Annotated in this window: 40 protein-coding genes and 2 pseudogenes (1 of these 42 only partly in view); 24 read left to right on the top strand and 18 right to left on the bottom strand. The window is 59.7% G+C overall.

Annotated elements, in window-relative coordinates:
* The 5 genes from AC13Q5_RS29835 to AC13Q5_RS29815 form a co-directional block, all read right to left on the bottom strand.
* On the bottom strand, positions 1-463 hold the 5' portion of the coding sequence (locus AC13Q5_RS29835; protein WP_457880575.1) for a DeoR/GlpR family DNA-binding transcription regulator. The gene continues 314 nt to the left of window position 1, outside the view; only the first 463 of its 777 coding nucleotides appear in the window; its start codon is at positions 461-463; the stop codon falls past the left edge of the window.
* A 116-nt stretch (positions 464-579) separates the two neighbouring features.
* Positions 580-1,524, bottom strand: a complete 945-nt coding sequence (locus tag AC13Q5_RS29830) for a sugar-binding transcriptional regulator (RefSeq protein ID WP_075855838.1) — start codon at positions 1,522-1,524, stop codon at positions 580-582.
* 128 nt (positions 1,525-1,652) lie between these two features.
* Positions 1,653-2,585, bottom strand: coding sequence for a sugar phosphate isomerase/epimerase family protein (locus tag AC13Q5_RS29825; protein WP_488504137.1), 933 nt, complete (start codon positions 2,583-2,585; stop codon positions 1,653-1,655).
* A gap of 28 nt (positions 2,586-2,613) precedes the next feature.
* Complete coding sequence (locus AC13Q5_RS29820; protein WP_457880573.1) at positions 2,614-4,125, bottom strand: glycerol-3-phosphate dehydrogenase; 1,512 nt, start codon at positions 4,123-4,125, stop codon at positions 2,614-2,616.
* A gap of 77 nt (positions 4,126-4,202) precedes the next feature.
* Positions 4,203-5,753, bottom strand: coding sequence for an FGGY family carbohydrate kinase (locus AC13Q5_RS29815; protein WP_488504136.1), 1,551 nt, complete (start codon positions 5,751-5,753; stop codon positions 4,203-4,205).
* 900 nt (positions 5,754-6,653) lie between these two features.
* Between AC13Q5_RS29815 and AC13Q5_RS29810 the strand changes: the two genes are divergently transcribed.
* The 7 genes from AC13Q5_RS29810 to AC13Q5_RS29780 all read left to right on the top strand — a co-directional run bounded on the left by AC13Q5_RS29810 (position 6,654) and on the right by AC13Q5_RS29780 (position 15,385).
* On the top strand, positions 6,654-7,310 hold the full coding sequence (locus AC13Q5_RS29810; protein WP_488504135.1) for a DUF2291 domain-containing protein: 657 nt from the start codon (positions 6,654-6,656) through the stop codon (positions 7,308-7,310).
* Complete coding sequence (locus AC13Q5_RS29805) at positions 7,307-8,851, top strand: sugar ABC transporter ATP-binding protein (RefSeq protein WP_488504134.1); 1,545 nt, start codon at positions 7,307-7,309, stop codon at positions 8,849-8,851. The genes AC13Q5_RS29810 and AC13Q5_RS29805 overlap by 4 nt, the downstream gene beginning before the upstream one ends.
* Before the next feature lie 22 nt (positions 8,852-8,873).
* Complete coding sequence (locus tag AC13Q5_RS29800) at positions 8,874-9,926, top strand: ABC transporter permease (RefSeq protein WP_075855833.1); 1,053 nt, start codon at positions 8,874-8,876, stop codon at positions 9,924-9,926.
* A 100-nt stretch (positions 9,927-10,026) separates the two neighbouring features.
* Complete coding sequence (locus AC13Q5_RS29795; protein WP_075855832.1) at positions 10,027-10,974, top strand: D-ribose ABC transporter substrate-binding protein; 948 nt, start codon at positions 10,027-10,029, stop codon at positions 10,972-10,974.
* A gap of 269 nt (positions 10,975-11,243) precedes the next feature.
* Positions 11,244-11,999 carry a DeoR/GlpR family DNA-binding transcription regulator gene (locus AC13Q5_RS29790; protein ID WP_425298718.1) on the top strand — a complete coding sequence of 252 codons (756 nt, stop codon included), beginning with the start codon at positions 11,244-11,246 and terminating at the stop codon, positions 11,997-11,999.
* 53 nt (positions 12,000-12,052) lie between these two features.
* Positions 12,053-13,582, top strand: a complete 1,530-nt coding sequence (locus AC13Q5_RS29785) for an FGGY-family carbohydrate kinase (protein ID WP_488504133.1) — start codon at positions 12,053-12,055, stop codon at positions 13,580-13,582.
* Positions 13,583-13,642: 60 nt separating this feature from the next.
* Entirely contained in the window at positions 13,643-15,385 is a 1,743-nt protein-coding gene (locus AC13Q5_RS29780) for a glycerol-3-phosphate dehydrogenase/oxidase (RefSeq protein WP_488504132.1), read from the top strand.
* 10 nt (positions 15,386-15,395) lie between these two features.
* On the opposite strand, the pseudogene AC13Q5_RS29775 reads toward AC13Q5_RS29780, so the two are convergent.
* A pseudogene (locus AC13Q5_RS29775) lies at positions 15,396-15,644 on the bottom strand (fructose-1,6-bisphosphate aldolase); the annotation flags it as partial.
* Between the two features lie 260 nt (positions 15,645-15,904).
* Between AC13Q5_RS29775 and AC13Q5_RS29770 the strand changes: the two are divergent.
* From AC13Q5_RS29770 to istB, 3 genes are all read left to right on the top strand, one after another.
* Complete coding sequence (locus AC13Q5_RS29770; protein ID WP_488504131.1) at positions 15,905-17,041, top strand: mannitol dehydrogenase family protein; 1,137 nt, start codon at positions 15,905-15,907, stop codon at positions 17,039-17,041.
* Positions 17,042-17,332: 291 nt separating this feature from the next.
* Positions 17,333-18,859 carry an IS21 family transposase gene (gene istA / locus AC13Q5_RS29765; RefSeq protein WP_488504130.1) on the top strand — a complete coding sequence of 509 codons (1,527 nt, stop codon included), beginning with the start codon at positions 17,333-17,335 and terminating at the stop codon, positions 18,857-18,859.
* The gene (gene istB / locus AC13Q5_RS29760) at positions 18,849-19,661 is read left to right on the top strand and encodes an IS21-like element helper ATPase IstB (RefSeq protein WP_488504129.1); all 813 of its coding nucleotides are present in this window, start codon (positions 18,849-18,851) and stop codon (positions 19,659-19,661) included. Before istA ends, istB begins: the two co-directional genes overlap by 11 nt.
* A 137-nt stretch (positions 19,662-19,798) precedes the next feature.
* Here istB and AC13Q5_RS29755 read toward each other — a convergent pair whose 3' ends face one another.
* The 6 genes from AC13Q5_RS29755 to AC13Q5_RS29730 form a co-directional block, all read right to left on the bottom strand.
* The gene (locus tag AC13Q5_RS29755; RefSeq protein ID WP_488504128.1) at positions 19,799-20,809 is read right to left on the bottom strand and encodes a lysophospholipid acyltransferase family protein; all 1,011 of its coding nucleotides are present in this window, start codon (positions 20,807-20,809) and stop codon (positions 19,799-19,801) included.
* Positions 20,806-22,287, bottom strand: coding sequence for a cytochrome P450 (locus AC13Q5_RS29750; protein ID WP_488504127.1), 1,482 nt, complete (start codon positions 22,285-22,287; stop codon positions 20,806-20,808). Before AC13Q5_RS29750 ends, AC13Q5_RS29755 begins: the two co-directional genes overlap by 4 nt.
* Positions 22,288-22,385: 98 nt before the next feature.
* A complete protein-coding gene (lysA, locus tag AC13Q5_RS29745; protein WP_488504126.1) occupies positions 22,386-23,630 on the bottom strand; it encodes a diaminopimelate decarboxylase in 1,245 nt (414 codons plus the stop codon).
* 106 nt (positions 23,631-23,736) lie between these two features.
* The gene (locus AC13Q5_RS29740; protein ID WP_488504125.1) at positions 23,737-24,918 is read right to left on the bottom strand and encodes a PLP-dependent transferase; all 1,182 of its coding nucleotides are present in this window, start codon (positions 24,916-24,918) and stop codon (positions 23,737-23,739) included.
* A 14-nt stretch (positions 24,919-24,932) separates the two neighbouring features.
* Complete coding sequence (locus AC13Q5_RS29735; protein ID WP_488504124.1) at positions 24,933-26,303, bottom strand: MATE family efflux transporter; 1,371 nt, start codon at positions 26,301-26,303, stop codon at positions 24,933-24,935.
* Positions 26,303-27,454 (bottom strand): GNAT family N-acetyltransferase, encoded by a 1,152-nt coding sequence (locus AC13Q5_RS29730; protein ID WP_488504123.1) that lies wholly within the window; start codon positions 27,452-27,454, stop codon positions 26,303-26,305. The genes AC13Q5_RS29735 and AC13Q5_RS29730 overlap by 1 nt, the downstream gene beginning before the upstream one ends.
* Positions 27,455-27,779: 325 nt before the next feature.
* Between AC13Q5_RS29730 and AC13Q5_RS29725 the strand changes: the two genes are divergently transcribed.
* The 8 genes and pseudogenes from AC13Q5_RS29725 to fhuB all read left to right on the top strand — a co-directional run bounded on the left by AC13Q5_RS29725 (position 27,780) and on the right by fhuB (position 38,847).
* Positions 27,780-31,754: an amino acid adenylation domain-containing protein gene (locus AC13Q5_RS29725; protein WP_488504122.1), complete on the top strand. Its 3,975-nt coding sequence runs from the start codon at positions 27,780-27,782 to the stop codon at positions 31,752-31,754.
* 32 nt (positions 31,755-31,786) lie between these two features.
* The gene (locus AC13Q5_RS29720) at positions 31,787-33,106 is read left to right on the top strand and encodes a lysine N(6)-hydroxylase/L-ornithine N(5)-oxygenase family protein (protein WP_488504121.1); all 1,320 of its coding nucleotides are present in this window, start codon (positions 31,787-31,789) and stop codon (positions 33,104-33,106) included.
* A gap of 75 nt (positions 33,107-33,181) precedes the next feature.
* Positions 33,182-33,826, top strand: coding sequence for a 4'-phosphopantetheinyl transferase family protein (locus tag AC13Q5_RS29715; RefSeq protein WP_488504120.1), 645 nt, complete (start codon positions 33,182-33,184; stop codon positions 33,824-33,826).
* A 164-nt stretch (positions 33,827-33,990) separates the two neighbouring features.
* On the top strand, positions 33,991-34,581 hold the full coding sequence (locus AC13Q5_RS29710; protein ID WP_457879416.1) for a sigma-70 family RNA polymerase sigma factor: 591 nt from the start codon (positions 33,991-33,993) through the stop codon (positions 34,579-34,581).
* A 57-nt stretch (positions 34,582-34,638) separates the two neighbouring features.
* Positions 34,639-35,019: pseudogene (locus tag AC13Q5_RS29705) on the top strand (GNAT family N-acetyltransferase); the annotation flags it as partial.
* Positions 35,020-35,151: 132 nt separating this feature from the next.
* Positions 35,152-35,964 carry an ATP-binding cassette domain-containing protein gene (locus AC13Q5_RS29700; RefSeq protein WP_488504194.1) on the top strand — a complete coding sequence of 271 codons (813 nt, stop codon included), beginning with the start codon at positions 35,152-35,154 and terminating at the stop codon, positions 35,962-35,964.
* Positions 35,954-36,859, top strand: a complete 906-nt coding sequence (locus AC13Q5_RS29695) for an iron-siderophore ABC transporter substrate-binding protein (protein ID WP_488504119.1) — start codon at positions 35,954-35,956, stop codon at positions 36,857-36,859. Before AC13Q5_RS29700 ends, AC13Q5_RS29695 begins: the two co-directional genes overlap by 11 nt.
* Positions 36,856-38,847: a Fe(3+)-hydroxamate ABC transporter permease FhuB gene (gene fhuB / locus AC13Q5_RS29690; protein WP_488504118.1), complete on the top strand. Its 1,992-nt coding sequence runs from the start codon at positions 36,856-36,858 to the stop codon at positions 38,845-38,847. Before AC13Q5_RS29695 ends, fhuB begins: the two co-directional genes overlap by 4 nt.
* Positions 38,848-39,157: 310 nt before the next feature.
* Here the strand turns inward: fhuB and AC13Q5_RS29685 are convergent, their stop codons facing one another.
* Entirely contained in the window at positions 39,158-41,347 is a 2,190-nt protein-coding gene (locus tag AC13Q5_RS29685; protein ID WP_488504117.1) for a TonB-dependent siderophore receptor, read from the bottom strand.
* Between the two features lie 331 nt (positions 41,348-41,678).
* Here AC13Q5_RS29685 and AC13Q5_RS29680 point away from each other — a divergent pair, with 331 nt between their 5' ends.
* The 6 genes from AC13Q5_RS29680 (at position 41,679) to AC13Q5_RS29655 (ending at position 52,005) form a co-directional block, all read left to right on the top strand.
* Positions 41,679-42,548 (top strand): alpha/beta hydrolase, encoded by an 870-nt coding sequence (locus AC13Q5_RS29680; protein WP_488504116.1) that lies wholly within the window; start codon positions 41,679-41,681, stop codon positions 42,546-42,548.
* A gap of 283 nt (positions 42,549-42,831) precedes the next feature.
* Positions 42,832-43,788, top strand: a complete 957-nt coding sequence (gene bcsN / locus AC13Q5_RS29675; protein WP_488504115.1) for a cellulose biosynthesis protein BcsN — start codon at positions 42,832-42,834, stop codon at positions 43,786-43,788.
* Positions 43,789-43,848: 60 nt separating this feature from the next.
* Complete coding sequence (gene bcsA / locus AC13Q5_RS29670) at positions 43,849-46,038, top strand: UDP-forming cellulose synthase catalytic subunit (protein WP_075855808.1); 2,190 nt, start codon at positions 43,849-43,851, stop codon at positions 46,036-46,038.
* A complete protein-coding gene (locus tag AC13Q5_RS29665; RefSeq protein ID WP_488504114.1) occupies positions 46,038-48,548 on the top strand; it encodes a cellulose biosynthesis cyclic di-GMP-binding regulatory protein BcsB in 2,511 nt (836 codons plus the stop codon). Before bcsA ends, AC13Q5_RS29665 begins: the two co-directional genes overlap by 1 nt.
* Positions 48,545-49,594, top strand: coding sequence for a family 8 glycosyl hydrolase (locus tag AC13Q5_RS29660; RefSeq protein WP_457879423.1), 1,050 nt, complete (start codon positions 48,545-48,547; stop codon positions 49,592-49,594). The genes AC13Q5_RS29665 and AC13Q5_RS29660 overlap by 4 nt, the downstream gene beginning before the upstream one ends.
* The gene (locus tag AC13Q5_RS29655; protein ID WP_488504113.1) at positions 49,585-52,005 is read left to right on the top strand and encodes a cellulose synthase; all 2,421 of its coding nucleotides are present in this window, start codon (positions 49,585-49,587) and stop codon (positions 52,003-52,005) included. Before AC13Q5_RS29660 ends, AC13Q5_RS29655 begins: the two co-directional genes overlap by 10 nt.
* Before the next feature lie 48 nt (positions 52,006-52,053).
* Here AC13Q5_RS29655 and AC13Q5_RS29650 read toward each other — a convergent pair whose 3' ends face one another.
* The 5 genes from AC13Q5_RS29650 to AC13Q5_RS29630 all read right to left on the bottom strand — a co-directional run bounded on the left by AC13Q5_RS29650 (position 52,054) and on the right by AC13Q5_RS29630 (position 57,484).
* Positions 52,054-52,974 carry an SMP-30/gluconolactonase/LRE family protein gene (locus AC13Q5_RS29650; protein WP_488504112.1) on the bottom strand — a complete coding sequence of 307 codons (921 nt, stop codon included), beginning with the start codon at positions 52,972-52,974 and terminating at the stop codon, positions 52,054-52,056.
* A gap of 34 nt (positions 52,975-53,008) precedes the next feature.
* The gene (locus AC13Q5_RS29645; RefSeq protein ID WP_488504111.1) at positions 53,009-53,959 is read right to left on the bottom strand and encodes an ABC transporter permease; all 951 of its coding nucleotides are present in this window, start codon (positions 53,957-53,959) and stop codon (positions 53,009-53,011) included.
* Complete coding sequence (locus AC13Q5_RS29640; protein ID WP_488504110.1) at positions 53,956-54,900, bottom strand: ABC transporter permease; 945 nt, start codon at positions 54,898-54,900, stop codon at positions 53,956-53,958. The genes AC13Q5_RS29645 and AC13Q5_RS29640 overlap by 4 nt, the downstream gene beginning before the upstream one ends.
* Positions 54,897-56,387 carry a sugar ABC transporter ATP-binding protein gene (locus AC13Q5_RS29635; protein ID WP_488504109.1) on the bottom strand — a complete coding sequence of 497 codons (1,491 nt, stop codon included), beginning with the start codon at positions 56,385-56,387 and terminating at the stop codon, positions 54,897-54,899. Before AC13Q5_RS29635 ends, AC13Q5_RS29640 begins: the two co-directional genes overlap by 4 nt.
* An 80-nt stretch (positions 56,388-56,467) precedes the next feature.
* On the bottom strand, positions 56,468-57,484 hold the full coding sequence (locus AC13Q5_RS29630; protein ID WP_075855801.1) for an ABC transporter substrate-binding protein: 1,017 nt from the start codon (positions 57,482-57,484) through the stop codon (positions 56,468-56,470).
* Positions 57,485-57,671 lie beyond the last annotated feature (187 nt).

The following is a 57,671-nucleotide window of genomic DNA, read 5'->3' as shown; positions in this document are numbered from 1 at the left end:
CGCCCAGAAAGGCGTTGAACTTGGCTGAATAGACGCCGCCGAGCGCGATCAGCGTGATGCCGCTTTCATTCTTCATACGGTCTATGATCGCGGCATTGTTGGTGATCAGCGTCAGGGGCCTCTTCTGCAGCAGCATTTCACCGAGAACGGCCGCCATGGATCCGTCATTGATCATGACGGTCATGCCGGGCTCGACCAGATCGAGCGCTGCGCGCGCCATGGCGAGCTTTTCGTCATGGCCCTGGCGCTCACGGAAACGGAAATCGCTTTCGAACTGGGTACCGGCATCGATGGTCGCACCACCGCGAACCTTGCGCAGCACACCGGCCTGCTCGAGATCGTCAAGATCGCGATGGATCGTCATCTTGGACACGATGAAGCGATCGGCCAGATCGTCGAGATCGACGGTCTTATGCTCTACGAGCAGATTGATGATCGATTGCTGGCGCTCTTCGCGTTTCACCTTGCACTCCGGCCATTGGCCCGAAATGGAACTTGGAAGAATATAACATCAAAGTCTCACAATTCAACATTTCTGTTGTTACATTGAGATGAAATCGTGTTTTCACGCAGACTACATCACATCTGGTCCTTCAGCAGTGCCCGCGCTGTTTTCTCGTCCGTGATCAGACCGTAGAGACAGCGGCTCTTGAGGACCGCGCGGATGGCCTCGACCTTCGGCAACCCGCCGGAAAGCGCCACCAGCCGCTCGCCCTTCGTGCGCGGCAAAGAGGCAGACAATGTGCGTGATGTCAGCATGGTCTCAAGGATATTGCCATCGGCATCAAAGAAATGGCCGAGAATTTCGCCGACGCCGCCCGCCGCGGTGATCTCCTTGATCTCTTTCGGCTCGACCATGCCCGACAAGACGAGCTGGGCATCAGTATCGACCGTGCCGAGACCGACGAGCTTGAGATCGGCACCATTTGCGAGGTCAAAGACTTCCTTCACGCCGCGCTGGGCAAGCAGCACGTCGCGGTCTTCGCGCGTATTGGCAAAGAACGGCACCGGCATCACATGCGACTGCATGCCGGTCTTTTCCGCAATGCGGTGCATGACATCATAGGGATTGGCCGCATAGTTTCTGGTAAGCCCGCCAAGCAGCGAGACGAAGCGCAAATCCTTGGCGCTGACGCGCGCCATGTGATGAACGGCAGACGAAAGCGTCCGCCCGTGGCCGAGGCCGATCACCTTGTTGTTGCCGCCTTCGATCTCACGTCGCAAAAAGCCGGCACCCGCCTGCCCGAGTGCGCGAAATTCGAAGCCCTCTTCGCCAAGATCCGGCGCGACCTCGCAATATTGCAGGCCGAAACGCGCTGCGAGCTGCGTCTCGAGCTCGACGCATTCGACGATATCGCCATCGATGGTCACCTTGACGACGCCTTCGGCAACGGCGCGCGCGATCAGACGATGCGCCTTCACCGAGGGAACGCCGAGACGTTTTGCCACTTCGGACTGCGTCAGTCCGCCGGCATAGTGCAACCAGGCTGCCCGCACGGCGAGCGAAGCATCCGCATCCGTCATCGACCGATCCCTTTCATTTCCCTTTGCATAATCCCTCGCCTGTCTTTTCCGGCACACTCCCGATTCCGGCAATCTCTCCCTTCGGAGAATAAGGTGCCTGCGGAATCGGGACTCGACCACTCCAGCGGTTAGATATGCAAGTCGCCAGCGCCCGTGTCGATATAAGGCGCCCAGAAGGCAATGCTTTCGGCAATCTGCGCGATGACCTGGCGATCGTTGGGCTCACGCTCCTTAAACGAGAGTTCCAGGCAGATTTCATTGTCCCTGGCGCCGCCCTCGGCAAAAGCCTTCAGCAACGGCTCCGGCTGGATACGGCCCTTGGCGTTGAATTCCGCCGTGAAGGGACGATGTCCACCCTTGTCCATCAGGCTCTGCTTGATGTGGATGATCGGCGAGACTTTCGGGACCGCACGCGCCCAGGCATAGGGATCAAAATCGTCGGGATTGGACGAGGTGACGTCGCCGTGATCGATATCGGCCATCATCCACATGGGTATCGCAAAGGGCGCCTTCGTCAATCTGTCCTGCAGGGAAAGGCAGGCCTTAATCGTCTCGCCGAATTCGCGGCCGATGCTCATCGGCTCCCAGAAGATATAGGAGAGGCCGGCAGCCCGGGCGTGTTCCGCCACCTCGCCCCAGCAGTCGATCGCGATCTCAATCAACTCCTCACGTCGCGCCGGATCGTCATAGTCCTTGTAGGTGAAGATCGCGAACTGCGTGCCGACGGAATGGCCGCCGAGATCGGCAGTGATATCGGCAAAAGTCTTGAACCAGTCGACATAATAGCGTCGTACATCCTTGTCGGGATGACCGAAATGATTGAGACGACCGTAGGGGCCGGTCATGCCCGACGTCACGCGAACGCCCGTCCGCTTCAGTGCTGCCTGCATATCACGCGTCAGGCGGCGAATGGTCGGTGCCTGCCAGCTCGGATTGATGAATTCATGCGTCAGCTGCAGGTCGCGGATGCGTAGATCGCGCGCAACCGTTTCGATGAGATCGGAAGGCTCGGCAAAACGGTTCACCAGCGGATTGGTGTTGAGTGAAAGCGTCAGGGGCATTTACGGTCTCCCGGAAAGGTCTGTTGGTTCAGGCGGCGAGCGCCAGCTCGGCATCGAACCAGGCGGAGAAAGCCGCCTTCTGCTCAGTCGTCATGCGCAGACCTTCCTTGGTGCGGCGCATCAGCACGTCTTCGGCCGCCTGCGCCCACTCGGACGCGACGAGATAGCGAACTTCGGCTTCATAGAGATTGCCGCCAAAATGCCGGCCGAGCTCAGCGAGGGACGCGGCATTGCCGACGATCTGCTCCGTGCGGGCGCCGTAGAGGTGACCATAGTGGTTGACGAGATCGCGCGGCATCCACGGATAGGCGGCTCGCAGCGTATCGGCGAAGGCGACATAATCGGCATTCGGAATCTCGCCGCCCGGTAGAACGGCACCCCGCGTCCAGTCGCCGCCCATCTTCGGGAAGAATTTTGCAAGCCGCTGCATGGCGTGCTCGGAAAGCTTGCGGAACGTCGTGATCTTGCCGCCGAAGACGCTTAGGAGCGGCGCACCGCCGGTCTCGTCGAGATCAAAGACGTAGTCGCGAGTGACTGCCGAAGGATTGCCCTTGCCATCGTCGAACAGCGGCCGGACGCCGGAAAAGCTTTCGAGCACGTCGGAACGGCGCAGCTTTTCCTTGAAGTAGCGATTGACGGCCGCGATCAGATAATCGATCTCCTTCTCGTCGGCTTTCACCTCTTCCGGCTTGCCTTCGTAGGGAATGTCGGTTGTCCCGATCAGCGCCTTGTCGCCCTCATAGGGATTGATGAAGATCACGCGCTTGTCGTGGTTCTGAACCAGATAGGCCTGCTGGCCGGCCCAGAATTTCGGCACGATGATGTGGCTGCCCTTGACGAGCCGGACGCTGCGCTGACTGTTCGAGCCGACGACACGGCCGATAATGTCATTGACCCAGGGGCCGGCTGCATTCACCAGCACACGGGCGCGAACGGTGCGCACGTCACCGGAACGCTCGTCGCGCATCTGAACGACCCAGTTGCCCTGATCGCGTCGCGCGCTGACGCAAGCCGTACGCGTCAGGATCTGCGCACCCTTGGCAGACGCATCGAGCGCATTGAGGACGACAAGCCGGGCGTCATCAACCCAACAGTCGGAATATTCAAAGCCTTTCGAATATTGGTCGAGGATGGGAGCCCCTTCCGGATCACGATTGAGATCAAGCGAACGCGTGCCCGGCAGCTTCTTGCGGCCGCCAAGATGATCGTAGAGGAAGAGGCCGAGGCGCACGAGCCAGGCAGGACGGTCCGTGGGGCTGTGCGGCAGCACGAAACGCATCGGCCAGATGATATGGCTTGCCGAGTTCAACAGCACCTCGCGTTCAATCAAAGCTTCGCGCACCAGGCGGAATTCATAATATTCAAGATAGCGCAGGCCGCCATGCACCAGCTTGCCGGAGCGCGAGGACGTTCCTTCCGCCAGGTCGCCCTTCTCGCACATCATTACCGAAAGGCCACGCCCGGCCGCATCACGAGCAATGCCGGCACCATTGATGCCTCCGCCGATCACGAAAAGATCAAAGATTTCCGGTTCCATCATGTCATGCTCCTAGGGATGCCCGAGGCATCATCAACTCAATCTTTAAGGGCCGCGCTCGCCAGCCGGCCCCGTATCAGCTAGTGCTGGGCCAGCTTGTCCCAGGCCGGCGCGATCGCCTGACGCACGTCCTTGTAGGCATCGAACAGGCGGTCATAGCGCTCGACATTTGCCGGATCAGGCGCCTCGGCGTCACCCAGCAGCGGCGTCACCCAGTCAGCAATGCAGCTATCCATGTCCTGATAAGCGCCGATCGCAACGGCTGCCATCATCGCAACACCCGCGGCACCCGCCTCTTCTCGATCCGAAATCCGCACCGGCGCCTTGACGGCTGCGGATAACGAACCCCGCAGCGCGCGCGAACGGGCAGCCCCTCCGGTGATGCGTAGTTCTGAAGGCATGTCGCCCATGGCCGCGTAGCAATCCCGCGTTGCCATGCCGAGGCCTTCGACCACGGCCCTCAGCATGTCGGCAAAGCCGTGCCGCGTCGAAAGCCCGGTAAAACCGGCACGCGCATGTGCATTGACGAAGGGACCGCGCTCGCCCGCCTCGGAAATATAGGGGTGGTAGAGAAGGTTCGATGGACGCGCCTCGGCAAACCAGGCATCGATGCGCGGAATGAGGTCGGAATAGGAAACCTTGCTGCCCTCGGCAGACATCAGATCGGCCGCAATCTTGAGAATCCAATCGATATTGATGGTCGCGCCCATATTGGTCTGGACCTGCGTGACGATACCCGGGATCGGCAAAGCAATGACATAGCCCGTTCCCTCTTCATTGAGTTGGACATCGGGCACCGCCTTGGCACGCATATGCACGCCCGTCGATCCGATCGTCGAGCAGGCGGCGTTCTGGCCGCCGGTGCGCACACCGGCGCCGAGCGCCGTCATGACCATATCGACATAACCCAGGCAGACCGGCGTCCCTGCAAGCAGGCCGGCAGCCCTGGCTGCAGCATCCGTCAGAGGATGACTGATCTCGGTTCCATCGACGATCTCAGGCAGAAGCGAGCGCCGGCGGGCAAGGCCGAGCGCATCGATGACAACAGGATCATATTGGCGATTGCGGAAATTGCCGAATGTAAAGCTTGCCTCGGACGGATCAGTTGCACGGATGCCAGTGAGATTGAGATAGAGCCAGTCCTTGCAATGGAGTGCCGTCTCTGCCCGATCGAGAAGCTCAGGCATGAAGCGATCCATATGGGCGAGTTGCGCACCCTGCTGGCAGGTATTGAGACCGGTGCCGGTCGCCTCGAAACGGGCGCGATTGCCAGCCGTGGCACTTAAACGCGTAACCGTCGAGGCGGCGCGGGCATCGAGCCAGAGCCAGGCGTCGTCGACGGGAGTATTGCCGGAACCGACAAGCCAGGTGCCGTCGCCCTGCCCCGTTACGGCGATCGCTGCCGTTCGGGCCGCAAGGTTGTCGACCTTTTCGCCAAGCCCGCGCAATGCGCTGACGCAGTCCGACCATGTCTGGCCGAGCGACTGCGTGACCGAGCCGTCTTCACCCGTCTCGTAGCGATTGCGCGCCGAGGCGGAAGCGATCTGCCTGCCGGACAATTCGAAGGCAACCGCCTTCAAAACCGAGGTACCCGCATCGATCCCGATGATGATCCTGTCGCCCTTAGACATTGCAAGCCAGCTCCACCATGCTGCACCCTGCGGCAGGGGCATCGGCAAAGATCACAAACATTTTCATTCCTCCCCACGCGGCCAAGGGCATAATCTAAGCCAGGCCACACCTATCGTCGCCATCATACTCCCCATTCCAAAGGGAGGATCGCGAACGAAGCGCCAGCGCGCACCCGACACCAGCCACGCAACGGATCCGACATATAGCCGCGACCCATCAATCAGCTTGCGGCTTTATAACATAATCATATCGTTATTACAGTAATATTTTTCTGGCTTTGTAATTTTTTTCATATAAAATGAGCACGATTGGTTGACGGGCAGCAGTGAGGAATAGCTGCTGCAATGCCCTGGAGGAGCACAGATCAACAATCAAGATCCCCAAGACGGAATCAGGGAGGTCATCTGGAATCTGAAGGCGACCCGTTCATAATTGTCAATTATATCAATATATTATCGATATATCTTTATATCCAATGGGTCGAACCAACATTGATCTTCGAACTTCGAATCAAGGGCGGCGGAGTAAAAGCCTCGGAGGTGAAAAGACAGGAAGTGCTGAGATGCATGGAGGCCGATCGAATGCAGGGCTTGCTAGATCACAGTTGACACGCCCAAAGATTTATAACATATGAAATGCAGTAATTAACACACTTATATCACAAATGTCGCATGGATGCGGCAATTGTGAACCCGAGATGGACGCTGGAGGAGACAGCCGTCCGCACGCTGAGGAGGCTCCCGATGTTGAATTTCCTTTCCGGTGACGGCGCAGCCCGAAGCCAAGCGGAGCGCTCAATGGTTCGAACGCGAAAGCAGGGCTTCCGTTAAGCCGGATCACGGCACTTTCTCCCATTCTCCATCAGGAAATCCGGCTGACATGCCCAAGGTCGTTTGAACATGAATACGCAAGCTCAATACGCAACCGCCAAGCCGACAGGCTCCAAGCTCAAGATCGCCGTAGGCATCGCCGCAGCTGTGATCGTCATCGGCGCCATTGCCGCCGATACCAAGGTGGTCAAGATCGGCTCGGCACATGACGTGCGCGAGCAGGGTTTCCAGCCGGAGGCCTATGGCGTCGAGGAATTCCCGAAGGTGCAGACGGATGTCGAAAAGCGCGCCGTCGATGCGATGACGCTCGCCACTGCCGTTCTCGCCGACAAGAAGGCAGCCGGCGTGAAGTATGGCGTCGCCACCACGACCGGCCCCGTTCTTCCCGTCTCTCTCACTGGCACGTTCGGCGAACGCAAGGCCAACCTCAACGAGTTCAAGGTCGACGGCATGCCTGACGGCATCACCGTTCGCGTCCAAACGGGTCCGGCGATCAACGGTACCGATCTTCGTGACGCCACAGGCAAGATCGAATTCGGCCAGTTCACTAACCAGATCGAATATCAGGACGCGGGCTCGGCCATCAACAACGAGATGAAGAAGGCGACCCTCGGTGGCCTGGACCCGGAGAAGCTGACCGGCAAGACGGCGACGGTCGTCGGCGTTTTCAAGCTTATCAATCCGAAGAACTGGCTCGTCACCCCGGTAAAGGTCGATGTGAAATGAGCCAGGTCCAGCACAATGGCACGCTCACGGGCGAAGTCGTTCTCGCCGCCCGCAACGTCGCCAAATCCTATGGCAGCGTCCATGCGCTGAAGGGCGTCAATTTCGATATTCGACGCGGCGAAGTCACCACGCTCTTCGGTGAGAACGGCGCCGGCAAGTCGACGCTGATGAAGATCCTATCCGGCGTCATCCAGCCGACATCGGGCGAGATCATTCTCGATGGCGACCCGATCTCCTTTGCCTCTTCCACGCATGCTCGCGCCTGCGGCATCTCCATCATCCACCAGGAATTGAGTCTGGCGCCGAACTTGAGCGTCCGCGACAATATCTTCATGGGTCGCGAGATCATGAAGAGCGGCGTGGTCGACTTTGCCGAGGAAGAGCGCCAGACCCGTGCGCTGATGGAGGAATTAGAAGAAAATATCGATCCGCTTACCCCGGTCGAGGATCTCCGCCTCGGCCAGCAGCAGATCGTCGAGATCGCTCGCGCGCTGTCGGTCAATTCGCGCATTCTTATCATGGATGAGCCGACTTCGGCGCTGAGCGCCAGCGAAGTCGAGGTTCTGTTCAAGGTCATTCGCGATTTGACGAGCCGCGGCGTATCGATCGTCTATATCTCGCATCACCTGGAAGAGGCGCTGCAGATCACCCATCACGCCGTCGTTCTGCGCGACGGCAACATGACTGCCTATGCCGAACGCAAGGACATCGATCTCGAATGGATCGTGCGCAACATGGTCGGCGACAATTTCGACCTCGGCAGCCCGCCGATCGGCCATACAATCGGCGACGCGGCGCTGACGATCGACAATCTCACCGTTCCAGGCCCGTCGGGGGCTGCCTATAATGCCGTCGACCGCATGTCGCTTGCGGTTCGGGCCGGCGAGATCGTCTGCATCTACGGCCTGATGGGTGCTGGGCGTACCGAGCTGCTCGAATGCGTGGCGGGACGGCTGCGGTCGAGCGGCGGCCGCGTCCTGCTCGGCGATACAGATGTCGGCGGCCTCAGCATTGCCGGCCGCATCGCGCAAGGGCTGGTGCTGGTGCCGGAAGACCGCCAGCGCGACGGTCTCGTTCAGACGATGACCGTCGGCTCGAACCTCTCGCTTGCCAGCATCGGCGCCTTTACCAAGGGTCTTTTTACCTCGAGCGGCCGGGAGCGGACGCTGGTGAACGACTCCATTCGCAAAGTCCATATCAAGACCGATGGCGACGACGCGGCAATCGGTTCGCTATCGGGCGGCAACCAGCAGAAGGTCGTCATCGGCAAGATGCTGGCAACCGATCCTCGCGTGATCCTGCTCGACGAGCCGAGCCGCGGCATCGACATCGGCGCGAAGGCGGAGGTCTTCAAGCTGCTTGCCGAGCGCGCCAAGGAGGGTCTGGCGGTAATCTATTCGACGTCGGAAGTCGCCGAATGCCTCAGCATCGCCCATCGCATCATCGTCATGCACCGCGGCAAGATCTCTGCCGAATTCGGTCCGGACGTCACTAAAGAGAAGATCATGGCCGCCTCGGGCGAAGCAGTGGTCGCGCACTAGCCGCATTCATGGAGCACTGATTATGTCAGTCACGAACATCACAGATAAAAAGCCAATTGCGAACGGACAGCGGCGAAACTTCAGCCTCGTGCGGTTGATCCTGGAAGGGCGCGCCTTCTTCGCACTGATCGTCATCATCGCGGTCTTCTCCTTCCTGTCGCCCTATTACTTCTCACTCAGCAACTTCCTGACTATGGCCTCGCATGTCGCGATCTTCGGCATTCTTGCTATCGGCATGCTGCTGGTCATCTTGAATGGCGGCATCGACCTATCCGTCGGCTCGACGCTCGGCCTTGCCGGCTGTATCGCCGGCTTCCTGATGCAGGGCGTCACGCTGTCGAGCTTTGGCGTCATTCTTTATCCGCCGGTCTGGGCCGTCGTGGTACTGACTTGCATCCTCGGTGGCCTCGTCGGTGCGGTCAACGGCGTGCTCGTCGCCTATCTGCGCGTCCCAGCCTTCGTCGCCTCGCTCGGCGTACTCTATGTTGCCCGCGGTATCGCCTTGCTGATGACCAACGGGCTTACCTACAATAATCTCGGTGGCCGCCCAGAACTCGGCAATACCGGCTTCAACTGGCTGGGCTTCAACCGTCTTGCCGGCGTGCCGATCGGCGTCATCGTCCTTGCTGTGCTTGCGGTCATCTGCGGCCTCGTTCTCAGCCGCACCGCCTTTGGCCGCTGGCTCTATGCGTCAGGCGGCAACGAGCGTGCAGCCGATCTTTCCGGCGTTCCGGTCAAGCAGGTCAAAATCGCCGTCTATGTCCTGTCGGGGATTTGTGCTGCCATTGCCGGCCTCGTCCTGTCCTCGCAGTTGACCTCGGCCGGTCCGAACGCCGGCACCAGCTATGAGCTGACGGCGATCGCCGCTGTGGTCATCGGCGGCGCCGCATTGACGGGTGGCCGCGGCACTGTGCGTGGCACCATGCTTGGCGCCTTCGTCATCGGCTTCCTGGCGGACGGCCTCGTCATCATCGGTGTTTCGGCCTACTGGCAGACGGTCTTTACCGGCGCGGTCATCGTGCTCGCCGTGCTCATGAACAGCATCCAATACGGACGCCGGACCAAATCCGGCTGACGCCGCACCAGAACTTGTCACCGATCGGTGAAATTCCGATTGGAGAAAGGACCGCCGGTTCGCCGGCATCATCAGAGCTCATCAAAAGGGAGAGAGACTAATGTTCAAAAAAGGTTTGCGCATCGTCATGGCAGCAGTTGCTGTGGCACCGCTTCTGACCGGAGCCGCATGGGCCGCCGGGCAGATGACGATCATCGTCAACGATCCGTCCAACCCCTATTGGCTGACGGAAGGCAACATCGCCAAGGCGACCGCCGAAAAGCTCGGCTACACGGCAACAGTCGGCGCGCATAAGGGCGACACCAACACCGAAAGCAACCTGATCGACACGGCCATCACCAACAAGTCGGTCGCCATCATCCTCGATCCGGCGAACGCCGACGGCTCCGTCGGCGCAGTCAAGAAGGCTGTTGCCGCTGGCATCCCGGTCTTCCTCGTCAACGCTGAAATCAACCAGGAAGGCCTTGCCAAGGCTCAGCTCGTTTCCAACAATGCCCAGGGTGCGGCCATCGGTGCACAGCAGTGGGTGGAAGCCGTTGGCGACAAGGGCAATTACGCCGAACTCTTCGGCTCGCCCTCCGACAACAACGCCGCCACCCGGTCGAATGGCTATGAAACCGTTCTCACCCAGTATCCCGACCTGAAGAAGGTTGCCAAGGAAGTCGCCAACTGGGACCGCACCCAGGGCCACAACAAAATGCAGTCGATCCTGCAGGCTCACCCTGACATTATCGGCGTGATCTCCGGCAATGACGAAATGGCGCTCGGCGCGATTGCCGCTCTCAAGGAAGCCGGCAAGCTTGCCAACGTCAAGGTCGGTGGCTTCGACGGTTCTCCTGATGCTGTTGCCGCCATCAAGGCCGGTGAACTGCAATATACCGTCCTGCAGCCGGTTGCCACCTTCTCGGCCGAAGCCGTCAAGCAGGCCGACAGCTTCATCAAGACCGGCAAGACCGGTGCCTCCAGCGAAAAGCAGCTTTTCGATTGCATCCTGATCACCAAGGACAATGTCGACAAGTACACGGCACCCTTCGTTCTGTCCGAGTAATGACATCGGGGGCGCCGGAAACCGGCGTCCCCATCCCTTGACCGCAGTCGGCGGCACCCTGGCTGAACATCAGACAGAACTTGCAGAAATCCTGATAGCGAACTGTTCTTTATAATTTTTTCCATAGCGTAATGTTCGCTGCAGCAAGTCAATCTCCGCAAGGCTCAGCGTCAGAGGCCAAAGTGACAGACAAGACAAGCCCCGTATCATTCCTGCAAGACGAGCTGCCGAGCGACAGCCGTCATTCGCGCCAGATCGCCAGGCGCCAGATGATCGCCGAAGCCGTGATGGCGGAAGGCTCGATGCGCATCGAGGATCTGACCGAGCGCTTCGGCATCAGCCTGATGACGGCACATCGCGATGTCGATGAGCTGGTCAGCCGAGGCCTGTTTCGCAAGACGCGTGGCATCGTATCGGCCGCAGCCACCAGCCTGATCGAATCGAGCGACGTCTATCGCGCCAATCGGCAAGCGAGTGAAAAGAAGACGATCGCCGCGGCTGCCATGCAATTCATCGAGCCCGGCCAGGCAATCTTCCTCGACGATTCCACCACCGTCCTGCAGATGGCATCGCAGCTGCCGGCCAAGGTTCCACTGACGGCGATCACCAATTCGCTGACGCTGATGAATGCGCTGAAGGACATGCATGATGTGACGCTCCTGGCGCTTGGCGGGCAATACTATAATTGGTGCAATGCCTTCATGGGGCGGATGACCATCAACGAAATCAATCGGCTGCGGGCCGATGTCACCTTCATCTCGATGTCGGCAATCATCGACGACGTGGTATTCCATCAGTCGCCCGAGATCGTCGATATCAAGCGTGCGATGTTCGAAAGCGGCGCCAAGCGCATCTTGTTGATGGATCATACGAAGTTCGAGCGGCGGGCGCTGCATAGTTTCGCGCATCTGAGCGAATTCGATGTCGTGATCGTCGACGAGAAGACGCCTGCCGCCCATCTCGAGCGCATGCGCAACAAGAATATCAATGTGGTCGTCGCCAAAGGCGACAAGGAGCGATCCTGAGGCTGAACCCGGCAAGGGCCGCCTCTCGTCGCTCATGATCAGGAGTCATGGGAATGCCGAGTCTGCTCGGAATTGACAGCGGTTTAACCGTCACAAAGGCCGTCGTCTTCGACATCGACGGAACGCCGCTTGCCGTTGCGCGCCGCCGGGTGACCCAGTTCATGCCGAAGGCGCGCCATGTCGAGCGCGACATGGACGAGCTCTGGAGCCGGACCGCCGACGCCATTGCCGAGGCGATCAAGCTCAGTAACCGCCCGGCAAGCGACATCCAGGCGATTGCCGCCACTGCGCATGGCGACGGCATCTACCTGCTCGACAAGGCAAGCAAGCCGCTCGGACGCGCCATTCTCTCGCTCGACAGCCGTGCCGGATCGATCGTGGAACGATGGCTGAAAAGCCCGCTTGCCGACGAGGCACTGTCGCTGACCGGCCAACTGCCGCACGTCTCGGCCCCATCGGCGCTGCTTGCCTGGATCAAAGCCAATGAGCCTGAGCGTTTTGGCCAGATCGCCCATATCTTGAGCTGCAAGGATTGGCTGCGCTTCTGCCTGACCGACGTCATCGGCACAGACCGGACCGAGGCAAGCACCTCCTTCACCGATGTTTCGACCCAGGATTATTCCCCGGATGCGCTGAAGCTTTTCGGCATTCCCGAGGTTACTGGCGCCTTGCCGCCGGCCTCGCGATCCGACGAGGTTGTGGGATATGTGACCGAAGCTGTTGCGAAGCAGACCGGCCTTGCCGAGGGCACGCCGGTCGTTGCCGGTCTGCATGACGTGACCGCCTCTGCGCTTGGCGCCGGCGGCTATGCGTCCGGTGTCGTTGCCGTCATTGCCGGCACCTATTCGATCAACGAGACGCTCTCGTCTGAGCCGCGCGTCGACGGGCGCTGGTTCTGCCGCAATGCCATTGCGCCAGGTCAATGGAACAATATGTCGATCTCGCCGGCATCGTCGGCGAATTACGAATGGTTCCTGGACAAGCTTTGTGCCAGTGACATTGCAAGTGCCGAGGCCGCCGGCCGGTCCATCCATGCCGTGCTTGCTCCCGAGATTGAGGCCGCATTCAACCGACCATCGAGCGCGCTCTTCCACCCCTACCTCTTCGGCTCCCCCTATGGCGCCGAGGCAAGCGCCAGCTTTTTCGGACTTGGTGGCTGGCATGATCGCGGCGACATGCTACGCGCCGTTCTGGAAGGCATCGCCTTCAACCACAAGATTCACGTCGACGCCCTAAGCGACGGTTTTTCCTTCGATCAGGCAAGGCTGGCAGGTGGTGTCTCGCGCAATCCAATCGTCGTGCAGATGTTTGCTGACGTACTCGGCATGCCCGTCACCGTCACCGAAATCGACGAGGCTGCAGCCTGGGGCGCCGCCCTTTGCGCCGGCACCGGCATCGGCGTCTACCCCAGCCCTGAAAACGACCCGCGCGATGTCGGCAAGATCGCCAGGACCTATCATCCGGATTCCGCCCGCAGCGCCGATTATCGCAACCGCTACGACCTCTTCCGCGACATTGCCGAGGCGATGACGCCGCTCTGGCCGCGGATCGGCGATCTCGCAACCCAGCACTCCCAAGGCTAGACCGAAAATTGTGCCGCGCAGACAGGGTCTACCGTGGCAGTTCAGCAGGACGATGATGTTATGACCGATATGGCCGCCGATCTGAAACAACGCTTCTCGCAACTTCAAGACGGAGACGTCGATGTTGTCATCCTCGGCGCAGGCGTCAATGGCGCCGGGCTGTTTCGCGATTTGTCGCTGCAAGGTGTCAACTGCCTGATCATCGACAAGTCAGATTTCGGCTCGGGAACGAGTGCAGCGCCATCCAGGCTGATCCACGGCGGTCTGAAATATCTGGAAACAGGCGAGTTTGGCCTGGTCGCGCAATCGGCGCTCGAGCGGAACCTTCTGCTCAAGAATGCGCCGCATTGCGTCGAGGCACTGCCGACCTTCGTGCCCATCTTCTCCTGGACCCGCGGCATCTGGGCAGCTCTTCGGACGCTGACGGGCTCGACCACCGCCCCGCGCAGCCGCGGCGCCTTGCTTATCAAGATCGGGCTCGCGCTCTATGACTTCTTCGGTTCGCGTAGCCGCGTCATGCCGCGCCACAGGTTCCTTTTGAAGCGCCGTGCTCTCAAGGAAATGCCGCATGTCACACCTCAAATCGTCGCCGGCGGCATCTATTACGATGCCAAGATCAGCCGGCCGGAACGGCTGGTCTATGAATTGATCAATGACGGGCTCGAAGCCAACAAGGGTTCATTGGCCGCCAATACGACGCGGCTTGTTTCCGCTACCGATGGTCTGCTGACCTTTCAGCGTTCGGACGGCTATGCCTTCTCCGTGAAGCCAAAGCTCGTGGTCAACGCCGCCGGCCCCTGGATCGATCACGTCAACGCGGCTCTCGGCGCGCCGGCCCATCTGATCGGCGGCACCAAGGGATCGCATATCCTGCTCGATCATCCGGAACTGGTGCGCAGCCTGAACGGCCATATGATCTATTTCGAAGCCGATGACGGCCGCATCTGCCTCGTTTACGGCTATCTGGGCCAAGCGCTTGTGGGATCGACCGATATTCCTTGCGACGATCCAGACAATGTGCGCTGTGAGGAACCGGAGATCGATTATTTCCTCGACAGCGTACGGTCCCTTCTGCCGAGCCTCCGTTTCGACCGCGACCAAGTGACCTATAGCTATAGCGGCATTCGCCCCCTGCCCGCCTCGGATGCCTCCTCGCCGGGCCTCATCAGCCGCGATCATTCCGCACCCGTCTTCGAGCCGCAGGCTGGACGGCCCTTCCCGATCATCTCGCTGGTCGGCGGCAAATGGACGACATTCCGCGGCTTTGCCGAGGAAGTGGCCGATACGGTGCTGAAACGCCTTCAAATCGGCCGCAAGACATCCACGCAGCGGCTTGCGATCGGGGGCGGGCGCGATTTCCCGGTGAACTCCAATGAGCGTGCAAGCTGGATCAGATCGGTTGCGGCGAAAGCCGGCGTCGAAGCCAGCAGAGCGGATGAGTTGCTCGGCCGCTACGGTACGACTGCGGCGGCAATCCTCACTCGCCCTTCGGGCTATAGCGACAGCCAGCGCATCAGCGGTGCGCAGCGCCATAGTGCACTCGAGATCGATTGGATCGCGCGGCAGGAGATGATCGTGCATCTGTCCGACATCGTCTTCCGCCGCACGACCATGGCGATCGAAGGCCTGCTGACGATCCAGGGCTTGCGCGAAATCGGCGCCATCGCCGCCGCGGCCCTGCAATGGGACGCACAGCGACTGGCTAAGGAAATCGACGATGTCGTCGCATCGCTGTCGAAATTCCACGGCCAGACGCTAAGCGAAGAAAGCGTGCGCCAGGCGGCAGGCCCGGCAGCACGCTGAGCACCCGGCTTTAAGACAAAACCGGGTCGAGCGAACCAGATTTGTAGCGCTTGGCCATCTCGGCAACGGAAAGAGGCTGGATGTGCAAAGCGTGACCAGCCGCGTCGAACTGTTCGAAGCGCTCCTTGCAGAGCTTCGTCGGTGCGGCCATGGCCGGCGTCATCTGGCTGCCATATCTGTTAATGATCTCCTGCAACTCCTCAGGCACCGAGGAGAAACCATGCATGACGAGATGCGTATTCGGTAGCTTGCGATGGATCATCCACCGCAGGGCTATGGTCAATCACCAATCTGACGGCGATAGCGGTGCATGATGGTTCCTTCAATAGGCAATCGAGCTCGTGCCTTCCATGAGAAGGTGGCCGCATCGCAAACGTGCGTTCACGCCCATAAAAACATTTGACTGTCTGATGGTTCGCTGTTTTTTATCCATAGAAAACAGATCTCAGGGAGATTGCTTGAAAGCTACCCCAATCAGGCGATCTCATTCATCAACATCGAATATATGAGGACATTGGCGTGAGCTCGCGGATCATCCAGTTTGGCACCAGCCGGTTTCTCCAGGCGCATGCGGCATTCTTCGTGCACGAGGCACGGCAATCCGGCCAGGATGCCGGCCCGATTACCGTCGTTCAGGTTTCAGGCGCCAGCAGCCGCAACGGGCGCGTCGCTGCCTTCGGCAATCCAGCCGGCTATCCCGTCATCATCCGCGGCATGTTGGACGGGCAACCCGTCGATCGCACCGTACAGGTTACCAGCGTCGATCGCGGTCTTTCAGCAATCGAACACTGGGAGGAGCTGTCGAGGCATTTTGCCGAGGATGCCGAATTCGTCATCTCCAATACCGGCGAAACCGGCTACAAGACATGGCCAGAGGAAGACCGCTTTGGCACGACTGGGCAGGTTCCGCGATCTTTCCCAGCCAAGCTTGCTGCTCTGCTCGTCCAGCGCTGGCAAGCCTCCGGCCGTCCCCTCGTTATCCTTCCTTGCGAATTGATGACAGGCAATGGCCGCGTCTTGAAACAGACGATTATCGATTGTGCCCGGCTCAACGATGTGACGGCTGAATTCTATACCTGGCTCGATGACCATGTCGCCTTCGCCGAAACCCTGGTCGATCGCATCGTATCCGAGCCGATTGAGCCGATCGGCGCCGTTGCGGAACCTTATGCCCTGTGGGCAATCAAACGCGCGCCGGGTGTCCGCGTGCCATGTGACCATCCAAGCATCGTGCTGACAGACGATCTCGAACCTTACGAGCGCCTGAAACTGCATATTCTCAATCTCGGTCATACCTTCCTTGCCGAAATCTGGCAGCGTGAAGACCGACCGGCAGATGAAACCGTGCGCGCCTTATTGGCCGACAAGGAGATAAGGGTCAGGCTCGATACTCTCTATGAACGCGAAGTACTGCCCGGCTTTGCCGCAAACGGCATGGGTGACGAGGCAAAAGCCTATGTGGCAACGACACTCGACCGCTTCCTCAATCCCTTTTTGGACCATCGCATCGCCGACATCAGCCAGCACCATCCCGAAAAGGTCGCCCGCCGCATCCACGCCTTCCTGGATTGGGCAGATAAGGCAGGCAGCGTGTCGGGCATGCCCGTGCTGCGGCAGATAGCAGGGCGCTATCCTTTGATAAAGGCTACGTCATAACTCCTATCGGCGCGGCGCCAACCCAGTCAGCCTGAGAGGCGGCGAGGTAAGCGGAGAAAATAACCGGCCTCGTTATTGTGCGGCATCGCCAAGAAAATGTACTCAGTGAGAAACTAAAGAAAAATTGCTAATAAGATAACTCGTCTGAATCCACTTTGGCAATACTGCCTTCGCCTGACTGTTGATTTGCACTGAGAGCTGACCCGGGAAAGCGAGAAATTATCACTGAGATTTGACCCATGTTTCAATCATCCCTCGCGAGGTTTCAGCGGGGGCTCTGGAGTGATCGACATGGCGTTACTAAACGTAATCCGACGCTGGCATTTCCGCGAGCACATATCGATCCGAGAGATTTGCCGCAGGACCGGCCTATCCCGGAATACCATCCGCAAATACCTGCGCCTGAACGGCGTGGAGCCGAAGTTCAAAGTTCCGGAGCGGCCGAGTAAACTCGATCCATTCGCAGATCGGCTGTCGGCCTGGCTGAAGGCGGAATCCAAGAAGGGCCGCAAGCAGAAGCGTACCCTGAAGCAACTCCATGCCGACCTGGTGGGCCTTGGCTACAACGGTTCCTATTGCCGTGTTGCAGCCTTCGCCCGGGATTGGAAGGCGGACCAGCAGAGAGAACTCCAGACGACAGGGCGCGGGACGTTTGTGCCTCTTGCATTCGAGCCGGGCGAAGCGTTCCAGTTCGACTGGTCGGAGGACTGGGCCATCATCGGTAACGAGCGCACCAAGCTGCAGGTGGCACACACGAAGCTGAGCTACAGCCGCGCCTTCATCGTCCGGGCCTATCTCCTGCAGACGCACGAGATGCTGTTCGACGCCCACAATCATGCCTTCCGTGTCTTCGGCGGCATTCCAGGCCGTGGCATCTACGACAACATGCGAACGGCGGTCGACAAGGTCGGCCGTGGCAAGGAGCGTGACGTCAACGTGCGCTTCCTGGCGATGGCCAGCCACTACATGTTCGAGCCGGAGTTCTGCAATCCGGCTTCGGGCTGGGAGAAGGGACAGATCGAGAAGAACGTTCAGGATGCGCGCCATCGGTTCTTTCAACCTGTTCCGCGCTTTCCATCGCTGGAAGCCCTGAACGACTGGCTTGAGCTTCGGTGCAAGGAGTTCTGGACGAAGACGCCACACGGCCAGATGCGCGGCACTATTGCCGATATCTGGGCCGAGGAGGCTCTGGCATTAATGCCGGTCTCCCGGCCGTTCGACGGGTTCGTCGAATATACAAAGCGTGTCACGCCGACCTGCCTCGTCCATCTGGAACGCAATCGCTACAGCGTCCCCGCATCCTTCGCCAATCGCCCGGTAAGCCTTCGGGTCTATCCGGATCGTGTCGTTGTCGCTGCTGAAGGCCAGATCGTCTGCGAGCATCACCGCGTCATCGATCGCTCCCACGACCGACCGGGGCAGACGATTTACGACTGGCGGCATTATCTGGCTGTCGTACAGCGCAAGCCCGGCGCTCTTCGCAATGGTGCGCCGTTCGTTGAGCTACCGGACGCGTTCCGGACCTTGCAGCAGTACCTGCTCAAGAAGCCGGGTGGCGACCGCGAGATGGCTGACATCCTGGCGCTCGTCCTGCAGCACGATGAACAGGCCGTGCTGTCGGCCGTGGACATGGCGCTGAAGTCGGGCGTTCCAACCAAGACTCATGTGCTGAACCTGCTTCATCGCCTTGTCGACGGCAAATCCTTCACGCCACCCACTATCGATGCACCACAGGCCCTGACGCTTACCAATGAGCCGAAAGCCAATGTCGAACGTTACGACACTTTGAGAAAGACGGAGGCCCGTCATGCGTCATGACCCTGCAAGCGGCGCCATCGTCATCATGTTGCGACAATTGAAGATGCACGGCATGGCCCAGGCCGTCGGTGAGCTGACCGAGCAAGGCGCGCCGGTGTTCGAGGCGATCATTCCTGTCCTCTCACAACTGCTCAAAGCCGAGACAACAGAACGGGAAGTAAAGGCGATAGCCTATCAGTTGAGGTCTGCAGCCTTCCCGGCCTATCGGGACCTGAGCGGTTTTGATTTTACAAACTGCGAGATCAACGAGGCACTCGTGCGTCAGTTGCACCGCTGTGACTTCCTCACCGAGGCCAACAACATAGTGCTGATCGGCGGCCCTGGCACTGGTAAGACGCATATTGCCACGGCGATCGGCGTCCAGGCTGTCGAGCATCACCATAAGCGCGTCCGCTTCTTCTCGACGGTCGAGCTGGTCAATGCCCTGGAGCAGGAAAAGGCGCAGGGACATTCAGGAAAAATCGCCAAGCGTCTCTTCCGATGTGATCTCGTCATCCTGGACGAACTTGGCTATCTGCCGTTCAGTGCTTCAGGTGGCGCACTGCTATTCCATCTGCTGAGCAAGCTCTACGAGCACACAAGCGTCATCATCACGACCAACCTGAGCTTCAGCGAATGGGCCACTGTCTTCGGCGATGCCAAGATGACGACCGCCTTGCTCGACCGGCTCACCCATCACTGCCACATCCTTGAAACAGGAAACGACAGCTTTCGATTCAAGAACAGCTCGGCCCATGAGCCAAAATCGACGAAGGAGAAACGCAAGAACTTGACCACAACCACCAACACAAACGATACCTAAAGGCGGGTCACTTCTCGGCGCAAATCCCGGGTCAGCTCTCAGCGCAAATCAACACCTCTACGTCCTTCATATTAGCAGCTTTCTCCCTCCAAGTAACACTCCTTCAATTATCTCTGGGCTTCCGCTTATTACCGATTTCATTCCCCCTTCAGAGATATTCGATTGTCGACAAAGTACCATTGTGCCGGATATTCGCGTATAATTGGCTCAATCACCGCATTCATACACTCCGCATCCTTAATGTGCTGATCTTTGGTGATTTCCATACCGTGCAGCTTAAATGACTCTAAACATCGTAATAGAGAGGATACTCCCCTTTCCCGAACGATATAAACCGGATAGATCAATGCATTCGTTTTGCGAGCCATTCGCGCGATGAGCGCATAGTTGCCCTCAAGATGGGCCGGCCTGCCGAAGAACGGAGCCCGGATATACCCGTTGAAACCCTCGTCACAGAACATCAGCAGATTTCCGCCGTTTTCCAGAATTCTCAGTGCCGGGCGCACGAAACTGCGGCCGGGTTTCAGAATGCCGAGGCCGGCGCCCTTGCGCAGCCGGTTGACGATATAATGGCGTGAGCGGCGTTTGGGCGGGTCGTAGTTCATGGTGACGTCAAGTCCCATGTCGAGAAGGCAATGCCAAAGCACCTCCCAGTTGCTGATATGGGGCGCGATGAAGATCACCGGCCCCTCGCTGCAACGCTCGACCAGCCCTTCGGTGCCAATCTTGCGGACGTGCCGTCGTGCCAGTCTCGGCACCACGGAATATTCCGCCATCTGTCGACCCTGAGAATCAGCATAAGCCTTGAGAAGTTGCTCAAGCTCGGTATCGCTAAGCTCAGGCCTTATCATCTTGAGATTGGCTGCAGCGCGCGCGTAGGCACCTTTATGAAAGCGCGGTGCCAGCAGGCGCCCAAGCCAGCCGCCGAGATCGGAACAGACGCTTGCCGGCAAGAGCATGAAGGCAAAATAGAGGAAGAGATCTACGGCATTATCGATATTCTCGTAAAGCCAATAGCGCAGAAATGCCTTGCGCCGGTCGCCGCCAGCTAAGAAATCGCCAAAGGGCGGAGCTTTCGGAGGCTCATAGGTCCACGCCTTGCGCTTGCCGGTGGCGACTCTTTTGTCGGTGTCGTCCGCGCTCGTCATCCTCGGCGCCTATGCAATGTCACGGGCATGCCGTCACGCGGACGCAGTGTCAGGCGGCATTGTGGCTGAACCTTATGTCCGTCCCTGATCCGAACGCGGAAACGCTGAGCCAGGATCGCCAGGCAGAGGATCGCCTCGGTGAGGCCGAATTGCAGACCGGGGCATACACGCGGGCCGGCGGCGAAGGGAATGTAGCTGTAGGGCGCCGGCCGTGCCTCGCCGAGGAAACGTTCCGGGTGAAAGCGATGCGGCTCCGGGAAGAGCGAATCCGTGCGATGCAGTATCCACGGCACGATCAGCACCAGCGCAGCCTTGCGTACCTTCACGTCGCCAATCTGGTCCGGCTCGGCCGCCTGACGCGCCAGGATCGGTACGGGGGGATAGAGGCGCAACGTCTCCTCAATGACTGCACGGCACCAGTCGAGCTTTGCGACATCGTCAATCGAAGGGACCCGGTCGCCGCAAACAGCCTCGATTTCTGCATGGACAGCCTCTTCCACCCAGGGAGCACCTGCCAACAGGTACCAGGCCCAGGTCAGGGTTGCAGCGGTGGTTTCGTGGCCGGCCATGAAGATGGTGGCAGCCTCGTTTCGAAGCGCCACGACATCGAGTTTCAGCTCGGGATTGCGTTGCTGCCGTCGGATCAGCAGGTCGACCATCGAACTGTTGTCACCCTTGCCGGCAAGATGATCTTCGATCACCTGATCGATGATACGGTGAATCCGTTTGACCGACCGGCTCAAACTCGGCGTCCTGATGATCGGCAGACCCTCGTCAAAACCGAGAAAATAGCCGAAATTGACGGAATCGACCAGCGACTGGTAGCTCGCAAAGCCTTCCGTGACGGCATTGGCGCTTTCCTCGCCGAGATCATTGCCGAAGACGCTGCGAGAGATGATCTCCGCCGTCAGCCCGGCCATCTCGAACAAGGCGTTGACCTCAGCGCCTTCGCCCAAGCTTTGCCAGCGGTCGGCAAGCTCGCTGGCCGTGCTCTGCATGATCGCGCCAAAGGCCGGCACGCGGCTTTTGTGCACGATGTCGGAGACCAGAGGCCGGCGCTGCTTCCAGGTCTCCTTGTCGGAAATGAACAAGCCGTCGCCCAGCAGATATTCCAGCGCGCGGCGCATCTGCGGCGTCTTGCGCTCGAAATTCTCATGTCGCTTGGCGACCACATAGCGGATTGCCTCAGGCGAATTGACGATGATCAGCTGGCGACCAAGCAGCTTGAACTCCGCAACGTGCTCACGATAATCGGCGCGACGCCAGATCGACAGAAAGTCGCTGCGCGCCTGCAGCATGAGCTTCAGCGGTTGGCCGGGCTTCCCGCTATAGTAAGCGGCGTGAGCCGGCTCGAAATATCGCGACGATTGATCGGTGTGTTCGACGATTTCGGTTTTCTGATCAAGCCAGGCCAGCATAGCGGTGCAGAACTTTCGCGCCTTGCGGCCGGTAACGATGTGAGAACGTCCGAGCGCCACGACGCAAGGTCGTGGTCACTATATTCATTTCGCAACCGCAGAAAAGCCCCCGCTTGGCCGAAGTGGAGGCTGTTCCTTCACCTTGAAATCAGCCGTACCTAGATGGCTTCCAGCGTGAAGAGCTCATCGAGTGTCTGGCGCCTGCGGATCAATCGACGTGTCTCGCCGTCGATCAGGACCTCCGGTGCATAAAGCCGGCTGTTATAGTTCGACGACATCGTCGCCCCGTACGCACCGGTCCCATGGAAGACGAGATAGTCGCCGACATGGGCTTCGGGCAAATCGCGCGTCTCTACCGTGCCATTGTCCGTCTGTGTGAAGACATCGCCCGACTCGCAGAGCGGGCCTGCGACGACGGTTGGGAAAACTGCACCGCCGGCGTCTCGTGGCGTCGTGCCCGGGATAACGGAGATATGATGGTAGCTGCCATACATGGCCGGTCTGGCGAGATCGCTGAAACCGGCATCGACAAGCACGAAGCGATTGCGGCCCATCATCTTGACCGCCCGCACCTCAGCAAGCAGCACGCCGGAATCCGCCGTCAGAAAGCGTCCCGGCTCGATCTCCAATCGGATCGAATGGCCGAAATGCGCCTCGATCTCGCGCCGTGCTTTATCCCAGAGCGAAAAATAATGAGCTGGATCGATTTCTTCTTCGCCCTCCCTATAGGGCACGGAGAGGCCGCCTCCGGCGGAAATCGCCTCGATATCCACATCCAGGGCACGGCAGAATCCAATCATCGCGCCGCAGACGCGCTCCAGGTGCCCGTAGTCCACCCCGGAGCCAATATGCATGTGCAGCCCGACAAGCTTCAGAGAATACTGGCGCGTCAGCGCCACGGCCTCCTGCAATTGCTCGAACCAGATGCCGTGCTTGCTGGTTTCGCCGCCGGTGTTGGTCTTCTTGCTATGGCCATGCCCGAAGCCGGGATTGATGCGCAGCCAGACCCGATGGCCGGGCGAGCGCTCACCCAGCTGATGCAGCATGTCGATGGAGCCGATATTGACCTCGACCTTGTCGGCAATGACGCGTTCCAACGTCGGCCGGTCGAAGACATCCGCGGTGAATACGATCTGCGCAGCTCCCGACGCATTGCCGGCTGAAAAGCCCGCCCGCATCGCCCGATCGATCTCGCCGAGCGAAACGGCATCGACCCTAACACCGGCCTTGCGCATCTCCTGCAGGATATGAATGTTCGAACAGGCCTTCTGCGCGTAGCGAATGACATCGAAGGCGGAGAGTTGCGCGATGCGGCGGCGGATCGCGGCAGCATCATAAATCCAGAGCGGCGTTCCGTATTCGGCGGCAAGCGCGCTCAGCGTTTCATTGGAAGGAATGGTCATCTTGTCTCAATCGGTCTGGGCGGGAATAGATCAATAATGAATAATAGTATGGGCGGAGCGACTGTGTCACTCCACCCCTTTCATGATGTAGACGCGCCGCGGCTAGCTAGCGCTTGGCGGCTGCAAGTGCCTGCTCGATATCGGCAATGACTTCCTTGGCCGAGTGCAGCCCGACGTTCAAGCGGATCGTGCGGTCGGTGACGCCGAAGCGTGCGAAGACATTGGTTTCGGGCGAGATGCTTAGTGCTGCCTTGGTGGGGACCACGAGGCTCTCCGGGCCACCCCAGCTGACACCGATGCGAATGAGACCCAAGGCGTCGACAAAGTCGGCGACGTCGATGCGGTCCGAGACCTCGAAGGAAAACAACCCGCCAAACCCGCTGAAGGTTCGCTTGCCGGGATGCTCGCCCAGCGCCGGGTGCATAACATTGGTCACGTCCTCATGTGCCTGCAGCCAGGAAGCTACCTCGAGCCCGGCTTCATGGTGGTGGCGCATGCGGAATGGCAGGGTCTCCAGATTGCGCAGGACAAGCCATGCCTCGAACGGCGCGAGTTTCGCACCCGTATAGGGGTAGATTTCGCTGTTGATGCGATCGATATGTGCCTTGGAGCCGGTAACAAGACCCGCCACCGTGTCGCTCTGTCCGCCCAGATATTTCGAGGCAGCATGGATGACGATATCGATGCCGACGGAGAGAGGCTTCTGGAAGAGCGGCGTTGCCCAGGAATTGTCGACCATCGTCACGACGCCATGGCGGCGAGCGGCCTCGGCGATGGCAGTCAGATCCTGCAGCTCGAAAACCATCGAGGTCGGGTTTTCGAGATAGGCCAACTTGGCACCGGGAAGTGCGGCAAGCATGGCTTGCGTATCGGTGCCGTCGATATAGTCGACGACGACACCGAAGCGCTTCAGCACTTTTTCGAAGAAGCGGAAGGCATCGCTATAGACATGCCGCACGGTGACGATACGGTCGCCGGGTCCAACGAACGCCAGAACCGCGGCAGCAATCGCACCCATGCCGCTTGAAAATGCGCGCGCCTCTTCCGCGCCTTCCATCTCGGCGATCTTGCGCTCCAAAAGCCGCACGGTCGGATTGTCGCCACGTGAATAGATAGGCTTCTTCGAACGGCCGGCGAAGACGTCTTCCAGCTCCTTGTAGCTATCGAACAGGAAGAGCGATGTCTGGTAGATCGGCGGCACGGCCGCATCGAAAGGATCGTCGCGCGGCGGCATCAGCGGCTCTGGAATGGCGTGGCGGTAAGCATCGAATCTCGGCGTCTCGTTCATGGCGTTCCTCATGGTCAGGAGTGAAGTGTCGATTGGCCAGCAAGGCGGCCCGGTGCATCGGTGGGCAGAATGGCGAGCCATTCGCGCCATCCGACAAAAGCGCCGAGGATGGCAGCCAGAATGGCAGCGGTGGCAGCAGCAGCGGCGACACCGGCAAAGCCCATCCAAAGCGGCAGCATGAGCAGAAGCGGGATCAGCAGATAGCCCTGCGGCGCAAGCCCCACGAGCGCAGACAGGCCGACCCTGCCCCGCGATTGCAGCATGACGAGCAGGACGGATTGAAAGGCCGCAAGCGGAAAGATCGGAAAGAGGAACCGCAGCCACGTAGCCGCCTCGCCGATAACGTCTGGACTATCGGTGAACAGACGTGCGATTGGCTCCGCGGCCAGGAACAGCAGGGCGGAATAGAGCAATGCGACTGGTAGTGTCACGGCCAGCATGAACCGGATAGCGGCCTTCAACCGCTCGGCATCGCCGGCGCCAAAGGCATGGCTGACGACACTCTGAGCGCCGAGGCAAAAGCCGAACAGAGGGAGCTGTCCCAGGGTCATCAAGCGGATGGCGATTGCAGTGGCTGCAACACCTGTATCGCCGCCATGGACTGCTGCCTCCCGCATCAGGACCAGAAATCCGAGGCCCGTAACGATGCTTGTTGCAGCAGCGGGAAGGCCGATCCGTGCGATCGGCCAAAGCAGTTGCCAGCGTATCGCTCCGCCGGTCACGCTCACCGTTCCCCATCGACGCAGGAAGTAGGCGACATAGCACGCTAGGGCGGCGATGGACGACACAATGGTCGCCAATGCCGCACCGGACGCACCGAACTTGAAGAGGAAAATGAAGATGGGATCGAGAACCGCGTTCAACGCGAAGCTCGCGATCAACACGATCATCGAAAAACGCGAATTGCCCTCGGCAATCGCAATGAAATCGCAGATAGCCTGCAAAAGCCCGAGCGTCAGGCCGAAAGCGAGCAGCCGACCATAGTCGAGCCCGGGGGCAAGAAGATTGTCGCTTGCACTGAGGGCACCGACAAAGTCCGGCAAACCGAGATAGATCAGGATCGACAAGGCAATGCCAAGCGGGATCGTCGCCGCGAGCGCTGTCGTGGCGACCGACGACGCGGCTTTGAGATCCCCTTCGCCGAGATAACGCGCAAGCAGCGTCGCAAGCCCTATACCCAGCCCCTGACCGGCTGCCGCAACAAGCAGAAACAGCGGCATGACGAGACTGATGCCTGCCAGCACGTCCGGGCCAAGCGCTCCCAGGAAGATCGCGTTGATCGCATGATGCCCGGCACTGGCAGCCAGTCCTGCCACCGCCGGGAGCGCGACCGCCAGAACAAGCCGCTTGATGCGCGGATCGTTCATATCGACGGCTGTCTTCATCAGGCGCCCCGCGCCAGCGAGCCAAGGACAGGCTGCCCATCCTCTGTGGACAAGCCGCTGAGATCCGGCGATAGCAGCCGATCCATGAAGAAGCGCTCGCGCAGGAGCATGACCAGCAGCGCCTTCTTGTGCGGGAACTGAATGTGCTTGACCTTGGCGAAGCCGGAACGGTCGAGATTACGGATTTGCTGGGCGTGATGGTGGATCGGTTCGCCAACGATACGGCGAGTACGCGGATCGGCCAGGAACATGTAGTGCATCAACGACGGCAACCAGGCGCTGACGAAGGCCTTTCCGCGGAAATCATCCTCGCCGATCGCCACATGCCAGCCGCGGTCATAGCCATCGGCCTCGTAGTGCGGCCCTATCCTGTCTTCCTTCGCCCAGTAGAGCTCGAAATAACCGAAGGGCACGCCGCCAAAGGTGCCGATCAGCGGCAATGTGCGAGGATCGGCAAGGCGGCCCGCGATGAAATCGCGATGATAGGAGAGATCGCCGCCGTCCTCCCATATGGCGGCCACCCTCGGATCATTCATCCAACGATGGAAATGCTGAAGATCGGTCTCGATATCGGCGACATGAAAACCGAGTTGCGTGTTCAACCAGGGAATGAAGCGGCTATAGACACGGCCGACGGGCTTCGGCGGCCGCTGCGGATGAAGGGCGCCGTTCGTCAGTACCGGCACTTCCGGATAGCTGCGCGGCACGCTTCCAAGCCAGGATTTTGCCTGCTGGAAGAACGATTGCGGACGCACGATCAGGCGATCGCCGCGCCGCTCGATGGCACCCGCTTCCGCCAGACGCGTTACGAGGCCGCCATCAGCGAGCTCGATCTCGAAGCAATCCAGCTGCGGATTGCATGCCAGAACGGCTTCAGACACGGCGTTGACGATATCCTCGCCAGGAAGCGACGAGGCTGCCGTGGAGATTGTATCGAAGATCAGAAGATTGGCGGTCGTCCCCGATAGATGACCTGAGGCCACCGTCACCCCGTGATGCTCGACGCGAAAGCTCCCCGGCGCAGGCCTCGCCGATATGATGAGCGGCTGGTCGCAGGCAAGCACGCTGCTCTCAAAACCCGATACCGGCAGGCGCAGATCAAAGGATTTCTCCGCTGTCCCATCGCTTCTGATCGCCAGGGAAACATCCATAATTCATCTCCATATCTTCGGAACCACGCCGGCTGAGATCGGCGGGCCAAGCACAGCGCTAATTCTGCGGTGACGAACGGCATCAGCAAAAATTCAAAATATTTTCGGAAAATATTTTTTGAAAATCTCCTGAATTTTCCAAAACTCCGTTCGTCATGCAGCTGCATCGATGTAATTTTCGGAGTATCCGAGTTTATCGACGCCAGAAGTCAGAGATATCAATCGATTAAACTTAATATCTATCGCAGATATTGAGATGTATACGTTATTGTATTTCGATTGATTAGATATGTATTTAAGTACATTCAGGGAGAATGGCGAAGAAATGACTGTCCATGATCGGAACGCCAAGGCAGCAAACGATACGGATTACCTCGCCAAATGCTCGCTATCGCCGGCACAGTCACGTATCTGGCTATTGTCGGAGACGGGTAACGAAGTCATCTACGGGCGACAAATACTCGCCATCGCCTTTCCCCCTGTCTCTCTTGCTGTGGCGCGCGAAGGTCTATCAAAACTTTCGCGGCAACATCCCCTCATCACCTCGGAATTCGAGGCGCGGGCAGGTGGCGCAGTCCAGCAGATCCTGAGGAGCGACCGCTTCGTCGACATCATCGAGACGGAGTTGGGCTCTGGCGATCACCTGGACGAGGCGCTGACCGCGGCTGCAGCGGTCGAGCGAGCTCGCCCGGTGGACCTTACCGATGGCAATCCGGCCCGCTTCATCCTCCTGACCCAAGAGGCGCGCGCCGTGGGTGCGCTATTTTCCCTTCACGCCATCCTCGCCGATGCCGCAACGCTTGACCTGCTCGCGACCGATTTCCTTCGCAATATCGGCGGTCATGAAGCGGTGGATGTCGCGGAGACAACGCTGCCCGACGCCGCGTCGTGGATGAGTGCCAACGGTGCCCCGCGCAGCCCGGCACCAGAACTGGTCGACTTCTGGTTCCAACGACTGACGGCTCAGGAGAACATCGCATCACTGCTGCCGCAAACGTCGGCGGGAAAGAACATGGTCGACGAGGCCTGGTTCGAGCATGTGCTTGAGGTGCCGGTACCATCCGCTGACACGTCTCGCGCCATGCTCGCCGCCCTCGGGATCGCCCTGCGCCGCCATACCGGATACGGCACTCAAAGGATCGGCCTGGTCACGCGCCCGGAAAGGCAGAAAGTTGCCGCCCGTAGCGAGGACGTATTGATCCTGACACCGGAACTCGCCGGTACCATGACGCTTAAGGACGTTCGCGACGCATTCGTCAAGGAAATCGATACGGCTATCAGGCAATCCCTGCCCTTCGAGGCTCTTGCCGATGCGCTGATACGGCGAGATGAATTCTTCGATACGACGGGCCTTGTCAAAACGCTTCTCGATGTGCGCCCGCCCCTGCATCTGCTGAAAGCGGTGCCGAACGAGGCCATGGTAAGCAGTCCAGTCACATCACCGGCACGCCGCGATGCCGATCTGGTCATCACCGTATCGCCGGCATCTGTCGACAAGCTTGTGATTGGTGTCGGCTTCGACCCGCAAAAGCATGATCGAAAGCAGATCATCCGTTTCGCCGACGACCTTGCCATTGCCCTTGCGCAGTTGAACGCCGATCCTGGCACGCAAGTCAAACAAATCCCCTTCGTCTCGCCGGGAGAATTGGAGCGCCTCTCGGCGCCCTATCCCGACGCGCCGGAGCCCGGCGACGGCACGCCGATCCACGAGGTCATTTCCGCACAGGCGAAACGGCGGCCAAACGCCTTTGCCGTAGCACAGGGCGAAAAGTCGACCACACACAGGGAGCTCGAAGCTGCCGCCAACCGGTTGGCCCATCGGTTAATCGCGATGGGGATCGGCCCGGAAAAGCGCGTCGCCATCGCCCTTGAAAAATCGATCGACGCCATCATTGCCATTCTTGCCGTTTTGAAATCGGGCGGCGCATTCACGCCGGTCGAGCCGGACCACCCGGAGGCGCGCAACCGTCATATTCTGACGGCCCCGGGCCTTTCGCTCGTCATTTCCCGCGCAAAGCACATCGCGAACCTGCCGAGTGATATCGCGACCCCCTACCTCAATCTCGATGCTATCGACCTGTCCGCCGAGAGCGTCGATGTGCCGGCAACGACCATCGCCCCGCAGCAACTTGCCTATGTGATCTACACCTCCGGCTCGACGGGCGTGCCGAAGGGCGTCGCAGTCGAGCACGGCCCACTCGCGCATCATTGCAAGGCAACCCTGCGCATCTACGAGATGAGCGAGGAGTCCTGCGAATATCCGGTACTGCCCTTCACCTCCGACGGTGGTCATGAGCGCTGGATAGTGCCGTTGATGGCGGGCGGTGGCGTTGTGCTGACGCAAGACAAGCTTGCCACACCGGAAGACGCCTTCGCCATGATGAAGCGGCACGGCGTCAACAATGCCAGCCTGCCCACCAGCTATGTGCGCGGCCTTGCCGAATATGCCGGCGAAAACAGCGAGATACCACGGCTGCGGCTCTATTCCTTCGGCGGCGAGGCCTTGTCGCAAGCGGTGTTCGACATGATTACCGAGAACCTGAAGGCGCAACTGCTGATCAACGGCTATGGCCCGACCGAAACGATCATGACGCCGATGATCTGGAAAATTCCGGCCGGAACCCGCTTCGAGGGGACGGTCGCGCCAATCGGCCGCGGCGTTGGCGATCGGCGCATCTATGTGCTCGATGCCGACCTTGCGCCGGTTCCAGTCGGCGTGATCGGCGAAATCTATATCGGCGGCAGCGGCCTGGCGCGCGGCTATCTCGGCCAGCCGGAGTTGACGGCGGACCGCTTCATCCCCGATCCCTTCTCGCAAGGCGGCAGGCTCTACAAGTCGGGCGATCTCGGCCGCTGGCGGGAAGACGGCATCGTCGAATTCGCCGGCCGCGTCGATCATCAGATCAAATTGCGCGGCTTCCGCATCGAGCCGGGCGAAATCGAAGCCGTGCTGCGCTCCGATCAGCGTGTCGCCGAGGCTGTCATCCTGCTGCACAATGACGGTGGTCGTAGTTCTCTGGTCGCCTATGTCGTGCCGCGCGAGGGCGAGAGCTTGAGCGTGACAGAGTTGCGTCGCGCCGCCATGACCGCCCTGCCCGATTACATGGTGCCGCAGACCATCATGCTGATCGACAGGCTGCCGATGGGGCCGAACAGCAAGCTCGATCGCGCCGCCCTGCCCGCGCCGCGTATCGAACGCGAGATGGTGGCGCCGGCCAACGACAAGGAAAAAGCAATCCTCGAAGCCTGGAAGGACATTCTCGATATCAGCGATATCGGCGTCACGGAAAACTTTTTCGATATCGGCGGACAATCGCTGATGGCCGTTCGCATCGTCTCGCGCCTGAAGATGCGCCATCCCGAATGGCCGTTGTCGATCGCAGACATGTTCAACCATCCGACGGTGCGCGACCTGGCACTGGCAATCGACGGCAGCCGCGACGAGACCGGCGTCGATGTCGTCTACCTCCGACGCAATGGCGACCGGCCGGTGCTCTACTGCTTCCCCGGATTGCTCGTCAGCACGCGCGAATATATGCGCCTCGTCGACTATCTAGGCCCTGAACAGCCGGCGACCGGCTTCATCTGCTATTCGCTGACCGAAACCAAGACGCTGAGCACCCGCGTCGAAGATATCACGGCGCGTTATGCCGAAGCCGTGCGCAAAAAGGCCAATGGCCGGCCTTGCGCTTTCCTCGGCTGGTCGTGGGGCGGGCTGCTCGCCTATGAGGCCGCCCGGCAGCTCGGCAACGATATCGATCTGCGAATGATCGGCATGGTCGATGTCTGCGACATGGACGAGGAGTTCACCGTTGGCATCATGCCGCGCTTCGAAAACGGCATCCGCGAGCGCACCCATGCTGCCGTGCAGAGCTGGCTTGCGACGACGCCGATGCGCGAGGACTGGAAGAGGCTCTTTGCCGCCATGAACGAGGAGGTCTACGAACAATTCCTCCACCATATCGTCAAGCATAACGTCAAACTGCCGACGGATGGTCCGGATATCGGCTCGGAAGAACACACCTTCTGGATCCTCATCGACAATGCGATGATCTTCCGGAACTACCGGCTGGAGCAATCCGATTTCCGCGTCCATGCCTTTGCGGCCGAAGATTCTCTTACGCGCGCCCTCAACGTCATCGACTGGCGGCGCTATTCGCCCAATGCCACGGCATCGGAAATCGTCACCGGCACCAACCATTTGACGATCATCGGCAAGACGCCCTTCCACCAGCGTTTCGCCCGGCGGCTCGACCATGCCTTTGCGCCGGTGCCGCTGTCCAAAGACACCGTCAAGTAACCCCCTCTTCGACATCATTCTGGAGCTGCATCATGACATCGCACGTGCTCGACCTCGCCGGGGCCGGAATCGGTCCCTTTAACCTCAGCCTTGCCGCTCAGCTCGATTCCATACCGCAACTTTCCGTCCGCTTCTTCGAACGGCGCCCGTCCTTCGCATGGCATCCGGGAATGATGCTGCCGGGCGCGGAAATGCAGACATCTATTCTCAAGGATCTGGTGACGGCCACCAACCCGACAAGTCCCTGGAGCTTCCTCTCTTATCTCGTTGCACATAAACGCTTTTACCAGTTTCTTAATGCGGAATATGAAGCCGTCCCTCGCAAGGAATTCGCCGATTATCTCGGATGGGTCGCGCGCGGACTGACTTCGCTTCGCTTCGGTGCAAGCGTTCGAGAAGTCCATGCCAATGATGGCTTTTTCTCCATCGCAACCGACGATGGCGCGATCAGCGCTCGCAATCTTTCCGTCGGCGTTGGCAAGGTTGCGTCTCGTCCGGCCTGGGCCGAACAGCTGCCAAAATCCATGACCTTCCACAGCAGCGAAGCGACGCAACGTGTCGGTGATGTCAAAGCGCCTCGCGTTGCCGTCATCGGCGGCGGCCAAAGCGGCGCCGAGATCGTCGATGCCCTCCTGGACCTGAAGGCCGTTTCGACCATTCACTGGATCAGCCGCCGCCCGAATTTCGAACCGCTCGATGCGACGCCATTCACCAATGAGCTTTTCACGCCAAGCTATATGGAGCGCTTCCACGGACTTCCCGAGGAGCTCAGGCTCACCCATACGCGCCGGCAGGTACTGGCCAGCGACGGCGTTTCTGCCTCCACATTGAAAAAGCTCTATCGCCGGCTCTACGAGCGAAAGCTTGATGCCGCCGGTCACCCCGATCACGGCATATCATTGCGTCCCTTCCGCAACGTCATTGCGGCCGAACAAGATGGTCCCGAAATCACGCTGACCATGCGCAACGGCTTCGATGACAGCATCGAAACACTGACGGTCGATATGATCGTCTTTGCAACCGGCTATCGCTTTGTGCTTCCGGAATTCCTGCATTCGCTCGAAAACCGCATTGAGCTCAGCTCCATCGGCGAGCCGGTGCTGGAAAGCGACTTCTCGCTCGCATGGGACGGTCCGCGTGACAATCGCATCTTCGTCCTCAATGCCGGACGTCATAGCCACGGCATTGCCGAACCGCAGCTCAGCCTTGCCGCATGGCGCAGCGCCGTGATCGCCAATGCATTGCTTGGTCGCCAGCATTTCGATCTCGATCAGCTCGATCCCATCGTGCAGTGGGAAACGCATGGGCAGCCGTCAAACCTTCCCTCTCACATGGGACAGGCAGCGGAATAGGTGAAAACCGACCAAGCGGAGGAGCAGACGGCGCAGGTGGAGCTTCACAGCCTGCGTCTGTCCGATGACATTGTCGTGCCGGACTCGATCCTGAGTGAGGCGGAAAAGAACCGCGCCGCCGCATTTCGATCATGCGCGGCGCGGCGTCTCTTCGTTGCTGGACGGGTCCTGTGTCGAAGTATCATCGCCAATCTGCTTGGCTGCACCCCGCAAGCGCTTTGTCTTGCGATTACCCCCTCGGGCAGGCCTTACCTGCGTGATTACCCCGATATCGACTTCAATCTCTCGCACACGGGAGATCGCATTGCGCTCGCGATCTGTCGCGGCGGCCACATCGGCATCGATATCGAGCGCCTTGATGCATTTTCGGAGAGGGAAGCCTGCGAGATCATGCCGATGATCCTTTCTCAACAAGAACTCCAGCAGGTGCATCAATTGAATGAGCGACATCGCCACGATGTTTTTCTCGCCTGTTGGGTTCAGAAGGAGGCCGCACTGAAATGCTTCGGCCAGGGCTTCCTGGCTGACCCGCAAAACGTGATGCTGGCGCCAGGAAGCACAACCTTTAGAAGCATGAATCAAGCGTCAGGCGAAACGATCTTCATCCATTCCGGCCGGATCATCGACGGAGAAAGCGGGGATTTTCAATGGGCTATCGCAACATCAAAGGCTGCGGCAGAACCGCAATGGCGGCATCATAAAAGCGGGATTTTCTTCTAGATCCTATAAAAAGTTAGAATAAAATCAGGTGGATAAACCGTGATTTAGGAGATGCTTCACTTTTCGACTCCGCTATCTTGACTATCATTGTCATGTTTTATAGGTTCCCTCTCAAAAAGAGGGGCACATAGAAATGCAACTTTGGATTTCAGCGAGAGCCCGACATGATTGCCAACCATTCGCAGTCGACTTCCAATGAGCAACTCCAAACAGCACTTCACGCCTATCCGAAGCTCCTCTCCGTCGCGCGCAGGATCACGGGCTGCATGAGCTTGGCCGAGGATGTCGTGCAAGAAGTTCTCCTCCAGCTGGTCTCCAAGCCGCTGAAGGAGGATATAGCGGCGCCAACGCCCTATGTGATGCGCATGGTGCGCAATCTCGCGACCGATCATATGCGGCGCCTGCAATATGAGCGCGGCCTGTTCGTCGAAGAGGAAGTTGGCGGCAATACCTCGGCCTATGGAAGCCCCGAGGAACATCTTCACGAGGCCGAGGCCTACAAGGCCTTCCGCTGCACGGTCGAATCCATGCCCGCCAGAACCCGGAAGTTCTACGAGGAGCACTATTTCGACGATATCCCCCAGAAGATCATTGCCAAGGAGGCAGGCGTATCCTGCGCCCTTGTTTGCGGCCTTCTGCGAGAGGCTCATTCGCGGTGCCTCGCCGCTATCTCGCTTGAGGCCGACCATGCTTGCGCTGCCGGCAGCAGCCATAGACGAAACCGAACAACACGGATGCGGGAGATGCGGACCTGATGGCGGTTCTCCGCCATCGCCGCAAACTGCACTCCATCGCCAGGAAAGGGAAAATAGATGCAGGAAACCATCGAGATAACCGAATCCAAAGGCGCCATCTGTCGTGACATCATGTCGGAATTGACCGACTGGTTTACCGACCCCGATGTCATCGAAGCCTGCGCAGGTGCTGTGGAGACCCTGCCGATGTTCGGCTGCGTCGAGGCGGATACCGTTGCCGGCTTCGTTGCGCTACGCGCCCATCCTCCGGCTGCCATGGAAATTCTCGTGATAGCAACCAGGCGTCGGCATCATCGCAGCGGCGTCGGCAAGCGATTGCTGGCCGCAGCCGAGGCTTTTGCGCGCTCTTCCGATTGCAAGCTTCTAACGGTGAAGACGCTCGCTCCGCGCGGCAGGGACGAACCGCAATATGAAAAGACCCGCACCTTCTACGATAGAAACGGCTTCATCCGCGCCGAGATATTCCCGACTCTCTGGCGTGAAAGCGATCCGTGCCTGTTCTTCGTCAAGCCATTGACCTCAATAAACCAACCCGGCCGCCTGCCGGCAATCAGAATTTCAGGAATGATCATGAAAGACGAAACGATCACCGGAAACGATCAAAGTCACGCGACGGTCTTCACGACAGAGGGCCTGCGTTTCGAAGTCGACGGCAAAACCATTCTTCACCCGCTCGATATCAGCTTCAAGGCGGGTGAGATTTCCGGACTGATCGGCCATAACGGCTCCGGCAAATCCACGCTGATCAAGTTGCTGGCCCGACAGATTCAGCCGACCGGCGGGCGCATCCTGTTTGATGGCGTTGCCGCAGGCTCCTATGACATGCGTGCCTTCGCGCGTGCCGTCGCCTATCTGCCGCAGGACACCAGTTCGGCTGCCGGCATGACCGTCGAAGAGCTCGTCGCCTGCGGGCGCTATCCCTGGCACGGGGCGCTCGGGCGCTTTACCGATCTCGACCGGGAAAAGGTGGAGACCGCGATGAAGCTCACGCATGTCGATACCTTGGCAGGGCGAATGGTGGATACACTCTCCGGCGGCGAGCGTCAGCGTGTCTGGATCGCCATGCTGGTCGCTCAGGACAGCCGCTGCCTGCTGCTCGACGAGCCGACATCGGCCCTCGACATCGCCCATCAGATGGAAATCCTCGGGCTTGTGCGCGAGCTTTGCCGGACGAAAGATCTGAGCGTCATCCTCGTCCTGCACGATATCAATGTCGCGGCACACTTCTGCGATCATCTGCATGCATTGAAGCAAGGGCGCCTGATTGCAGCCGGCCCGTCGTCGAGCCTCATGAAGGCTGAAACGCTCAATACGATCTACGGCACCAATATGGGCGTCACAGCCCATCCCGTGCATGGAACGCCGCTTGCCTATGTCATCTGAACGCAGCCTCGAGACCCTGACGCTCTCGCGTCGCACGCTGCTTGCCGCTGCGGCGTTTTTTGCCGTTCCGCAGACGGGAATGGCAGCCGAAAGGATAGTCGGCCCGATCGTCTCCCTCGATTACGGCTTGGCGTCAACGCTGCTTGCACTCGGCGTGACGCCAGCCGCCATCGCTTCGCTAGCCGATTGGGACACATGGGTCGTCGAACCGAAAATGCCTGATGGTGTCATCGATCTCGGCACCACCGGCGAGATCAATCTCGAGGTCCTGGCAAGCGTCAAACCGGCGCTCATTCTGACGACGCCCTATCTCGCTCCCTTGAAACCGCAACTGGAAGCAATTGCGCCGGTCCTGGAACTGACGATCTATGCCGAGGGCGGCGAGGCATTGCCTCGTTCCATCAAGGCGACGCGTCGGCTGGCCGACGCCATCGGCCGGCGGCAACAGGCTGAAGAGTTTCTTACTCGGTCGGAACAATTCTTCGACGAATGCGCAAACCGCGTGAAGAAGCTCAATCCTGCGCCATTGGCACTCATCAATTTTGTCGACACCCGTCACGCCCGCATCTACTGCGGCGCAGGGCTTTACCAGAACGTCATGACCAGAATCGGCCTGAAGAACGCATGGACTGGACCTGGCGACTATTGGGGTTTCGAGACGATCGGGCTGGAGCAATTGGCAACGCTCGACCAGAGCCTGCGGCTGATCGCTTTCGAGCCGCTCTTGCCGCCCAACGTTCTCGATAGTTTGCAGGACAGCCCCTTGTGGACCAGCCTCCCCTTCGTACGGGCTGAGCGCGTATCCGTGCTGCCGGGCACCTTGATGTTCGGCATGGTGCAGGAAGCAGAGCGCTTCGCGCGCATATTGCTCGACCATCTGGAAAAATTCGCATGATCCGCACCGAAACGAATAAAGTCCTCGGTGCTCCAGCCGTGGCTCTGACGTTGTTTGCGCTTGCCAGCCTGCTTGCCTGGCATCAACTGGCCCCGGACTTCTCGCGCCTGTTCGAGCAGGAGGCCGGCTACGACCCGCGACGCCTGTTGCTCATCTATTCGACCCTGCCGAGGATCGTTACCGCATTGCTGGCCGGTGCCGCGCTTTCGCTCTCAGGAAGCCTGCTACAGCAGGTGCTGCGCAATCCGCTGGCCTCGCCTTCAACACTTGGCATTTCCGCAGGCGCCAACCTTGCGCTCGTTGCCGTCATGCTCGCCTTTCCCGCTCTGCAGGGCCTCAGCCGCGACGCCGTTGCCTTGTTCGGCAGCGCCGCAGCGGCAGCGGTCGTTTTCCTGATCGGCGCAAGGCGCGGCTTCTCACCCCTGGCACTCGTGCTGTCGGGCCTGATCGTCGGCGTCTGGAGCGGCGCGCTGGCCGCCATTCTGGTCCTGATGAACGATCGCTACCTTTCCGGCCTCTTTATCTGGGGCGCCGGATCGCTTGCACAGCAAAGTTGGACCATTCCGCTTTCCCTTCTCCCGAAAATCGCCATCCTCTCTGTCGCGGCCTTGCTGATGGCGCGGCCATTGGCGCTCATGGAGCTGGGCGACAGCAGCGCGAGCGGACTTGGCCTTTCGGTCAGGCGAACGCGCATTGCTGCCGTTTGCATTGCAATTGCGCTTGCCGCAATCGTTACCAGCGCCGTTGGAGTCATCGGCTTCATCGGCCTGATCGCTCCGCGCATCGCCCAGCTTGCCGGCGCCCGACAGATGAAGAGCCAGCTCATCTGGTCGCCCCTTATCGGCGCAGGATTGCTGCTACTGACCGATGAGGCCCTCGTGCTGCTTTCTGGTGCCTCTTCGACCTTCCTTCCGACGGGTGCCATCACTGCGCTGCTCGGCGCGCCATTGCTGCTGCTGATGTTGCCGCGTTTGAAGACCGTGCAGCGCAGCGCGCCATCCCTCTCTCAGAATGCAAATCGCGCCTTGCGGACGCCGCGCGTACTCTTGGCTGCATCGATCCCGGCGCTCGTCCTTCTGCTGGCCGGTGCCGTCTTCTTCGGGCGTGCGCCGGATGGAACATGGACGCTGCTCGCCTATCTCCATTGGCCCGATGTATTGCCTTATCGCCTGCCGCGCATCGCTGGTGCCTTTGCTGCGGGCGCGATGCTTGGCGTCGTCGGCGCGATCCTGCAACGGCTCAGCGGCAATGAGATGGCAAGCCCCGAGGTGCTGGGTATTTCGGCAGGCGCTACCCTTGGCGTCACCGCCGCGCTTTTCCTTCTGCCCGCTCCCGATATGGCCGCCCAACTGGGCTTCGGCGGTATCGGCGCTTTCGCCGTCCTCATCGCCATTTTCCTGTTCGGTATCCGGTCCGGTTTCGCGCCGGAGCGGGTACTTCTGACAGGCATTGCGCTCGGAGCCATGCTGGATGCTTTCATCAGCGTGCTGGCCGCGAGCGGCGACCCGCGTGCAATGATCGTGATGCAATGGATGAGCGGATCGACTTATCTTGTTGATACGCCTAAAGCAATTTCTGCGATGATGGCGGCGGCATCGGGCCTTGCGCTTGCCTTTCTTGCTCACCGCTGGCTCGACCTGCTGCCGCTTGGGACCGAGGCAGCACAGGCAATCGGCATTCGCGTCAACGCCGCCCGCGCCTGCCTCTTTGCTCTGGCCGCAGCCATGACCGCGGCCGCCACCCTCGTCGTCGGGCCTTTAAGCTTCATCGGCCTCATGGGTCCGCATCTGGCACGCGAGCTCGGCCTGCGCCGCGCAGCGCCCCAGCTTACCGGCGCAGCGCTCGCCGGCGGTGGCCTCATGGTGCTCGCGGACTGGTTCGGCCGAATGATCGCTTTTCCCTACCAGATGCCCGCCGGCCTGGTTTCTGCCCTCGTCGGTGCCCCGCTGCTACTGATATTGCTGATGAAGCGGCGCAGAACCGCATAATAGTGGTGGAAAACGGCCGTTCACTTTCCAAAGCGTCTCGCCGAAACGGCAAGTCAAACGGATGGAATCGCGGTACGCGTTGAGGCCGACGACTGGCTTGCGCATCGAGCCAACGCGACCGAAACAAGTATCTGATGGATGTGTGCTCGCGCTTCCAGGCGGCACTTATGAAAGTCGATTTGCAGGAAGAGCGATCGAACTTGATCTGAGAGAAACTGGGCGGGAAACGCTAAGGAGAATATCTCTCCTGTTTGCCGGCGTCTCGGAATAAAGACGGGCGCCGCGCAAAACGCGGCGCCCACAAGCAAGCTTACCAACGATACTTCAATGAAGCCGTGATGTTGCGGCCCTGCCCGAGGTAGCAATACCCTTCGTTGCAGACAGTCAGGCGCCGGTTGGCGATGTTGCGAACATCGACGGATGCGGTCAGGCCCTTGTATTTCTGATCGACCGCGCCGAAGTCGTAAGAGACAGCCGCATCGAGATAGACGCTTGCATCATTCTTCGCCGTGTTTGCCGTGCTGGTATAGGTCTCGCCCGTATAGCGGATACCGGCGCCGACGGTCAGGCCCTTTGCGGCCGAATCATCCTGGAACGTGTAGTTCGACCAGAGGCTGGCAATATTCTTCGGCGTCACGGCAGGCGCATTACCTTGATCGTCGCCGCGGGTGATTTCGGAATGGTTGTAGGCATAAGCCGCAACCACATCCCAGCCATCAGTGATGTTCGCTCTGGCTTCCAGCTCGATCCCCTTGTTGGTCACCTCGCCGAGCGAGGCATAGACGAGCGTCAGAGGATCGACCAGAACCGGCTTGTTCTTCTCGACGAGGTGATAGGCGACAGCAGAGAGGAGAATGTCCGTGCCCGGCGGCTGATATTTCACGCCGAGTTCATACTGCTGACCCTTGGTGGGATCGAGGATACTGCCGGATGCGGACCGCTGCGTGACCGGATTGAACGACGTCGAATAGCTGGTGAAGGGAGCTATCCCGTTGTCGAAGAGATAGAGCGCACCAGCTTGATAAGAAAATGCATTCTTGTTGAGGCTGTCGTTGGTGGTCGTATCGGTGGAGACGATGGTGGTGTCGGTCGATTGTTTGACCCAGGTCTGACGTCCGCCGAGCGTGAAGCGCCACTTGTCGAGCTCGATCTGATCGAGGGCGTAGGCGCCGAACTGCTCCAGTTTGGCGTTGACCCGGCTGTAATTATAGTCCGGCGTCGGGCCGGATACACCATATCTCGGATTGTCGAGATCGAAGTCATAGGCGGAGCTGGTCGTCGAATCAAATCCATATGCGAAAGAATCGTTCATATGGGTATAATCCAGGCCGAACAGCATGGTATGGGCAGCAGCACCGGTATTGAACTTGCTTTCAAGCTGGTTATCAACCTGAAAGACATTCATCCTGTCGCTGATCGCGCTCGCGCTGCGTTGAGCGACGTTGCCGACCCAGTCGATGGTGCTGAGATAGCGTGCCTTCAAATCCAGATGCGAGAAGCGAAGGTTCTGACGGAAGGTAAAGCCGCCGTCGAACTCATGTTCGAACTGGTAGCCGACCTGCTGCTGCTTGGTTTTCTGATAGTCGTAGTCTGGATCGCTGTCACGATAATCAAGGACATTGCCATCGGGGCCGATCATTGCGCCAGGATTGGCGTCCGTCTCCGTGGATTGCGCCGATCCGTAAACCGTAAACTTCGTCGATTCGTCAGGCTTCCATGTGAAGGATGGTTGGATGAAATAGCGATCGTCAGCGATGTCGAAATTGGTATCGCCCCTCCTTGCCAGGCCGACGATACGGTAGAGCATGCTGTCATCGTCCTGATTGACCCGGCCGCCGAAGTCGAACATCGTCTGGGCGCGATCCGATGTCCCGTACAGGACGCCGACCTCCCTGATCGTGTCGTCCGTCGGCAGCTTCGATATCTTGTTGACGATACCGCCCGGCGAACCGGCACCGTAAAGAACGGAGACAGGCCCCTTGATGATCTCGACACGATCAAGCGCATAGGGATCGGTACGGAACATGGCGTAGTTCATGTAGGGCTGACGCAACCCATCGCGATAGTCGCCGTCGGTGGTAATGTCGTTGCCGCGAACGTAGACTTGGTCGAAACGCGGATCGAAACCATAGGAGCCGGTCTGGACGCCGGCTGAATAGCGCACAGCCTCGATGATGTCCTGCGCGCCGCGCTCTTCCATTTCCTTCTTGGTTATGACCGAGACGGAGCGTGGGGTTTCGACCAGAGGCGTATTGATCTTGGTGGCGCCCTGGCTCTTCTTTGCCGCTACGCTCTTATTGTCGCTTGCGTCACTCGATTGGCCGCTGACGACGATCGGCGCGAGCTGGGTGGCATTTCCATTGTTCGCATCGGCCGCGGCGTCTTGCGCAAAGGCATTTCCACTTAAAACAAACAGTGTTGCAAGCGCCGTGGCGCCGCTTGCATGGTGGAATCTCTTACGTGCCAAATTACTGATATAATTATGATATTTCTGCTTCATAAGCCCTTTGCGCCTGCCCATTTTGAATAAAGATGGCGCAAATTAGTTCGCAGGCGCCGCTGGCGTCAAGAATACATGAGTACAAGAGTCATATTTTTTATCGGTTTCCACTCTCATGTTGCAGAATGGCCCCGGTTGCCGAGCATCGAATTGCGGAAAAGACCTGAAAATTAAGCCTAGCAGAGCATTTGGCTCGCTTGCCAGATCACCTTCTCCATAATATGAGAAATTTCATCATCTTTTCACATATCGGTGCTGTTGCTTCGGCGCCCCACATGATCGGTCAGCCGGAGAGACCATGTCCCCCACCTCATCACACAATGCGGCTGCCATGCTGGCGCCGGTCACTCTTCCCGGCTGCACATTCGTTGACCTGAAGTTTGACAATGCCGATCATCCGCACAGGATCTTTCTCTACCGTCCCGACAAGCCGGCGCCGCCGGAGGGTTGGCCAATCCTGTACATGACCGACGGCAACGCCTGTTTCGCAACCGCTGTCGACGCATTGAAAGTGCAGGCGAGCTATCCGAACGGGACCAATGTCGCAGAAGGCGTCATTGTCGCCATCGGCTATCCCACCGACGAGCCATATGACCCTCTCCGCCGCTCCTGGGACTTGAGCCCGCCGCCTGGGCGGGTCTATCCGCCATTTTTCCCCGATACGCCGGATGTGAAGACCGGCGGCGGCGAACGCTTTCTGACGCTCATCGAAGACGAGCTCAAACCCTGGATAGAGCAGCAGGTTCCGATCGACCGCTCACGCCAGGCGCTTTTCGGCCATTCGTTCGGCGGTCTGTTCACGCTCTACGCGCTGTTTCACAAACCAGATGCCTTCAGCCGCTGGATTTCGGCAAGCCCGGCGATCTACTGGGAAGATGCCGCTATTCTTTCGATGGAGAGAGAATTCCTGGACAGACACAAAGAGCCGCTCGATTTGGAGCTGCATCTTTCCGCCGGACAGTATGAAGGCGAAATCCTAGCGCCCTTCCATAAAGGCACCGCCGAAGAGCAAAAACGACAGGAGCGTGCAAAGGAAACGCGCACGATAGGACTCGCCCGCGAGATGGCTGAGAGATGGGCCAAACTGGCGTCGTCCACAGAAACGATCACCTTTGAAGAATATGCCGGAGAGAACCACATGTCGGTCCTCCCGGTCGCGCTGAACCGGGCCGTCCAAGTCTCATTTCGAAGAAAGAAATAGAATTAAAATTCATAGGATTGCCGCCTAAAGTTGCAGCGCGCCCTTCGGCAATGCGTCGTTCTTCGTGCATTCTGTGCAATGAAGCGCATTCGGCGCGCGTTTCTGGCTCTTTCCGAAGCGCCAATCGGTCAAAATTAACCATCGGTTAACCATAATCACCTTTATTTGCTATAGTGAATACAAGGACTTGATTCCAAAGACCGTCGCGCAATTTGCCGATGAATGTGACCAGACACGATTGTCGCGATCCGATAAGATGCATTTTTCAAAGACGATAGCATTGATGACATTGGCCTGCCTCGGCGTTGGTTGCTCGACGACCGGCCCGGTTCGTCAATCGATCGGTGTGGAAACGGTCACGAGTGACAAGGCGCTGGCCTTCCCGCCGCCCGGCGGACCGGCGATTGTCAATGTGGTCGAGCGCAGGCATGCCAAGGATGTCGAGCAAACGATCGCGCTTTCCACTTCGTCTTCCGTCTCAGGCCAGAATTTTCTCAAGGTCCAGTTTCTTGGGCTAACAGGCTCCAATCCCGGGCTCGGAAGCCGGCCCTATAATACGATCAGTGATGGGACGATCACGCGCGAAATGGCAGCCGCAGTGCCCGGCGTGCGGCTCGTCCGCTCGGCAACCTTCGTCCAGAACAATTATGGCCCCTTTGGCTACGCTTCCGGCCAGAGCCAGGCCGGCGATACCTGCCTTTATGCCTGGCAACAGGTGAAGGCAGGCTTTGCGCCGCCGCAGGAGCAGCGCAATTTCGGCATGGTGCAGGTGCGCATCCGGCTCTGCGACGCCGATGCGACGGAACGCGAGCTATTGAGCACGGTCTACGGCTATACGATCGCAGGCCATTTTGCTGGCGCGGCGCTGAACCCGTTCGGTGGTCCACGTGGTGCCGATGCTGTTCTCGGCAAACCCGGCGAGCTCGTCTATCCCGACGCAACGCCTTATCGCACGGCACCGATCAGCATCGGCTATCAGAACCGCCCGGTCGCACCGCGCCCTGCTGTCATACGCCGACCGGTCATAATGCAGCCTCAGCCGCAGGCGGCGCCAACACTGCCACCGATGATCGGCCCGCGCGTACCGCTGCCGGATGGTCAGAACGACCCGTCGCAGACGAACGGCGCAAGTGGAGCAAGTTCGATGGCCGTGCCGCCGCCGGCAAATACCGCAAGCAATATCATCGTGCCTTTACCGGACTGTAACGGAGCAACTGGCATATCTCAGGTGTGCCGCTAGCAGGCGGCACTGCTTGGGGGCGCCAGGATGGCGTCTGGCAATACCTTTGAAGGGACACCGATGCACACTGCACGCAGCATCTTGATATGGGCCGTGATAGCGCTATGCGGGATCGTGCTGATCACGTTGCCGGTCAACCTTCAAACGCAGCTGATTGCCAGCACCGTGGTCGTCACCCTGATGGCGATCATCAAAATCCTCAAGCGTCAGGGAACCTGGCGGCTGGTGGCGCTTGCCTTCGGCACGGCGATCGTGCTGCGCTATGTCTATTGGCGCACGTCCTATACGCTGCCACCCGTCAACCAGCTGGAAAACTTCATTCCCGGTCTGCTGCTTTATCTCGCCGAAATGTACAACGTGGCGATGCTGATGCTCAGCCTCTTCATCGTCGCCACGCCTCTGCCGTCGCGCACCACGCGCACCTCCGAGACCAAGCACTTTCCAAGCGTCGATGTCTTCGTACCGTCCTATAACGAAGACACCAATCTTCTTGCCAACACGCTCGCCTCCGCCAAGGCGATGGACTATCCGGCCGACAAGCTCAGGGTCTGGCTCCTTGACGATGGCGGCACGTTACAGAAGCGCAATTCGACCAAGATCTTGGAATCGCAGGCCGCAATCGCTCGCCATGACGAACTCAAGCGGCTCTGCGCTGATCTGGATGTCGAATATCTGACGCGCGATCGCAACGAGCACGCCAAGGCAGGCAACCTCAACAACGGGCTGGAGCATTCGAGCGGCGAACTGATCGCCGTTTTCGATGCCGACCATGCACCCGCGCGTGATTTCCTTCGCGAAACCGTCGGCTACTTCGAGGATGACCCGAAGCTCTTTCTCGTGCAGACCCCGCATTTTTTCATCAATCCGGACCCGCTGGAGCGCAACCTGCGCACCTTCGACAGCATGCCGAGCGAGAACGAAATGTTCTACGGCATCATCCAGCGCGGCCTCGACAAATGGAATGCCGCCTTCTTTTGCGGTTCGGCCGCCGTGCTCAGCCGCAATGCGCTGCAATCGCAAAATGGCTTTAGCGGCATCAGCATCACGGAAGACTGCGAAACCGCGCTTGCGCTTCATGGTGCGGGCTGGAACAGCATCTATGTCGACAAGCCATTGATTGCCGGCCTGCAACCGGCGACTTTCGCAAGTTTCATCGGCCAGCGCAGCCGCTGGGCGCAAGGCATGATGCAGATCCTGCGCTTCCGCTTCCCGCTCCTGAAGCGCGGCCTGACATTGCCGCAACGGCTCTGCTACATGTCGTCGACGCTGTTCTGGCTGTTTCCGTTTCCGCGCGTCATCTTCCTGTTTGCGCCACTCTTCTATCTCTTCTTCGATCTGGAGATCTTCACGGCATCAGGCAGCGAGTTCCTCGCCTATACGCTTGCCTATATGCTCGTGAACCTGATGATGCAGAACTACCTTTATGGGTCGTTCCGCTGGCCCTGGATTTCCGAGCTCTATGAATATGTCCAGACGGTGCATCTCTTGCCGGCTGTCGTTTCGGTCATGCTCAATCCCCGCAAGCCGACCTTCAAGGTTACGGCCAAGGACGAGTCGATCGCCGTCAGCCGGCTTTCGGAGATCAGCCGCCCGTTCTTCGTCATCTTCGCCGTTCAGATCATCGCGCTCGCGGTCACCATATATCGTATCTATGCGGAGCCCTATAAGGCCGACGTCACCCTCGTCGTCGGCGGCTGGAACATCATCAACCTTGTCCTTTCCGGCTGTGCGCTCGGCGTCGTCTCCGAGCGCGGCGAACGTGCCTCCTCGCGGCGCGTCAGGGTCGATCGCCGCAGCGAGTTCGGGATCGACGGCCGGTGGAACTCCGCTTCCATCGAGGACGTGTCCGTCCATGGCGCCAGGTTGAACGTCTTCAACAAGGATATGGAGCCGGTCAAGATCGGCTCGGAAGCGATCATACGCTTCCAGCCCTATAGCGGCGCCGACATGGTGACCTTGTCGGTCGTCGTTCGCAATGTCGAGCAGATGGGCGACATTACGGCCATCGGCTGCCAATATGTTCCAAGGGGTGCTGCCGACCATCGCCTGATTGCCGACCTCGTCTTCGCCAATTCCGATCAATGGACGAAGTTCCAGCAGGCACGGCGGCGCAATCCGGGCATCATCCGTGGAACCTTCTGGTTCCTGAGCATGTCGCTCTATCAGACCAGTCGCGGCCTGATCTATCTGTTCAGGGGTGTTGGCTCGGATCGCACACAGCAGCGGCAGGATGCGAAGGCGAGAAGCTGATGAAGCGCACCCTCCCTGCCCTCCTGCTTCTCCTTGGCGCCGTTACCGCGCAGGCGCAGACGACTCCTTTCGACATGTCCGGCGAGCGGCCGAAGGGTGAAGCGCCGACAGTACCCGCGATCATGGCCCCGCAAACAACTGCGCCGCAGACGGAGCCGCCGAAGGCAGCGGTGCCTCCAATCATGGCGCCCCAGACCGTTGCACCACAGACCGCGGCTCCTCAAACTGTCCCGCCTCTGGTCATGACGCCACCCCCTGTTACTCCGCAAACGGCAGCGCCACAGGTCGCAACCCCTGTTGCTCCCGCCCAGACAACGCCACAAGCGGCGCCAAAGGCGAAACAGGCGACCACCAGCACCGATTCATCGGCATTCCGGCGCTATGTCGTTCCTTTCACAAAGCTGCGATTGGAGGGTGAAGCCGATCGCAAGTCCTGGTCGATTTATCTGACGCCGGAGCAGGCGGCGGCATCCGCGAAACTTACCTTTGCCTATCAGAACGCGGTCGTCGTTGCCCCCGAAGCATCGCAGCTCACAGTCCTCGTGAATGACCGCGCCGTGCATCAGCAGCAGATCGGCTCCTCGGACAATGAGTCGGATATCAGCTTCGATATCCCGCGCGGGCTCCTGCAGCCCGGTGCCAACCTGTTGACCTTCGAGGCGACTCAGCGGCACCGCGTCGACTGCGACATTCCATCGACCTACGAGCTCTGGTCCGATATCGATCCCGCAAGAACTTATCTCAGCTTCGCCGGTCGTGAAGCGGAAAAACTCTCCACCACCGACGCGATCCGCGCGATCGGTGTCGACGGCACCGGCAAGACACAGTTCAATCTGGTCGTGCCGGCCCTGGCCCAACCAGGAACGACCAAGCCGATCCTGCGTCTGGCGCAGGGACTAGCGCTTTTGAGCGGGATGCCGAACGAGACCTTTTCGTTCGGCACTGATGCCCTACCCGCACCAGGCCCGGGCAAGATGACGGTCGTCGTCGGCACGCCAGCGGAGCTACAGCCCGTATTTGCCGTTCCGGCCGCAGCTCAAAATGGAGCTTTGGCGACATTTGCGACGGACCCACGCAGCGGTCAACAGCTTCTCCTCATCAGCGGTCCTTCCTGGCAGGCGATCTCATCGGCAATCGACATGGTGGTTTCGCCGACCGATCGCGATCCCGATACTCGCCGCGATCTGCTGGTAACGCAACGATGGTCCGCACCAGACGCACCTCTGATCTATTCGGGCACCAGCCTGTCCTTCGAACAGCTGGGCGTCAGGACAACGGAATTCTCCGGACGGCGCTTTCATACAAGCTTCAACGTGGCAATCCCGTCCGATTTCTACGCGAATGCCTATGGCGAGGCCACCATCCTGCTTGATGCGGCCTATGCCAAGGATGTGCGGCCGGGCAGCCATATCGACGTCTATGTCAATGGTAGCATCGCCACGACCAAGCCGATCACGGTGACTGGCGGCGGCATTTTTCGGCAATTGCCCATCCGCATCACCATGCGGCATTTCAAGCCGGGCCTGAATACGATTACGCTTGAAGCCATGTTGCTCGCCGACGAGGATACCGCTTGCGCGCCGGCAGCGACGTCAAACACGACGCCGCGCTTCGCACTGTTCGACACGAGCCAGTTCACTGTCCCGGATTTCGCAAGGGTTGCGCAGCGACCCAACCTCGCAGCCCTTGCGGGCACCGGCTATCCCTATAATCGCCAAACCGAACCGACCGCCCTCTTCATCGACCGAGCAGACACCGACACGCTGTCTGCGACCGCGACGCTTCTCGGCCAGATGGCGCTTGTCGCCGGTCACCCCATCGCGCTGGAACCCACGGCTTCGCCGAGCACCGTCGGGACCCGCAATGCGCTGTTCATTGGTTCCGTGTCGCAGCTGCCGTCGACGATCCTCACTCAAATGAACATCTCCGCCTCGAGCCAAGTGGCCTGGCGCCCACCCGCCCCGGGCCAAGGCGGCGTACCCGAGGCTTCCGTGACGATTGCCGATTGGCGCTCACGCATCAGCGGCGGATTGCTGCAGGGACAAGTGCAGAGTTTTCAACAATGGATGCACCGCAACTTTGATATCACCTTGAGCTCGCTGCGCTTCATTCCCAGCTCCGAGCAGGTGTTCACGCCATCGAACGCCAATAGCTTCCTGATCGCTCAGGAGGCAAATCCGACCAACGACGCAACCTGGACCGTTGTCACCGCGCCAAGCGCCGGAGACCTGCGGGCGGGCGCCGAGGCAATGACCGCCCAAAATACCTGGTCGCAGATTGGCGGCCGCATCACGGTCTATTCCGGCAAGACGGGGAAAATCGATACCGTGCCTGTCAGCCGGTTCACCTTTGTCGTTTCCCAACCCTGGTCGCTGACGAATTATCGGCTGATCGCAGCAAATTGGCTTTCCAGCAACATATTGTCCTACGCCTTCCTGTTCGTGGTCGGTTCCTTCCTGCTCGGGGTGAGCACGGCAAGCGTTCTTTCCAAGATCGGCAGGCGCGAATGAAACTCTGGCGCCTTGTTCTTGCGATCTGCGGTGCTGTTATCCTTGCAGCGGCGCAACCGGCTGTCGCTCAACGCACGGCAATCGATCCGCAAGCCTGGACTGCCTACAAAGCGAAATTCCTCGATGTGAACGGACGCATCATCGATAACGGCAATGGCGGCATCAGCCACAGCGAAGGACAAGGCTATGGTATGTTGCTTGCTTACCTCGCCAATAATCCGGCCGATTTCGAACAGATCTGGTATTTTACCCGCACCGAGCTGCTGCTGCGCGACGACGGCCTTGCCGTCTGGAAATGGGATCCGGCCGTCACCCCGCATGTGACGGACACGAATAATGCTTCCGATGGCGATCTATTGATCGCCTACGCGCTGGCCCTGGCCGGATCGGCCTGGAACAACAAGGACTACCTGCAGGCGGCAGCGAGCATGGCCAGATCAATCCTTGCCCACCTCGTCATCAGTTCCGGGGGACGGACGCTGCTCATTCCTGGCGTCGAGGGCTATCGGCCGCCAGGACGCAAAGATGGACCGATCATCAACCCATCCTATTGGGTCTTCGAGGCGATCCCCGTCATGGCGCTGCTGGTGCCTTCCGATCGCTGGCAGAAGCTCCACGACGACGGCCTTGCCCTATTGCGCTCACTGCAATTCGGTCCACGCAAGCTCCCGGCCGACTGGGTCAGCTTGACGGCAAAGCCGGAGCCCGCGGGCGGCTTCGAGGCGGAATTCGGCTATAACTCGGTCAGGATCCCTCTTTACCTGACGCGCGCCGGGATCGATGACAAGGCGCTGCTTTCGCGTCTGCAGCAAGGCATGACCGTCGAGGATGATGAGCCTGCAACGATCGATCTGGCGACGGGCAAGCCGAAGGATCGGCTTTCCGACCCGGGTTATAGAATTGTTAACGATGTTGTGGCGTGTGTGGTGAGCGGAACAAAGCTGCCTGCTTCGGTTCGGCAGTTCGCCCCATCGCTTTACTATCCGGCCACCTTGCAGCTGTTGAGCCTGGCTTTCGTCACGGAGAAGCATCCGGAGTGTTTATAAAGTCCACCTTGATCATGGCTTTCATGGCCGTCGCCGTGGCGGGGTTTACGCTCGCGACGAAGGATCACGATTCGCCGGAAGACAAGATCAAGCTGGCAAAATCGGCACGTCTCGAGCCGCAAACGGTACTGGCCGCCGATAACAGCTCGGCCGGCGGCAGCTCCGGACAGCCCGTCGACCTGCAGGCGCTCGCCGACCATATACAAGCGACTGCGCCCTCGGCGGTTCTCTCCGACACTCCGCCTAAGTCGGCAAATACGACCGCCGCAGATTCGATCGCCCAAGCCTCCCCGCAGCAGGCACAGCCGCAATCAATGCAGCCACCATCGCCTCAGCAGAGCAATCCGGCACAGGCTGCGGATAATCAGCCGAAGGTCGATGAAAGCGCATTGCGCTATTTTGCAAGCCGTGGCGACAAGGCGCGGCTCCAGGCGGAGATCTCCCGGCTGCAGACGCTCTACCCGAATTGGACGCCGCCGGCCGATCCGCTGGCGATCCCGCAAAATAGCGACAAGCAGCTCGAAGCCATGTGGCAGCTCTATTCCGAGGGCCGTTATGCCGAGGTGCGCAAGGCCATTGCCGACCGTCAGGGCGCCGAATCCGGATGGCAGCCACCCGCCGATCTGCTGGAACGTCTGGATATCGCGGAGGCACGCACGCGGCTCGTCAACGCCTCCGATCTGAAGCAATACCAGACTGTAATCGACATCGGTGCCAGGACACCGAGCCTGCTGACCTGCAGCGACATCGACGTTCTCTGGCGCGTCGCCGAAGCCTTCATCAGCACCGATCGTGCTGCCCGCGGCCAGGATGCCTACAAATATATCCTGAAGACCTGCACCAATCCTCAGGAAAGGCTTGCGACCATCCAGAAGGCGGCCGCTCTGCTGCCCTATCAGCCGATGCAGGATCTCTTGTCCCTGGAAAAGCCAGACGGCAATGGCGGGCGGGAATTCGACAGCATAAGGATCGATCTGGCTCGCCGTTTCGTCGCGCAGGGCAATGACGATCCGAAGCTGACCATATCGCAGGACTATCTCTCGCAAGTCGAACGTGTCGCCCGCAGCCAGGGTCTTGCGTCCGATGATTCGCTGCTTGGCTGGTACTATCTGCGTCGCAGCAACTACGCCGATGCAGAGCAATGGTTCAAGGCCGCGCACGAGAAGGAAGATTCGGCAACGATCTCGCAGGGCCTTGCCCTGGTGCTGATCGCCGATCGCAAGCCCCAGGAAGCCGAAGACGCCATGTACAAGTGGCGCAATGAATCCAAGGATGCGATGGCGACCTACCTTGCGGCGACCGCCAATCTGATGGCTCTGCAACCGCCGGCCAACCTCAGTGAAGATGTTCTCGGCCGTATTGCCGCAGAAGTCGTGAAGCAGAAATATGTTCCGACGGCCCAGCAGCTCGGATGGTTTGCGCGCTCGATGAACCAGCCGCAAGCCGCCGCGCGTTGGTTTGAGACGGCTTTGCGCTGGAAGCCTGACGACGAGCCTTCCGCCTACGGCCTTGCCATTACCCGCAATCAGCTGAACGATCGTGTCGGCGTCGCCGAAGTTCAAAGACTTTGGGCCGGTCGCTCCCAACGTATCGCCGTGCTCGGCGAGCCGGCGCCGCGCACGCCGGTATCGGAGCCGCTGCCATCCCCCAATCAGGCTGGACAGCCTGCCCCTCAGACCTTGCCTCTGACAACATCGCAGCAAGGCGAGCAACAGCCTGCACCGCCGATGGCCTCTCAAGCCGCACCGCAGCCTCAGGTAACGCAGCCCTACATCAACGCACAGATCCCTGTGCAGCGGGTAGCCCCTGCCCGCCGCGCTCCTTCCCCGAATTATGCTGAACCGGAGACCCGCAACCGGGTGGCCACCCGCTCGGCACGACAGCCAGCAGGATGCAATACCACCGTCAATGCGCAGCTGCTGACGCCCGCCAGTGCGCTTTCCCGTGGCTGGTGCCTCATGAACCTCAATCGACCGATGGAGGCGGTGGAAGCCTTCGGTGTCGCCTTGAACAACGCGGATTCAAAATCGCGCGAAGAGGCAGCCTATGGACAGAGCCTCGCCTATCTGCGGGCCGGCCTTGCCAACAATGCAGCCGTCGCTGCGACCAAGGCACCGATGAACCATCAACGCGCCGCTGAATTGCAGGTGGCCATACTGGCCGACCGCGCACTTTCGGCCTTCGAGGGCAAGCGCTATCACGAAACATTGCTCTATCTCGACCAACGCGCGCAGCTGCAGCAAGAGCGCGTCGATCTGATGGTGCTGCGCGGATATTGCTACCTCAATCTCAAAATGTACGACGATGCCGAGCGCATCTTCACCGCCGTCGCCGCAACCGGGAGCCGAGACGGCAGCCGTGGCTTGCGGGATCTTCAGCTGGCTCTACATCCGCAGCCGGGCGATTATTGATCATATGGAAGTCGTCGGCGATTATCGGCAACAACTCCTGACATGCAACTAGGGTGCCTGTACCCCGGTCGCCGCCGTATACACTCGATAAAGCGATCGTGTCGCAGCTATGAACAGTTGATTACGCTTCGGTCCGCCAAAGGTGAGGTTGGCGACCGTCTGCGGTATCTTGATCTTGCCGATCAAACTGCCGTCCGGCGCGAAACAATGAACGCCGTCGCCAGCGCTTGTCCAGATGTTGCCGTCGACGTCGGCCCGGAAGCCGTCCGGAATGCCGGTGTCGATGTTGCAGAAGACTTTGCCGTTTGTGAGTTTCTTGCCATCCACGACATCAAAGACACGAATGTGCCTGGGAGCGCTGACGTCGTGGCTTGCCGCTGAGTCCGCGACATAAAGCTTCGTCTCGTCCGGCGAGAAGGCCAAGCCGTTCGGTTGGCGGAAATCATCCACCATCGCGTTCAGCTCTCCCGTCGCCGGATCGAGCCGGTAGACGTTGCGTGTCGGCTGCTCCGGCTCCGCCTTGTAACCTTCGTAATTCGACAGAATGCCGTAGGTAGGGTCGGTAAACCAGATGGTTCCATCCGAGCGAACGACCACATCATTGGGTGAATTCAACCGCTTGCCTTTATAGCTATCGGCAAGAACGGTGATGGAGCCGTCGATCTCCGTGCGTGTCACCCGGCGGGTGCCGTGTTCGCACGATACGAGCCGCCCTTGGCGGTCACGCGTATTGCCATTGGCGAAATTCGACGGCGCGCGGAAGATCGAGACATTCCCACCGGGCACCCAGCGCAGCATGCGTTCATTCGGAATATCGCTCCAGATCAGGCATCCGGCGTCTGCAAACCAGACCGGCCCCTCTGCCCAACGGCAATCCGAATAAAGCTCCTCCAGGCCCGCGCTCGGAACGATCAGATTGCGGAAGCGCGTATCGTAGATTTCGTAAACGGACGAGATGTCGTTTGGCATCGCAATTTTCCTGTAGGGATCTTGGGAGAGGAATTCAGCGCCCGCCAATGGGGCGGCCGCCAGCAACGAGAATGACAGCAATGATGATCAGGCCGGTGAGAACGAGCCTTGGGCCGGCGCCGAAGCCATAGGTGTTCAGCATGGAGACGACCAAAAACATGAACAATGAGGCGCCCCATATGCCCGGCACGTTCGAATCGCCGCCGGCAACAGCTGTCCCGCCGATGATGACGACGGCGATCGACATCAACAGATATTCCGCGCCCATGTTGAGGGCAGCCCCGCCGGAGAAGCTCGCGAGCAGATAACCGCAGATCGAGGCGAGGATGGCGCAGAGCACATAGGTCGCAAGCCGCGTTCCATCGACCGGAATGCCGGCCATGCGCGCCGCAAACATGCTTTGGCCGATCGCCGATATCCAGCGGCCATAGATTGTCTTTTCCAGGAGAATCCAGGCAAGCGCCGACAGCAGCAGGGCGACGATGGCGACATTCGGTATGCCGAACACACCTGATGTGGTGAAATCAGCCAGATACTCGGGCGGCTTGATGCGCAGCCCGCGATTGCTCCAGATGGCGGTCGACTGAATGATGAAGCTCATGGAAAGCGTTGCGATGATCGGCGGAATGCGCAGCAGCTTGATCATCGCGTAATTGCCGATACCAATGCCAAGGCCGATCACGACCGACACCAACAGACCAGGCACGATCATGCTGTCTTCGACATTCATGAGTTTCAGCGCGATTGTACCGGCAAGCGTCATGGTGGCCGGCACGGAAAGATCGATGTTGCCGGGTCCGAGCGTGATGACGAACATCTGCCCGATGCCGACGATGACCGAGAATGCCGCAAAGGTAAGAGCGGCCTGCGACAGACCGATGGAACTGGCGCCTCCGGTGAAGAGGACGGTAATGGTCCACACCGCGGTTGCCGCGACGAAGGACCAGATCCAGGGTTTGCGGCCGAGCGCGCGAAGAGCGATCATGATTGTTTCTCCCGCTTTTCGACGCGATTGAGCAAGAGCCTGAGGGCAAGGACGATGATCAGGATCGCGCCCTGTGCGCCGATCTGCCAGTCGGGCGATATCCGCAGAAACGACAGGAAGGAGCCCGCCAGGGTCAGCGTCAGCGCGCCGATGACGGCACCCACCGGAGAGACGCGGCCGCCGGTAAACTCTCCGCCGCCAAGGATCACGCCGGCGATCGACAGCAATGTGTAACGCAGCGCGATATTCGCATCCGCCGAGGTGGTAAGGCCTACCAGGGCAATCCCGGCAAGTACCGCGAAGAGGCCCGCCAGCGCATAGGCCGCCGCTCGCAGGCTGACGACGGACCAGCCGGCCCGCTGCAGCGATCGCTGATTACCGCCGACGCCGCGGATCAGCACCCCGAAGGAGGAGCGCATGACGATCAGATGGGCAAACAGTGCGATGACGACGCTCGCTATGATCGCCATGGGAACAAGCGGCGGCTTCGAGGTCATCAGCCAGCGCGCCCAATCGGGTGCGGTGCCGCCCGGTGCCGGCAGCAGCAGAACCGCAAGGCCACCCCAGACGAAGCTCATACCGAGCGTCACCACGATCGATGGCAGATCCCTGATATAGATGACGATGCCAATCACGGCATAGACTGCAACTGCGGCCGCCAGAATGAGGATGCCGAGGAGCGGAGAAGATTGCAGATAAGTCGCCGCCACACAGGCAGTGAAGCTGACAAAGGTCCCCATCGACAGGTCGAGATCGTTGACCGACATGATCATCATCTGCGCGATCGTCGCCAGAGCAATCGGCACGGCGAGATTGAAGAGCAGATTGAGACCGATATAGCTCATGGCGCGCGGCTGCAGATAAAAGACCGCGGCGAGCAGGACGACAAGCGATAGCGCCGGGATGAGCAGGCGCAAGGTAGCGGATGATGGGCGGCTCATGCGCCCTCCCCGGCAAAGGAAGCCGCCAGCACATTTTCCTCCGTGATTTCCTCTCCAACCAACTCCGCGACGATGGCACCGTCACGAAAGACATAGGCGCGGTCGCAGAGCCGTATCTCGTCCATCTCGGTCGAATACCAGATGAAAGTGCGGCCGGACGAAGCTTCGTCGTTCAAGATCCTGTAGACCTCCTGCTTGGTGCCAATATCGACACCGCGCATCGGATCGTCCATCAGCACGATCGGCGCCGTCGTTGCCAAGGCGCGGGCAAACAGGACCTTCTGCTGATTGCCGCCGGACAAGGACAGAATGCCGTTTGCCATCGTCGGCGTACGGATTTCGATACGGCCCTTCCAGTCTGCTCCGAGGCGATCCTCCCGCCCGCCATCGACGACGGACAGTCGCGAAAGATCGCTCAGCGAGGCAATGCTGAGATTTTTCAGGATGCTCCAAAGCGGAAAAGTGCCGTTCAGGCTCCGGTCGCCGGCGACGAAAGCGATATTACCCTGCCTGCCCGGCAACCAGTTGCTCGAAAGTGACCGATGGAGATCGAGCAGCATGTCAGTCTGGCCATGACCGGCCAGACCGGCAAGTCCTATTACCTCACCCTTGCGGACATTGAAGCCAAGACCCTTGCCACCTCGCGCCGGCAGTGCAAGCAGAGGAGGCGCTGTGGTACCCTCCCCGCTCCTGCGCGTGCGGTCCTGCTCCTTGACTACACTGCCCATTGCCTGGACCAGGCTATGGACGCTGAAGTCCTGAGCAATACGGTCGGCGACGACGCGACCGTCCTTCATGACGACGATGCGGCTTGCAGTCGAAAGAATCTCGCCAAGAATATGCGAGATCAGCATGACGGCACCGCCGGCCTGCACGAAGCCGCGCACATAGGCCATCAATTGCGCGGCGAGCCCTGCATCGAGCGAAGACGTAGGCTCATCAAGGATGACCAGCTTCGGCTTCTCGCCAACAGCACAAAAGGTGATCGCAATCTCTACCATCTGCCGCTCAGCGATCGAGAGTTCGCCAACGGTCCGCATGACGTCGATCCTGTGGCCGGCGAAAATCTCCTCGAGCTTGGCGCGAACGGTTATCGCCGCCTGCCGCCGCCAGCTCCAGCCGGCAAGGCCGCGATGGACCACTCGCATATTTTCGACAACGGTAAGATTGGGGGCGAGCGACAATTCCTGAAAGACGCAGCGTATGCCATGCGCACGAGCTGCGTTGACGCCGTGCACAGTGCTGTCGCCGTCATAGGTGACACTGCCCTCGTGCGGGCTGAGACCGCCATTGATGACGTTGACGATCGTCGACTTGCCGGCGCCGTTATGGCCGACGAGCCCTATGCACTCGCCTGCATGAACTGTCAGATCGGCACCATCAAGCGCTTTCACAGCACCGAAATGCACCTTGATGCCACGGGCGGAAACGACTGCCTGCGGGCCGGCATCCTGTCTCACTAAAGCATTGTCTTTGGCTGCAATCATGGATCGTCCGGTCGGGCGTTGTATCGGCAGGCGCCGCCTTTTCATCGGCGGCGCCAGTCTCTACGGTCGGCAGATATCGGTTACTTCGCCGCAGCGATGACCTTCTTGGCGTCGTCGAGCGTGTATTCGACATTCGCGACTCCGCCTGCCTGGGTGGTGGCGAGATTGGTTTCGAGATTGTCCTGGTCGATGCGCAGGAACGGCACGACCAGATCCTTCTTCACCTCTTGACCATCCAGGATTTGCTGGGCGACCCAGAAGGCAAGCGTCGAGACACCGGGCGCGATCGAGACCGACATGGTCTCATAGCCGCTGGCGTCCTTTTCCTTCTTCCACCAGGCAAGCTCGTCCTGCCGGTTGCCCATGACGATCGTCGGCATCGGACGCTTGGCGGCGGCAAGGGCCTGGGCCGCACCATAACCGTCACCGCCCTGGGTCACGACAGCAGCGATATCGGGAAGGCTCGGCAGGATGCCGGCAACGGCACGCTGAGCGACATCCTGTGCCCAGTCGCCATGAACCGAACCGACGATCTTGAACTGCGGATATTTGGCTGCCGCCTCGTGGATACCCGCCGAGATCTCGTCATCGACCGAAACGCCGGCTAGTCCGCGGATTTCGAGCACGTTGCCGCCCTTCGGCATCTTCTTAGCGAGATATTCAATCTGGCTTGCGCCCATGCCCTTGAAGTCGACGGCGATGCGCCAGGCACAGGGTTCGGTGACGATACCATCGAAGGAAACGACGACGATCTTGGCATCGCAGGCTTCCTTGATGGCACCGTTCAGCGCCGTCGGCGATGCAGCATCGATGACAATCGCATCATAGCCCTGCAGGATCATGTTCTGGATTTGGGCAGCCTGCTCGGTCGCCTGGTTTTCCGCCGTGGTGAACGGATCGGCAGCGGCGACGACACCGGTCTTGACAGCTTCGCCCGTCACCTTCTGCCAGCTGGTCAACATGGCCTGGCGCCAGGAGTTGCCGGCATAATTGTTCGACAATGCAATTTTCTTGGATGACGTATCGGCAAAGGCAGCACCCGGTGCAGCGACGCAAGCGATGACGGCGGATGCCATAAGCATCTTGGCAATATTCATTTTTTCCTCCCAAAGAGCCTGTACTTCATCTTCCAGGCCAAGATTTTCGAACGCGCTCCTCAACGAACGATCGAAAATAATATTTGCACTGAAGGTTCCCCTGTCAGTAGAAACAGGATGTCCGAGATTCTGACGCTTGTACAGGCGCTTAAAGGGCGAGACCCTGCGGGATCCCGCAGAAAAGATG

It is taken from the genome of Martinezella sp. CNPSo 3964 (assembly GCF_057784375.1).
Note: the sequence above shows the minus strand (reverse complement) of the source record. Positions and strands in the feature narration are given on the sequence as shown.

Bases quoted from the DNA above. Each gene is read 5' to 3' on its own strand.
- AC13Q5_RS29795 (WP_075855832.1), top strand. From the start codon at position 10,027: ATGTTCAAAAAAGGTTTGCGCATCGTCATGGCAGCAGTTGCTGTGGCA.
- lysA (WP_488504126.1), bottom strand. From the start codon at position 23,630: ATGACCATTCCTTCCAATGAAACGCTGAGCGCGCTTGCCGCCGAATAC.
- AC13Q5_RS29680 (WP_488504116.1), top strand. From the start codon at position 41,679: ATGCTGGCGCCGGTCACTCTTCCCGGCTGCACATTCGTTGACCTGAAG.
- AC13Q5_RS29645 (WP_488504111.1), bottom strand. From the start codon at position 53,959: ATGATCGCTCTTCGCGCGCTCGGCCGCAAACCCTGGATCTGGTCCTTC.
- AC13Q5_RS29650 (WP_488504112.1), bottom strand. From the start codon at position 52,974: ATGCCAAACGACATCTCGTCCGTTTACGAAATCTACGATACGCGCTTC.
- AC13Q5_RS29720 (WP_488504121.1), top strand. From the start codon at position 31,787: ATGACATCGCACGTGCTCGACCTCGCCGGGGCCGGAATCGGTCCCTTT.
- AC13Q5_RS29825 (WP_488504137.1), bottom strand. From the start codon at position 2,585: ATGCCCCTGACGCTTTCACTCAACACCAATCCGCTGGTGAACCGTTTT.
- AC13Q5_RS29695 (WP_488504119.1), top strand. From the start codon at position 35,954: ATGTCATCTGAACGCAGCCTCGAGACCCTGACGCTCTCGCGTCGCACG.
- AC13Q5_RS29790 (WP_425298718.1), top strand. From the start codon at position 11,244: ATGATCGCCGAAGCCGTGATGGCGGAAGGCTCGATGCGCATCGAGGAT.
- AC13Q5_RS29820 (WP_457880573.1), bottom strand. From the start codon at position 4,125: ATGATGGAACCGGAAATCTTTGATCTTTTCGTGATCGGCGGAGGCATC.
- AC13Q5_RS29730 (WP_488504123.1), bottom strand. From the start codon at position 27,454: ATGGATGTTTCCCTGGCGATCAGAAGCGATGGGACAGCGGAGAAATCC.
- AC13Q5_RS29710 (WP_457879416.1), top strand. From the start codon at position 33,991: ATGATTGCCAACCATTCGCAGTCGACTTCCAATGAGCAACTCCAAACA.
- AC13Q5_RS29740 (WP_488504125.1), bottom strand. From the start codon at position 24,918: ATGAACGAGACGCCGAGATTCGATGCTTACCGCCACGCCATTCCAGAG.
- AC13Q5_RS29800 (WP_075855833.1), top strand. From the start codon at position 8,874: ATGTCAGTCACGAACATCACAGATAAAAAGCCAATTGCGAACGGACAG.
- bcsN (WP_488504115.1), top strand. From the start codon at position 42,832: ATGACATTGGCCTGCCTCGGCGTTGGTTGCTCGACGACCGGCCCGGTT.
- AC13Q5_RS29635 (WP_488504109.1), bottom strand. From the start codon at position 56,387: ATGATTGCAGCCAAAGACAATGCTTTAGTGAGACAGGATGCCGGCCCG.
- fhuB (WP_488504118.1), top strand. From the start codon at position 36,856: ATGATCCGCACCGAAACGAATAAAGTCCTCGGTGCTCCAGCCGTGGCT.
- AC13Q5_RS29640 (WP_488504110.1), bottom strand. From the start codon at position 54,900: ATGAGCCGCCCATCATCCGCTACCTTGCGCCTGCTCATCCCGGCGCTA.
- istB (WP_488504129.1), top strand. From the start codon at position 18,849: ATGCGTCATGACCCTGCAAGCGGCGCCATCGTCATCATGTTGCGACAA.
- AC13Q5_RS29810 (WP_488504135.1), top strand. From the start codon at position 6,654: ATGAATACGCAAGCTCAATACGCAACCGCCAAGCCGACAGGCTCCAAG.
- istA (WP_488504130.1), top strand. From the start codon at position 17,333: ATGGCGTTACTAAACGTAATCCGACGCTGGCATTTCCGCGAGCACATA.
- AC13Q5_RS29700 (WP_488504194.1), top strand. From the start codon at position 35,152: ATGAAAGACGAAACGATCACCGGAAACGATCAAAGTCACGCGACGGTC.
- bcsA (WP_075855808.1), top strand. From the start codon at position 43,849: ATGCACACTGCACGCAGCATCTTGATATGGGCCGTGATAGCGCTATGC.
- AC13Q5_RS29630 (WP_075855801.1), bottom strand. From the start codon at position 57,484: ATGAATATTGCCAAGATGCTTATGGCATCCGCCGTCATCGCTTGCGTC.
- AC13Q5_RS29725 (WP_488504122.1), top strand. From the start codon at position 27,780: ATGACTGTCCATGATCGGAACGCCAAGGCAGCAAACGATACGGATTAC.
- AC13Q5_RS29660 (WP_457879423.1), top strand. From the start codon at position 48,545: ATGAAACTCTGGCGCCTTGTTCTTGCGATCTGCGGTGCTGTTATCCTT.
- AC13Q5_RS29780 (WP_488504132.1), top strand. From the start codon at position 13,643: ATGACCGATATGGCCGCCGATCTGAAACAACGCTTCTCGCAACTTCAA.
- AC13Q5_RS29830 (WP_075855838.1), bottom strand. From the start codon at position 1,524: ATGACGGATGCGGATGCTTCGCTCGCCGTGCGGGCAGCCTGGTTGCAC.
- AC13Q5_RS29735 (WP_488504124.1), bottom strand. From the start codon at position 26,303: ATGAAGACAGCCGTCGATATGAACGATCCGCGCATCAAGCGGCTTGTT.
- AC13Q5_RS29755 (WP_488504128.1), bottom strand. From the start codon at position 20,809: ATGACGAGCGCGGACGACACCGACAAAAGAGTCGCCACCGGCAAGCGC.
- AC13Q5_RS29785 (WP_488504133.1), top strand. From the start codon at position 12,053: ATGCCGAGTCTGCTCGGAATTGACAGCGGTTTAACCGTCACAAAGGCC.
- AC13Q5_RS29685 (WP_488504117.1), bottom strand. From the start codon at position 41,347: ATGAAGCAGAAATATCATAATTATATCAGTAATTTGGCACGTAAGAGA.
- AC13Q5_RS29665 (WP_488504114.1), top strand. From the start codon at position 46,038: ATGAAGCGCACCCTCCCTGCCCTCCTGCTTCTCCTTGGCGCCGTTACC.
- AC13Q5_RS29805 (WP_488504134.1), top strand. From the start codon at position 7,307: ATGAGCCAGGTCCAGCACAATGGCACGCTCACGGGCGAAGTCGTTCTC.
- AC13Q5_RS29815 (WP_488504136.1), bottom strand. From the start codon at position 5,753: ATGTCTAAGGGCGACAGGATCATCATCGGGATCGATGCGGGTACCTCG.